At 44.0% G+C, this 46,708-nt stretch carries 48 protein-coding genes, 2 tRNA genes and 1 pseudogene; 13 read left to right on the top strand and 38 right to left on the bottom strand.

All coding sequences use genetic code 11. The annotated features are described in order from the left end of the window. Window positions 1-97 precede the first annotated feature (97 nt). The 5 genes from A3C46_08070 to A3C46_08050 form a co-directional block, all read right to left on the bottom strand. Window positions 98-316, bottom strand: a complete 219-nt coding sequence (locus tag A3C46_08070; GenBank protein ID OGQ22689.1) for an antitoxin — start codon at window positions 314-316, stop codon at window positions 98-100. 2 nt (window positions 317-318) lie between these two features. Further along, on the bottom strand, window positions 319-603 hold the full coding sequence (locus A3C46_08065; GenBank protein OGQ22688.1) for a hypothetical protein: 285 nt from the start codon (window positions 601-603) through the stop codon (window positions 319-321). Between the two features lie 99 nt (window positions 604-702). Beyond that, window positions 703-2,289: a hypothetical protein gene (locus A3C46_08060; GenBank protein OGQ22687.1), complete on the bottom strand. Its 1,587-nt coding sequence runs from the start codon at window positions 2,287-2,289 to the stop codon at window positions 703-705. A 182-nt stretch (window positions 2,290-2,471) separates the two neighbouring features. After that, window positions 2,472-3,932: a hypothetical protein gene (locus A3C46_08055; GenBank protein OGQ22686.1), complete on the bottom strand. Its 1,461-nt coding sequence runs from the start codon at window positions 3,930-3,932 to the stop codon at window positions 2,472-2,474. After that, window positions 3,929-4,591, bottom strand: coding sequence for a hypothetical protein (locus A3C46_08050; protein OGQ22685.1), 663 nt, complete (start codon window positions 4,589-4,591; stop codon window positions 3,929-3,931). The genes A3C46_08055 and A3C46_08050 overlap by 4 nt, the downstream gene beginning before the upstream one ends. Before the next feature lie 267 nt (window positions 4,592-4,858). Between A3C46_08050 and A3C46_08045 the strand changes: the two genes are divergently transcribed. Next, complete coding sequence (locus A3C46_08045; protein ID OGQ22684.1) at window positions 4,859-5,407, top strand: hypothetical protein; 549 nt, start codon at window positions 4,859-4,861, stop codon at window positions 5,405-5,407. Window positions 5,408-5,480: 73 nt separating this feature from the next. Here the strand turns inward: A3C46_08045 and A3C46_08040 are convergent, their stop codons facing one another. From A3C46_08040 to A3C46_08020, 5 genes are all read right to left on the bottom strand, one after another. After that, window positions 5,481-6,833, bottom strand: coding sequence for a hypothetical protein (locus tag A3C46_08040; protein OGQ22683.1), 1,353 nt, complete (start codon window positions 6,831-6,833; stop codon window positions 5,481-5,483). A gap of 23 nt (window positions 6,834-6,856) precedes the next feature. Beyond that, on the bottom strand, window positions 6,857-7,423 hold the full coding sequence (locus A3C46_08035) for a hypothetical protein (GenBank protein OGQ22682.1): 567 nt from the start codon (window positions 7,421-7,423) through the stop codon (window positions 6,857-6,859). A gap of 286 nt (window positions 7,424-7,709) precedes the next feature. After that, window positions 7,710-8,975 (bottom strand): hypothetical protein, encoded by a 1,266-nt coding sequence (locus A3C46_08030; GenBank protein ID OGQ22681.1) that lies wholly within the window; start codon window positions 8,973-8,975, stop codon window positions 7,710-7,712. Between the two features lie 71 nt (window positions 8,976-9,046). Further along, window positions 9,047-9,232, bottom strand: a complete 186-nt coding sequence (locus A3C46_08025) for a hypothetical protein (protein ID OGQ22680.1) — start codon at window positions 9,230-9,232, stop codon at window positions 9,047-9,049. Window positions 9,233-9,359: 127 nt separating this feature from the next. Then, window positions 9,360-10,142 carry a hypothetical protein gene (locus tag A3C46_08020; protein OGQ22679.1) on the bottom strand — a complete coding sequence of 261 codons (783 nt, stop codon included), beginning with the start codon at window positions 10,140-10,142 and terminating at the stop codon, window positions 9,360-9,362. 258 nt (window positions 10,143-10,400) lie between these two features. Between A3C46_08020 and A3C46_08015 the strand changes: the two genes are divergently transcribed. Further along, a complete protein-coding gene (locus A3C46_08015) occupies window positions 10,401-10,757 on the top strand; it encodes a hypothetical protein (GenBank protein ID OGQ22678.1) in 357 nt (118 codons plus the stop codon). Here the strand turns inward: A3C46_08015 and A3C46_08010 are convergent. The 8 genes from A3C46_08010 to A3C46_07975 form a co-directional block, all read right to left on the bottom strand. Continuing rightward, a complete protein-coding gene (locus tag A3C46_08010; protein ID OGQ22677.1) occupies window positions 10,743-11,141 on the bottom strand; it encodes a hypothetical protein in 399 nt (132 codons plus the stop codon). The two genes, A3C46_08015 and A3C46_08010, sit on opposite strands and share 15 nt — an antisense overlap. Before the next feature lie 51 nt (window positions 11,142-11,192). Continuing rightward, window positions 11,193-11,588, bottom strand: coding sequence for a hypothetical protein (locus tag A3C46_08005; protein OGQ22676.1), 396 nt, complete (start codon window positions 11,586-11,588; stop codon window positions 11,193-11,195). Window positions 11,589-11,714: 126 nt separating this feature from the next. Next, window positions 11,715-12,431, bottom strand: a complete 717-nt coding sequence (locus A3C46_08000) for a hypothetical protein (protein OGQ22675.1) — start codon at window positions 12,429-12,431, stop codon at window positions 11,715-11,717. Window positions 12,432-12,577: 146 nt separating this feature from the next. Then, window positions 12,578-12,913: a hypothetical protein gene (locus tag A3C46_07995; GenBank protein OGQ22674.1), complete on the bottom strand. Its 336-nt coding sequence runs from the start codon at window positions 12,911-12,913 to the stop codon at window positions 12,578-12,580. A gap of 192 nt (window positions 12,914-13,105) precedes the next feature. Beyond that, window positions 13,106-14,179, bottom strand: a complete 1,074-nt coding sequence (locus A3C46_07990) for a hypothetical protein (GenBank protein ID OGQ22673.1) — start codon at window positions 14,177-14,179, stop codon at window positions 13,106-13,108. 617 nt (window positions 14,180-14,796) lie between these two features. Next, window positions 14,797-15,693 carry a hypothetical protein gene (locus A3C46_07985; GenBank protein ID OGQ22672.1) on the bottom strand — a complete coding sequence of 299 codons (897 nt, stop codon included), beginning with the start codon at window positions 15,691-15,693 and terminating at the stop codon, window positions 14,797-14,799. 13 nt (window positions 15,694-15,706) lie between these two features. Next, window positions 15,707-15,784, bottom strand: a tRNA-Pro gene (locus A3C46_07980). A 98-nt stretch (window positions 15,785-15,882) separates the two neighbouring features. Next, window positions 15,883-16,476 (bottom strand): non-canonical purine NTP pyrophosphatase, RdgB/HAM1 family, encoded by a 594-nt coding sequence (locus A3C46_07975; GenBank protein ID OGQ22671.1) that lies wholly within the window; start codon window positions 16,474-16,476, stop codon window positions 15,883-15,885. A gap of 111 nt (window positions 16,477-16,587) precedes the next feature. Between A3C46_07975 and A3C46_07970 the strand changes: the two genes are divergently transcribed. The 3 genes from A3C46_07970 to A3C46_07960 all read left to right on the top strand — a co-directional run bounded on the left by A3C46_07970 (window position 16,588) and on the right by A3C46_07960 (window position 19,286). Next, on the top strand, window positions 16,588-17,238 hold the full coding sequence (locus tag A3C46_07970; GenBank protein ID OGQ22670.1) for a hypothetical protein: 651 nt from the start codon (window positions 16,588-16,590) through the stop codon (window positions 17,236-17,238). 86 nt (window positions 17,239-17,324) lie between these two features. Further along, the gene (locus A3C46_07965; GenBank protein ID OGQ22669.1) at window positions 17,325-18,125 is read left to right on the top strand and encodes a hypothetical protein; all 801 of its coding nucleotides are present in this window, start codon (window positions 17,325-17,327) and stop codon (window positions 18,123-18,125) included. Window positions 18,126-18,137: 12 nt separating this feature from the next. After that, window positions 18,138-19,286 carry a hypothetical protein gene (locus A3C46_07960; GenBank protein OGQ22668.1) on the top strand — a complete coding sequence of 383 codons (1,149 nt, stop codon included), beginning with the start codon at window positions 18,138-18,140 and terminating at the stop codon, window positions 19,284-19,286. A 1-nt stretch (window position 19,287) separates the two neighbouring features. Here the strand turns inward: A3C46_07960 and A3C46_07955 are convergent, their stop codons facing one another. The 12 genes from A3C46_07955 to A3C46_07900 all read right to left on the bottom strand — a co-directional run bounded on the left by A3C46_07955 (window position 19,288) and on the right by A3C46_07900 (window position 28,505). Beyond that, window positions 19,288-20,691, bottom strand: a complete 1,404-nt coding sequence (locus tag A3C46_07955) for a replicative DNA helicase (protein OGQ22667.1) — start codon at window positions 20,689-20,691, stop codon at window positions 19,288-19,290. A gap of 35 nt (window positions 20,692-20,726) precedes the next feature. Next, a complete protein-coding gene (locus A3C46_07950; protein OGQ22666.1) occupies window positions 20,727-21,170 on the bottom strand; it encodes a 50S ribosomal protein L9 in 444 nt (147 codons plus the stop codon). A gap of 14 nt (window positions 21,171-21,184) precedes the next feature. Next, the gene (locus A3C46_07945; protein OGQ22665.1) at window positions 21,185-22,156 is read right to left on the bottom strand and encodes a hypothetical protein; all 972 of its coding nucleotides are present in this window, start codon (window positions 22,154-22,156) and stop codon (window positions 21,185-21,187) included. 4 nt (window positions 22,157-22,160) lie between these two features. Beyond that, window positions 22,161-22,424 (bottom strand): 30S ribosomal protein S18, encoded by a 264-nt coding sequence (locus tag A3C46_07940; protein ID OGQ22664.1) that lies wholly within the window; start codon window positions 22,422-22,424, stop codon window positions 22,161-22,163. Then, on the bottom strand, window positions 22,421-22,828 hold the full coding sequence (locus A3C46_07935; GenBank protein OGQ22663.1) for a 30S ribosomal protein S6: 408 nt from the start codon (window positions 22,826-22,828) through the stop codon (window positions 22,421-22,423). Before A3C46_07935 ends, A3C46_07940 begins: the two co-directional genes overlap by 4 nt. Before the next feature lie 52 nt (window positions 22,829-22,880). Next, window positions 22,881-23,438, bottom strand: coding sequence for an aminoacyl-tRNA hydrolase (locus tag A3C46_07930; GenBank protein OGQ22662.1), 558 nt, complete (start codon window positions 23,436-23,438; stop codon window positions 22,881-22,883). Then, window positions 23,435-24,124, bottom strand: a complete 690-nt coding sequence (locus tag A3C46_07925) for a hypothetical protein (GenBank protein OGQ22661.1) — start codon at window positions 24,122-24,124, stop codon at window positions 23,435-23,437. The genes A3C46_07930 and A3C46_07925 overlap by 4 nt, the downstream gene beginning before the upstream one ends. Window positions 24,125-24,142: 18 nt before the next feature. Continuing rightward, window positions 24,143-25,099, bottom strand: coding sequence for a phosphoribosylpyrophosphate synthetase (locus A3C46_07920; protein OGQ22660.1), 957 nt, complete (start codon window positions 25,097-25,099; stop codon window positions 24,143-24,145). A 20-nt stretch (window positions 25,100-25,119) separates the two neighbouring features. Next, window positions 25,120-25,191 (bottom strand) — tRNA-Gln (locus A3C46_07915). A 138-nt stretch (window positions 25,192-25,329) separates the two neighbouring features. After that, complete coding sequence (locus A3C46_07910; protein OGQ22659.1) at window positions 25,330-25,587, bottom strand: septation protein SpoVG; 258 nt, start codon at window positions 25,585-25,587, stop codon at window positions 25,330-25,332. Further along, entirely contained in the window at window positions 25,584-26,459 is an 876-nt protein-coding gene (locus A3C46_07905) for a 4-(cytidine 5'-diphospho)-2-C-methyl-D-erythritol kinase (GenBank protein OGQ22658.1), read from the bottom strand. Before A3C46_07905 ends, A3C46_07910 begins: the two co-directional genes overlap by 4 nt. A gap of 42 nt (window positions 26,460-26,501) precedes the next feature. Further along, window positions 26,502-28,505, bottom strand: a complete 2,004-nt coding sequence (locus A3C46_07900) for a hypothetical protein (protein OGQ22657.1) — start codon at window positions 28,503-28,505, stop codon at window positions 26,502-26,504. Window positions 28,506-28,751: 246 nt separating this feature from the next. Between A3C46_07900 and A3C46_07895 the strand changes: the two genes are divergently transcribed. After that, window positions 28,752-30,095 (top strand): GTPase, encoded by a 1,344-nt coding sequence (locus A3C46_07895; protein ID OGQ22692.1) that lies wholly within the window; start codon window positions 28,752-28,754, stop codon window positions 30,093-30,095. Between the two features lie 15 nt (window positions 30,096-30,110). On the opposite strand, the gene A3C46_07890 is transcribed toward A3C46_07895, so the two are convergent. The 3 genes from A3C46_07890 to A3C46_07880 form a co-directional block, all read right to left on the bottom strand. Next, window positions 30,111-31,445 carry a ribulose 1,5-bisphosphate carboxylase gene (locus tag A3C46_07890; protein OGQ22656.1) on the bottom strand — a complete coding sequence of 445 codons (1,335 nt, stop codon included), beginning with the start codon at window positions 31,443-31,445 and terminating at the stop codon, window positions 30,111-30,113. Between the two features lie 174 nt (window positions 31,446-31,619). Then, on the bottom strand, window positions 31,620-32,501 hold the full coding sequence (locus tag A3C46_07885; protein OGQ22691.1) for a polyprenyl synthetase: 882 nt from the start codon (window positions 32,499-32,501) through the stop codon (window positions 31,620-31,622). 7 nt (window positions 32,502-32,508) lie between these two features. Beyond that, complete coding sequence (locus tag A3C46_07880; GenBank protein ID OGQ22655.1) at window positions 32,509-32,751, bottom strand: exodeoxyribonuclease VII small subunit; 243 nt, start codon at window positions 32,749-32,751, stop codon at window positions 32,509-32,511. Window positions 32,752-32,851: 100 nt separating this feature from the next. Between A3C46_07880 and A3C46_07875 the strand changes: the two genes are divergently transcribed. The 3 genes and pseudogenes from A3C46_07875 (at window position 32,852) to A3C46_07865 (ending at window position 33,951) form a co-directional block, all read left to right on the top strand. Further along, complete coding sequence (locus A3C46_07875) at window positions 32,852-33,235, top strand: hypothetical protein (GenBank protein ID OGQ22654.1); 384 nt, start codon at window positions 32,852-32,854, stop codon at window positions 33,233-33,235. Between the two features lie 68 nt (window positions 33,236-33,303). Further along, complete coding sequence (locus tag A3C46_07870) at window positions 33,304-33,534, top strand: hypothetical protein (protein OGQ22653.1); 231 nt, start codon at window positions 33,304-33,306, stop codon at window positions 33,532-33,534. 132 nt (window positions 33,535-33,666) lie between these two features. After that, a pseudogene (locus tag A3C46_07865) lies at window positions 33,667-33,951 on the top strand (hypothetical protein). A 12-nt stretch (window positions 33,952-33,963) separates the two neighbouring features. On the opposite strand, the gene A3C46_07860 reads toward A3C46_07865, so the two are convergent. From A3C46_07860 to A3C46_07840, 5 genes are all read right to left on the bottom strand, one after another. Beyond that, entirely contained in the window at window positions 33,964-35,187 is a 1,224-nt protein-coding gene (locus A3C46_07860) for a hypothetical protein (GenBank protein ID OGQ22690.1), read from the bottom strand. 68 nt (window positions 35,188-35,255) lie between these two features. Next, on the bottom strand, window positions 35,256-36,509 hold the full coding sequence (locus A3C46_07855) for a hypothetical protein (GenBank protein OGQ22652.1): 1,254 nt from the start codon (window positions 36,507-36,509) through the stop codon (window positions 35,256-35,258). Between the two features lie 102 nt (window positions 36,510-36,611). Continuing rightward, window positions 36,612-38,180, bottom strand: coding sequence for an apolipoprotein N-acyltransferase (locus A3C46_07850; GenBank protein OGQ22651.1), 1,569 nt, complete (start codon window positions 38,178-38,180; stop codon window positions 36,612-36,614). Then, a complete protein-coding gene (locus A3C46_07845; GenBank protein ID OGQ22650.1) occupies window positions 38,177-39,490 on the bottom strand; it encodes a hypothetical protein in 1,314 nt (437 codons plus the stop codon). The genes A3C46_07850 and A3C46_07845 overlap by 4 nt, the downstream gene beginning before the upstream one ends. Then, window positions 39,491-40,588 carry a hypothetical protein gene (locus tag A3C46_07840; GenBank protein ID OGQ22649.1) on the bottom strand — a complete coding sequence of 366 codons (1,098 nt, stop codon included), beginning with the start codon at window positions 40,586-40,588 and terminating at the stop codon, window positions 39,491-39,493. A 63-nt stretch (window positions 40,589-40,651) separates the two neighbouring features. On the opposite strand from A3C46_07840, the gene A3C46_07835 reads away from it, so the two are divergent. The 4 genes from A3C46_07835 to A3C46_07820 all read left to right on the top strand — a co-directional run bounded on the left by A3C46_07835 (window position 40,652) and on the right by A3C46_07820 (window position 46,663). Beyond that, window positions 40,652-42,178, top strand: coding sequence for a hypothetical protein (locus tag A3C46_07835; protein ID OGQ22648.1), 1,527 nt, complete (start codon window positions 40,652-40,654; stop codon window positions 42,176-42,178). Window positions 42,179-42,354: 176 nt separating this feature from the next. After that, window positions 42,355-44,850, top strand: a complete 2,496-nt coding sequence (locus tag A3C46_07830; GenBank protein ID OGQ22647.1) for a hypothetical protein — start codon at window positions 42,355-42,357, stop codon at window positions 44,848-44,850. A gap of 102 nt (window positions 44,851-44,952) precedes the next feature. Then, a complete protein-coding gene (locus tag A3C46_07825) occupies window positions 44,953-45,576 on the top strand; it encodes a hypothetical protein (protein OGQ22646.1) in 624 nt (207 codons plus the stop codon). Window positions 45,577-45,628: 52 nt separating this feature from the next. Then, window positions 45,629-46,663 (top strand): hypothetical protein, encoded by a 1,035-nt coding sequence (locus tag A3C46_07820; GenBank protein ID OGQ22645.1) that lies wholly within the window; start codon window positions 45,629-45,631, stop codon window positions 46,661-46,663. Window positions 46,664-46,708 lie beyond the last annotated feature (45 nt).

The raw sequence follows: 46,708 nt of genomic DNA, 5'->3' as shown, positions 1-46,708 counted from the left end.
GGATCTGAAACTCGACAGGCAAGGCTTGAAGGAGGCAGCATAGATGTCACCACGAACCGCTTTTCAAATTCCAACTAAGATTGGGATTGACCCATGATCATGACGCCCAACGCATTTGTAATTCCCTATGTTGTAGGGCACAGTCTCGCAAATAGAGATTGATGAGGTGTTGGTAAGGAAGTCCTGTTTTAGTCGCCATAGCCCTAAAATAGGCAACAGTCTCCTTATCTAACCGAATCGTCACAGGTTGTTTCAACATTTTGACATAGGGATTTTTTTTCCCCTTCATTTTGGAAAAATCATAGTGGCTTCTCATATTCACCTCCCATAATCTGTTTGTTCATGCTTATCTGCTTTTCTTGCCGAAATGATCCTAATCACATGCTTTTTATCACGATAGCAGTGGCAGACCACAAGCATCCGGAGCTTAAAGCTCATACCAAGCAAGATAAAGCGGTCTTCATCATCAGAATGATCCGGGTCAAAATAGACAATCGCGCTTTCATCTAGAAACACACTTTGCGCTTCTTCAAAAGAAATACCATGTTTTCGTTGATTCGCTTTGTTTTTCTTTTCATCCCAAACAAAACTGAGCTGATTCATACGTACATTGTACTTATGCAACAACAAAGGTCAAACATTTAATCCAGATTTCATGGGGTCAAGACTTGCCCCCATGACGCTGGTGGCTCAAATTAAAAATCACTGATTTGCAATCGCATAAGCTTGTTTATACGTTTGTAACAACCATTCCCTGTGGGAGGTCTTATCGTCAATCCAATAGTCTACAGGATCTGGCTTCATACTATAAACAGTTCCATTTTTGTCTGTTGTTAATGCGACTGAAACTTTCCAGTGGAAAAGTGATTGTCGTCCAGCTCGAATTTCAAACTTAGTAGGTAAAACGTGAATTCGATAACCTTCTGGACGTAATGGGTCTTGAAACACAACAATGTTCATTCTTTCATAAGTAGAATCCCCAGAATCCGGCTGACCAACTGTTATCAACCTCTCTTGATCATAACGGTGTAATGTCCAAAGAAATCCGCTGCAAGATGATATGCAGTTGCGGTCAACCATTGTCACAATCCGTCCTGAAAAAACATTCGGATGCGGATCATACAAAGCTGTAATTTCCCCACCAGAAACAGGAAATTGGGGTATCGGTGGATAAAAATCACCTTTCAAATTTTTATTTTTTGAGAGTGTCGCTACAAAAACATCAGCATTATAGAGTTGTTTGAAAAATAATGGGTCTTTAAATTCCGGGATGTTTTTAAATCTCACCCATTGGTCTTGAAAAGGTTGTGTGACCAATAATGCGGTTAACGGAACAGGCACATCTCCACCACCGTTACCTGTGATATCTAAAATAAGAGTTTTCCATTTTTTATAATTGTTTTTCCAAATAGCCAGAAATGGCTCAAGATCCTCTTGAAAAGAGACCTCCTTACCACCTTTGTTTTTCAGCGTTGCAAAACTACTTACCCGTAAAATACCAATATTTTGTCGAGCCTCGTATAAACAGAGTTCTGAACCCAAATACAAAGGTTTCGCGTTGGAGTACCGTTTGCTTTCCTCAAAGCAACTACTTTTTGTGCTTGTATAAAACATTTTCGTTTTTTCTTGCGAAACAATCGGAACAACCAAACTGTTTTGAACATTGTTTCGCTTTATGGTGATGTGAACAGTTTTTCTATCTTTGAGATTGATTCTCAAAAAACCAAAATGAAAGTTATTCCTAAGTTCTTGGGCACATTGATACGGCTGAGCATAATCGCAAAAGATTAGCGCATCATGGTAAAGATCCTGAAGAGAAATATTTTCTATTGCCAACAATTCATCGTCAGCTTTGAGCAAATCTTTTACGCCATCAAGAACTTGTCCAACAAAAAAGGTGATAGATAAATCATTTCTTTTGGGATAAAAAGTAAACGGTAATTGAAATTTTTGAAATAAACTCAATGATGGGTTTATATTTTGTGGAACTGAGATTTTCGTGTGCAAACCAGGATAGGTAGCATCCAACATTTGTAAAACCAGATAGGCATCTTCATCATTTTTGGCGTTGAGAAAGAGTTGTTTTAATCTCGTCGTAGTTTGCTTCCATGACTCTGGACGATTTCGGCGAATAGTAAGTATTTCGGCGTCGAGGCGTTCTACATACGCAATTAAATCATCAAAGAGTTTATTCTTATCAAGAGCGTCGAATAAAGCAGCTTTTGCATAAGCAGGGAAAGGTAACTGTAATGAAATTGTTAAAAAAATGGAAAAGAGAATTTTCTTCATTTTCTATTAGACTTCTTGCATAACCTCAACAGAATCCAGCCTATAAAGTTTTTGTTTTCAAAGAGATACACTTGGATGTCATCGCGAGCGAAGCGTGGCGATCTCCCGAGTAAACAGAGGAGATTGCCACGCCCTTCGGGCTCGCAATGACAACGAGTGTCACCCAGGGTTACGCAAGAGGTCTATTGTAATGCGAGTTCTCGACGAAACATCTCTCGATAGTGTCGATACCAGTCCGACTGAAAAACTTCATCAGGATCATATTTCTTTTTCATTTTCAAAAACTCGACAAACTGAGGATACGCTTTGAGCACCTGATCTTTTCTCGCCCAGCGATGATAGGTCAAAAAGTAACTCCCTCCATGTTTCAGCGCTCCATCAATAAGAAGTTGAAAATGTTTTTTTGCTTTCTCTATCCCTTCCGGAGTGTGATCGACATGAAAATTAAAAACAATGCACGCATAGTTCTGTTTTGCCCATGCAAGAAAACTTTCATCATCCTTCTCAATCAATCTGACTGTTCCATAGACCACATTCACATCATATTTTCTGAAATCCTTGCGCAATTGATCGAAAAGAAGAGTCAATTTTAATCGAGGAACATAAATCTCACTGATCATTTCTGAAGCTTTAGGATCAAATGTACGATGATAGTTATCGATGTAAACTCCCATTTGATGGGTGTCAGATCTATAAAATTGACCATTGGAAGAAAGATAAAATTTTGCGTACATATCAAACGCCTTGGATTTATGGGTATGCGCTAATTCCATCAGCATATTCCAATCCTCTTTTTTCAGTTCCTTCTGTTCATGACCTCCTTTCACGTGACCATGAACCGGTTTATAAAGAGAGTAAATACCGCGTTTCATGAATTCATTTGAGGTTGGGTCAATTGCAAACTGAAAGTCACCGTACAAGAAACCTTCTTTCACTCGCTCTCTCACGAGCGGAATAAAATCTTTGACATCAATGAGCTGAACGACTCGCTGAAGCGTCGTCACCGGAGCTAAGCGAAGTCTGACATTTCCAATCACCCCAAAAAGTCCATATCCTCCTATTGTCAGCCGAAATAAATTTGCATTTTCTGTTCGACTGCATACTTTCACCTCGCCATTGGCATCAATGATCGTGAATGATTCAACATCATCGATGACTGGTCGCATCCTTAATCCGCGGCCATGGATATTGGACGAGAGCGCTCCGCCAATACTGAGTCTATCAGCTCCAGTTTGTTTCTGACGAATGCCCCATATCTGCTTTTGTCCTTTTTGATTTTTTAAAAGCCAATCGATCAACGCTGGCCACTGAATTCCTGACTGCACTTCGACAATTCCCTTTTCTGCATTAAGATCTATGACCTTATCAAAAGAAGACATATTGATATGAATTGTTCCCGCGCCAAACTGTTGGCCACCCATGGAATGTTTCCCACCCGAAATGCTGATTGATTTCCCATTCTCTTTTGCTTTTCGGATAAGAGATTGAATTTCAGAAATTGTTTTTGGTGTGAAGACATGATCTACCTGCGTTGTATTCAGCTGAGAATGAATATCGTTCAATCGAACTTCAGCATTTGCAGGGAAAATACCAGCACAAAAAAGAAGAGAGCAGAGAATGATCTTTACGAGTTGGCGAATCATAAAGTCTCCTTCATTTGCGGTAGAGTGAACCATCGTACACACCATACATAAATGAGGAAGAAGGCAATCCCCTGAAGAAGATGATAAAAAGCATTATGATTAAAATAGAGCGGATGAAGAGAAATTTGTAATTGTTGAACAAAAGGAGCTACCAACAGGAAAATCAGTCCACTTAAACCAAACCACAGACGAGGTTCACGGGAACGGTGGTATAAAATCAATAATACGACAAACAAAAACACAACAGCAGGAAGATAGTTGATGATGGCAACAAAAAAGATTTGAGTGATAAAAAGAATCACAAAACTGTAGAGGGCAAAGCCAACTGTTGCGAGAAGCTTCATCGTTTGAAACATATGAGGAGGAAACAAAAGATAGAAACTCAGACACCACGAAGCCCAAGCAGCTGCACCAATACTGATCAAAGTGGATGGCCACAATATGCGATATCCGAAAGAGGATTCATCCAAGAAAAAACCGTGGACAGTCCCACCTGTTAACGAAGCAATACTGATTGATAAAAAGAAAGAGATTGCATATTTTCTGAAGAGAGAAATTTTTTCATTTTTAGGAGATGCTTTCCAAAGACAACAAGCAAAAAATATACACTCGAGAGTTAAAACATAATCAGTCAAAGTAACATCAGGTTCCGTCATCATAAACTCTTATCAAAAAGAAGGTTTAGTTATCAATCAACTCCGCAATACTAGGCTGCACAATGCAACCTCGGCAATTTCTCGATGTAAAACTCATCCGGCGTTTGTTGCTTTTTCTGCGCCAAATTTTTTTCGCCCCCGGCTGGACACTTTTCGAACTGCGTGTGCTGAGTTGGCTGTAGGCGCTAAGCTATCATGTCGCCACTGTGAGTCAAGAAACCATGCTTGATACTTTGACAGAAGGATGAACAGATGAGTATGATACGTAACATGATGAAGATGAATTGGTATGTATTGATTGCTATTGTAGCCACAGCGTTTCTTTCTCTGCATGCTGTGGCCAAGAATAAAATAAAATATATGGGAAAAAATATGGCGAAGAACAATATTGTAATATTCACGGCTCCTCATCATCCTTTTTCATTCCACTATGCGATTCCGAACACATGGGAGGTGACAAAGCAGGAATGTGATGATGTAAATTGTAAAATCTTTTTTCGTCAAAAAGACCGCCATCCGACGAGAAAGATATTTTTGAGTATCACGGTTGATCCTTTTTTGGGGCTTGCCTTGATAAAAAAAGATGGTCGCGTTGGTATTCCTACCCCAGGCCAAAAAAAGAATCCACATGGTGTCACTTACGATCTCTTTTCTTCTCCCCCCTCTCAGTATCCGTTTCTTCAGTTTTATATGAAAGATTTTGGCGTTCGAGTAACACATGTCTCTTTTCGGCAAAGCCCGATTTCAACGGAAGAGCTTTTTGGATCGATTGTTAAAACATTTCGGAAAGATTACCGTCGAACGAAACAGCGAATATAAATCTCGAATTGAGATCAAGTTATTTTCCCTATTTTCAACAACGCTTTTAGCCTTCAACAACCTCGTTCCCTCGTTATTCGAAAATCCAACGAATATAATATCCATACGCAGGACAATACTTAGAAGGCACATAGATAGGCACTCGAACTATCCTTCCATCATCAAGGTTGATAGCAAAGAATTTGTTCATACAAGAATTGCCAGTTATTTCTTCGACCAAAAACCATTTGCCATTGGGAGAAAAATCGTGACCGTGAAAAAAATTTCCGGGAAGTTCAAGAATCTTTGATTTGATGCCCGTACTCACTTCAATCCGCTCAACACTTCGTCCTCCTTCTAAAAGAATCAAGTGTTCTTCGCCCGGCGTCGGGAAACCTATATAATCTAAGGAGGCACCTTCTTTGCTCGGTATCCCTCGACGAAGAATCTGAACCGCATTGCCTCGGTCCTTTTTCCCTAGAATGATCTCAAAATCTTCGTCTCCGAGTATTTCCCACGCAAATAATGACTGATTCTTCGATATCGCAGGGCAGTCTCCTTCGCTCATCGATGGTCTTGGAAGCATTGTTGGAATTTTAATCTGTTCAGCTTGAACACCGTGAGATGAAGATTTCTCTGAGGGAATTTTAAGCCGAATCAGTTCTCCATCGCCCAAGTATCTGCTCCTGACGAAAACTAATTCGTCATTGGCAGTAAATTTTGGACAGCCAAATAAGATCCCTTCCTCCGAAAAACGGTACTCAGTAAGAACGTTCCCGGATGTGCCATCGATAATAATGACAGCGGCCGTATTATCATTATGTCGACCGATGATAGCGATCTTCTCTCCATTGGAATCAGCAGTAAATGAAGAGCTCCAAATATGTTTTTCGACGGCAAGAGGAATTGACTTCGAAAAATTACCCTGATGCCACTTTCTCAATTCAAAGTCGGCGGTACTCAGTGTGAGGAAGGACCATTTTCCCTCCCTTTCCTGGGCCGCAAGATCCGTTTTAAGGTAGTTCATCCGAGTGAACAAATAGGTTATTTTACGTCCAAAAGTCAGGGTAATGACGGGAAGTATCATAAGAAAAACAACCACAAGAATCTTCATAGGGGTTTTAAGCTTATTGGGTTGGGTCCAGAAAAGAAAAACCAGCGACAAAAGAGAGACGAGATAGGGGAATAAGAAGAATGTCCCGTCAAAAATCACTGATTTAAAATCAGGGAAGACCAACAACACATAGAGTGATGTCAAACCCCACCAAACAACATGAGCCCATAGAATGGGCCTTTGTAAGGTGGACGAAAAGAAACTGATGATGATGATCAGACTCGATACAAGGAGGGGTATACCGAAAACAAGCACATAGAGGCTACGCAAAAAAAGAAAATTTACGCCCAGATAAAAAGCCAAAAATAAAATATTAAACAGTCTGATGAGCATCCGGTTTCCAAACACCCCTATTCTCAATGGTACTCCCACCCCATTTCTGCCTTTTCTTTAAAGCGCTTCGTATACAAAACATAGCCGTCGTAATTGTACGCGTGCACTTGAAAAATCACTTCTGAAAATTCGTTGCTGTCGTAATCTCCTGTATCCACCAAGCTCATATCTCCCCTAAGGTGTTGAAAAGAATGCGCAGACTCCATATAAAACCATTGTCCATTTACAGAAGACTCTGGGTCGTCGTGCAGGACACAATCATGGGAACCAGTTTGAGCCTCAATAAAATATCGACCATCTGTCGATTGAAACGCTTCAGAGATTTGAATATTCGATTCTTTTATCTTCCAAGGGATCATAGAATTGCCATCAACGTCATGAACATAGCAGTCGACAGCTCCTTGAAATGTTTTGAGGAAAACGGTTTTGAAAGATTTCAAAAATGTAAATTGAGAAACTTTAATCCTTTTCCAACCTTCGGGATCCTTGAAGTGAGATGAAGATGCGGCTACAAGTGGTCGGCTGACAAAAAAACCTCTCCATGAAGAAAATTCCTTTTTTGGATTCTTGATGACAGGAATCTGTTCCAAGAGATCGATTGCCTTCAGAAGATTGAAATCATAAACCCCATCGATACGGGAGTAGGAACCAGCAGGAGTGGTATTTAATTGCCCTAATTCTTTCCCATTGAATCCAATAAACCATAGGGAGGGTTTGGTTACTAATGAAGCCGGCGCCCAAGCGCCACTTGTTTTTTCAAAAATTGGCCGTATATACTCGCGGCGAGATTCTACAGGTTTCGTATCAGCATCTGAAAAAACTGCATCGAGTCAATCCCATTTTCAGTTGAAATTGTTTGAACGGCTCTCATGTTGATCAGGCTGCCTTTCTTATTTTTTGTAATTCTTTTTCTGCCATTCTGTTTTTCAATATTTCTTTCAAACGGGGAAGATGTTTGTATCCCTTAATCTTCCGGAGTCTCGGTTCGATGTCGAGCAGTGCGGAAGCCACCCATCTCTGCTTCTGCTCCGAGTTTTTCCAGTAATCGACTTTGTCCGTTTTTTGCCCCAGTCCCGCATTGATCGATTCGATCAAGTTCGTGGTCTTGAGACTGGTTCCCAATTCTTTGAAGAGTCCCAAATGATGCAGCGTCAGCGTTTCCTCAAAACCCTCGTCCAGACTCTTGACCGCAGAAAGATTCATCATCTTTAATTCGGCCCGGATTTTCAGCAACGATCCCTTCGCAGATTCATACGTCGGTTGTTCATAAGCCGCTTGCAGTTTTCGGCGCATGGTCTCCTGCTCCTGCTTCGGGAGATACGCCACCACGTTTTCCCGCTTGTGCCATTGACAGCGCTGAATCACGGCGCTCTCGCCCATCACACTCTCGACCGATTTCCTGAGTCCCTTCGATCCATCGATGATCGCCAAAATCCCCTCGTCGTATCGGAGTCCTCGGCCAACAAGCTCCCTCAAAAAATCAGAACAGGCTTTTTCATTTTCAGTGGCCGTCTGCACAAATCCCAAAATCACTTTCTTTCCCTGTGCCGTGATCCCAACGCAAATCACCATCTCGTCTTCGGCAAATCGTTTCCCGTCCAGTACCAACGCCACAAAATCATAACCCTCCAGCCGCCGACTGAAAAACTCTTTCAGCCTTTTCGCAGAGGCTCGGATGTAGCGGCGCGATACGGTCGAAGAAGATAATCCAAAAGCCTGCGGAACCGCTTCCGCGCATTCCCGATAATCCCGACAAGACAATCCTTTTAAAACCTTGAGAAACAATCCCTCATCCATCGAGCGGGGAATCTGTAAATGCTCCAGGCTTTTGAGTGGAATCTCCTGATTGGCAACAAGGTCCCGGACTCTGGGCGCAATCACCGGAATTTTCTGATCGGCCAGATAAACCGAACTCCTCTGCCGTCCCCATCGAACAGCGCCGGGAAACAACCGATCTCTCTGATACCAATTCCCAGCCAACATCCGGACTTCCTGATGCAAGAGATCCTTCACCGCATCCATTCCGATCGGAATCAGCGCCTGAATCAACTCCACACGAACATCCATCTCTTCAGCCATTCTTAACGCCTCCTGAACTTCCTTCTTGCTTTTCCCCTTCATTGCAATTACTTTTCGCTTCATCGGCTCCTCCTTTTTTGTGGTTGGTTACCTTCTTGTAAATCGCAACCTATCACAGGGGAGCCGTTCTTTTTCTACCCAATTTCAACTGGATTTAGCACACTGCCAACTGCATCTTCAAGAATACCCAACCTTATTTTATTCGCTTTTCCCCATCCTGAACAGGAGCAGACAATATTGAAAACAAAAAAGAGAAAGAAGAGGAAAGGTGTTTTCAGATGATGTCCCGTTTTTAGTTGAAATTCTTTAACAGCTCTCATTATTTTTCTCCTCAAGCGGCCTGCCACTCCCCTCCAGAGACCTCTAAAAAGTCTCTACGCGGTTAGTACTCTAGCGATCAGCCCCTTCTTTCCGTTTTTAGGGCCAAGATTTGACCCTATCTGCTTTCTATTGGCATTGAGCTGTATTCGGACTGAACGGCTTACTCCACAATCCACCTTTCACGTCTTGATAGGTGTAACCCCTGAAAAAATTATCCTTCCGGGTCATGACTGTCAGCTTGTCACCGTCAGCAGAGATACTGTCTATTACCTCACCAGTAAATGGCAGCTTAATTTCTCTGATAGTCCATGTTTTCGAATCATAAGCAACTAATAAATAGGAACCATGGACAAACAACGTTTGCCCAATAACAGCACTACCTTCAGATGGACTACATCTTGACTCTGGAATGTTACGCCAGGCTTTGTCTTTCCCATTCCATCTATATAGCCCACAAACATCAGCGGTTCCATCTCGTGTTGCTACAACCACATCTTGAATCTTTGTTAAGCTTGAAATATCAAGAAGCTTCCCGGAAAACTTGTGTTTAGCCCAACCCTTTTCTTCATCAAATACATAAATTCCCATGCTGCTCCCTAACCATACTTCGTTGCCGACTATTAATAAATTGTTGAGCCTCACAGGCCAGCGAGGAGAATCCCTGTCAACTGTTTCGTCAAAGCTATGTTTCGTACACTTCGAAAACCTGCATGTTTCGATTTCATAGCGGTACCAATTATTACTGGTCGTCCTTCGTAGTACATTGAACCTGTAATCGCGCCAGGCGAGTCGATCCGTAACCTCACAGGCCCTCAGGACTTGTGAATCTGCATAAAGAAAGGTCGGTGCAAACAAAATACAGGAGAAAGTGAATATTCCAAAAGCAACCTTCCTTAAAAAATCATACATAATTATGCCCCTTTTATCTGACCAACCTTTCATTTTTATTAGCCTCTCTGTCTGAAGAACGAATGTCAAGGTTGCGCCCTGTCAAGTAAAAATTATGAGACAATTGAGACCAAGTTCATTATATTACGTCTCCTCTTGAAGAAAAAATTAACTCTTACAATTTTTGTCTTGTTGCTGAGCCATTTCGCCGCCGTCAGTGTTGTCCCGGACGTCCGGGACAAAACCTCGGCAAACAATCCCTCCTCCGAAAGAAAAGCTATGAGCCATCAAAAACACTCCCGACAAAACGCCTGTCGGAAAACTGGGAAAGAATCAGCAGTAAAAAAGTTGATTCTGGAACTGGACAAAATCAACCAAAAATCCTTCGACATGGCTTATTCGGTCGCCATGAAAGGTCAAAATCGTGCTCTGTTGATTCCAGAAGCGCAAGCTTTACTGGATCGCCTGAAGCTCATTGCAAAGGATCTGCGCACGCACATACCAGAGACCAAAGGCAATAGGTCGGAACAAATATCGGAAAGCCTTTTGGACTTAAAATACGTCCTCGGCATGGGAAAAGGAATGAGTTTGCGTTTACATCAGGCGTTGAAAGCGGAGAAACTATGGAACGAATGATGCTGGACCTCCACGTCCGACAATTATGAGATTATCAGGCCCGTTAAGTTGATAACATTCATAACCCGACGAAGAACAAATGATTTCTAGGCGGCCGTTTTCAAAAAAAAGAATCAAATCTCCGGTGTCGTTCTTTACTTCAATATTTATTATCTTCTTTTTATGAATCTGTTCTTTGATTGCTTGAGCCGCATTAAATGGCGCAGGCAGACCAAATTGATGGCCGTGATCACTTGATGATATGAACTTGCCATCATTGCTGATGAAGCGACACAAGGTCTCAATCGATATGGTATAGCCGTCTTCTAACGATAGGCTACAAAAACCATGTTCATGAATGGAAAAATCGTTTGCGAATTTATTTTTAAGAAGTGAATCAATCATGATTTCGAATTCATTCTGGCCCAGACTGGGAAATCTAAAACCAGGCTATATCTATTCAAAAACCTTCTCCATAAGCAATTTACCATTTTCATCGTATTGTCGATAAGTGCCGCGTACTTCGCCATTCATGTAAGGTATTTCTTTCATAAGGGTACCGTTTGTATGATAAATTTTTGTAACCTCATGCTCAACGCCCTCTTTCATTGATTTTTCAGCCCAAAGAATTCCACCATCATATATTTTCCATAACCCGTCCGGCTTACCATTTTTATATTGCCCTTCTTCGGCCACTCTTCCCGCTTCATCGTATGAAACATAAGGATCACTTGTTATAGGTTTTAATTCAGAATTTGATGCCGTTCCCTTACAAGAAAAAATATTAAAAATTAAAAAAACCGATAGCAACAAAAATAATCCCGAAAGGATAAACGATGATTTACTTTTCATTCCTTAAATCCTCCACCGACTTCACCAAATTCGTAAGCATTACGGTCGGCCATTTTTCTTTGCGCCCCCGGCTGGACGATTTTAGAACCGCGTGTATCGAAATGAAACATGCGGTGTATCAGTAAATCAAAGGAGAACCGCGGCTTCATCTAATCGTCGAAATCTATAGTCTTCTCGATATTCCGTAAACAGCTCATTTTTTGTTAAGTAGGGCGATCCCTTGCCACTATTCGGAAAACCGAACCCATTCTGCGCGGAGAAACAGGGTAAACATTTATCTTCAAAGAATAAGACAATCCCCGCATCCACATGGTTTGCATACTGCATATCGACCATATCCAGTTGGTTAGATATTGGATTGATAACACACTCTTCATGTCCACCGATTGTACCCGCAAGAATTTTCTCAAGCTTGAGATCTATTGAATCTGAAGAGAAACAAACCCAGTGAAATAGCTTTTTTAGAAAGTATTGTACGTGTCTAAAAATCTTGCCCGAGAGGCTAAATGTTTGATGATCTGTAAAATAAAGGACCGTTTCAGCAATCAAAATATCCGTGACGGTTGAACATGGTATTTGCAGCTGGTTTGAAATTGTCTCATTGTATTTCCCATCAATTTTTTGAACTTCAGTGTAGCAAATTTCATCTCTTGGATTTTGCGATAATGCTAAGTCGTCCGTATTGGTAAGTTTTATATAAAAATCCGGAAAAGAAAGTATTGCTTCTATAGCATTATAATGCAGTGCCTGAATCGGAATACCGAGCATTTCCTTGAAAATTTGAATCGCTGAATCATTGTAAAGTTTCTTTTTCATGCGCTTGGTGAGGAGGGCAAACCTCAATTTAGTTCTAACTCTTGTTGGCCTCTCCGGAAAAACTCACCCCCAATCTATCTCGAAACATTTCGCGCCTGGCTGAACGCTTTTAGAACTGCGTGCGCTGAAATGTAACTCTTGCTTGACTGTTTTCATCTCGATTTGCGGCAATTTCAAGAAATTTTTTCAAGTATCTCGCTTGCCCGATTTCGATCAAGCAAGCCATTTAAGGCGGCGTTGGCGAATTCAAAAATAAAATCTTTCAGCAGATCAATTTCAAAACCTATATCATCTCTTGCTTCAATAGCATCCGCCCATTCTTCCACATCTTCTGCTTTTAGGTTTCCATCCAGAAACCTTCGTAAGATTTGTCGCAAATGCGAGGCCCTCAAGACCACTAATTCTTTTTCAGAGTCCCAAGGAAATGCCAGCAAATCCTTGCGAATATCGGTAATTGGCTTTGTAAATCCTATTAGTCCTTCCAAAGCTTGCTCCCTGTTCATGACCATACTTTCCCCTTCCCAAAGAACATGAACCAATTTGGCGCATTCGAACCAACTTTAACTACTTAACTTCCGTAATTCGTTGACGTTCTTCGTTCGTCGTTTAAAAATTTGCTGCCGCAAATTTTTTTCGCCCCCGGCTGGACGTTTTTAGAACTGCGTGCAGCAAAGTTGGTATTCACTGATGAATCGCCTTTTCTATTTCTTTTTTAAACGCGATAAGCTCTCATAAACGTCTGTTATTTTTTTGTCCTTGGGTTCCAGTGTTTTTTTATAAATTTCAAGTGCCTGCTGATACAGTGATTCAGCTTTGGCACTATCCTCGTAAAACTCTCTTAGTTCCGCCATCCAATAAAGAAAAGTACCTATGTGCTCATGTGTAGGACCAAAGACTTTCTCATACTCTTTCATTCCCCACTGAAGACGTGAATATGCTTCATCAGGCTTTCCCGCCATCCAACCGTAATCGGACCATTTTCTTATAAGTCCCATTGTCCTGGGGTCGTCTAAGCCTCGCGCACTTTTCTGGATTTCAAAAGCTCGATTATAGAACGGATCGATCATATCAAACTTTCCTGCATCATAATAAAGTCCTGCGATTATCTGAAGAAGGGGGGCAATAATTGTAGCATTTTTTCCGTACATCTTTTCATCGAGCTCTATAATTTTCTTGTAATCGGATATCGCATCTAAATATTTTCCCTGACTTTCTTTTGCATTGGCTGACTTCTCCAATATTTCTAATTCATCTTCCAATTCTGAATGAAATCGCTCAGTTTCTGCAATAGAGGATTCCAGGTTACGAACCCACGATGTTGGGTCAAACATTTCTTGTTTTAACGGAGGGGAAAATTTATTTAGAATGTAAAAATTGATAAAACAAAAACTAATAATATACACGGCAAAATAAACGTACCACCTCTGATAGATCTTAAGAGCTATTTCCTGAATACGCCTTGCTTGTAAAAAGGCGTCGACCATTGAAGTAAGCGCCAGAGCGACATATACCAAAATAAAACGAAGGGCTCGATCAAAATCAATATCTATTGTGAAAACATTAACAACCCTCACAAAACTTATAAGTATGATTAGTTTTAATCCAAAGAAGATTAGGGCCTTATGCAACTGGCCGTTATAAAGTTGACCGAGGCCCGGAACAACTAGACATAGCAGGCTAGCAACTAATGGATTTCTTTTTTTGGATTTCTGCTGGTTCATTTTTATACTCCCAATAATATCCAGCTTTGTCTTTTGATTTGGTAAGGCGTTCAAATTGTATTGGCCTTTGATTTCTTTGGTAATTTTTTAAAAAAAAAGTCAAGATTTTCAAATGAAAATTTGTCTACGCCAAAATTTTTGCGCCCCCGGCAGATTTGGTTTCCGCCTCACGGCTCCACCACTTCCTCGGCGATCATCCTTCGACAAGCTCAGGATGACGCTCGCCTCGGTCGCGACCAGCCCCCCAATAATTCGTGGGGGCGGTTCTCATCCATGCAAAACATGCAAAGAAGAAGGATCGGTGAACCCGATCCTTCTTCTTTGCGCGCCCGGCAGGATTCGAACCTGCTACCCCAAGCTTAGCATCCCACACTTGGCTTTCCCAAGCACCGCTCTCTTACTTCGCGGTTTGTAGGCTGGACCATATCTTCGCCATTTCAGGCGTGGTGCGTATGGCCTCTGAGGTGTCCTCATTAAAACGAGGTTACCTGCGGATTACCCAATCCTTTGGATTGTTACCTTTCGGTACCAAAGGCTCTTAAGGGCGTCCCCGCATATAGCACCATCCACCTGATTGATTTTTTTCTCAGTCAGGGCTCCTATCTGAAGGCTTGTGCTCTATCCAAATGAGCTACGGGCGCAATATTGCTTTGTAAAAGATCAAAAGTCGTTCATGAAAACCATACTTTAAAACGATTGTAAAATTCATCTTTGGCGGGAATAGCCGCTGCTTCCTCGCAGATCGCTGCGGAAAAAATTGACGCTCGCTCTAAAATCATCTGCGACTCCCAATTCAAAACCATACCAGCGACAACGATTGCAGAATAGGCATCTCCCGCTCCGACCGTATTCACAACGTTCGCTTTTGCAGCATCGATTGCGATCTTTTTATTCCCCTCAAAAAGCAGACTCCCTTCCGAGCCTCTTGTGAGATACACGTGCTCAATATCGTACTTATCCATTAACATTCGCACCACGTCGTATGGGTTTTGAGGAAGATGAAAAAAAATTCGATACAGAAATGAAATATCCTCTTCACTGATTTTTAAAACATCGCAAAAACGAAGCGATTGTTCGACAATTTCTTTTGTAAAAAATGGTGGACGAATATTGAGATCGCAAAAGAGTTTCGTTCTTCCTTTCATTCGCGACAGCATTTGGTCATGAGCAGCTGCTGCCACTGAATGACGCTGGCCAAACGTTCCAAAAAAAAGCGCCTTCGGCGTTTGCTGTTCCGGAATCTCGGATGCCACAAGATAATCCTGCGCTGTATTCTCAGCCGCAGTAAACGAATGCGAGCCATCGTCACGAAAATGAACCGTGACCGATCCTGTGGGATGTTCGTCATCTTGCTGGATCCATGTCAGATCCATTTCAATTTTTTTGAGAAATTGAAGAATCTCATCAGCATCGTGATCGCGACCGATACGCGTCACGAACATCGTGGGGAAAGAGAGTCGCTGCATGTGCGTGATAAAGTTAAACGGCGCGCCACCGAGTCGCTTTCCGTCTGGGAAATAGTCTACCAGAATTTCGCCAAGCGCACAGATGGTCGGAAGAAGAGTCATGATGCTGAAAATTTGGTCGGGGTGACTGGACTTGAACCAGCGACTTCTGCGTCCCAAACGCAGCGCTCTAGCCATGCTGAGCTACACCCCGAAAATTTGGCGGCAGCCAAATTCCCGAAAAACGAAAAACGTGAACGAAGATGCCGCCAAATTTCGTTCTTCGTATATCGAATATCGGGAAAACCGTTCTTAATCGGTGGGCTTCAAAACCTCAACCAAAATCTCACGAATCTTCCGAATCGCCTCTCCCCGATGGCTCACCTCAAATTTCTCCTCTGGCGTCAATTCAGCCATGGTGCAATCTTTATCCGGAAGATAAAAAATCGGATCATAGCCAAAGCCGTGTTTCCCTTTCACCTCATGAGCAATTTCCCCCTCGCATTTCCCTTCAACTTCCCAAACTCTTCCATCTGGTGCCATGAGGACAAGAGCGCAGGTGAAGTGCGCTTTTCGATTTTGATGTTCACGAAGTTCTTGGAGAAGTTTTTGGTTATTCGCATCCTGATCACCATACGCATTTGCCCATCGTGCGGAATGGACCCCAGGCGCACCATCAAGTACATCGACACAAATGCCAGAGTCATCGGCCAAGACAAAACATTCTGTTGAAAGAAAATGTTCCGCTTTCTTGCGAGCATTCGCAAGAAAACTGACTTCTGTTTCATCGACATCAGGAAGATCTGGATATGTCTCGAGCGAAACAATTTCTATTTCAAGATCGCCAAATGCTTTCTGAAGTTCCCGAAGCTTTCCTGGATTTCGCGTTGCAATGAGAAGTTTCATGTGTTCAAAAACATCTTTTGAAAGCGGCCGCTGTGCAGACCATCATCAGCACGGACCAACTGGACCGCGCGCGTGATGGTCAAGCAGACAGGCCGCTTTTGAGATGACCTTATGAAAAAATTTCTTTTTCTTCTTTTCGTCACGTTCCTTTGTCATCCCTTCCTTGCCTTTGCAAGGCCTCTGAAAGGTTTTCACAAAGGACCTTATCTCGCTCTTGAAGCCGGTCTTTTACAGGCCAATAATGATCATGACGAACAAGCTGGAAATGATGTGGGACGTGATTTTGAGGGGGCATTCGGTTTTCTTTTTGGTTGGAACATCTCTGATCCATTCGCCATGGAACTCGGGGGCCTTTATTCCACCGATTTTAATGTCGGCAGAAGAGAGCATATTGTCCTGACCACGGTGAATGGACGGTACAGTTTTATCTTTGATGCCCTGGCTGATTTTAAGTATGTTCACATTTTGCCCCATCTCAAAGTCGGAGCTACAAATCGCATTCTTGTTCTTCCCGGAAATACGTTGTCTCAAGATCAGACCGTGAGCACGTTTGCCTTTGGTCCTTCTCTTACTGCTGGTGTTTCGTTTCTCTACCACAAATATCTCTCCTTTGGACTCGATCTGCGAGAAGATTTTCTCTTTGCAGAAAGTGCGCGACAAAACTTGGAGAATGCTTCTCCATCTCTGAGCAATCAGCTTATTTATGACGGAGGTTTTCAACCAAATTTTTCAGCCATGTTTTTTTTCGGCGTGCATTATTAAACAGAATTGAATTGACCTTCTCTCTTTTGAGGCATAAAAAAGAATCTATTCAAAATTAAATTGAGATTCTTAAAGAGGGGGATTTCATGAAACAATTTCTTTACATTGTTCTTTTTGCAACACTCATTTCATGCGCTGCTGGAACTGATGAACAACTTGAAGAGGCTCAATTTGCTTTGGATAAGGGTGACTGGGCAACGGCGATTACCAAATCCAATGATGCCTTGACTGCCGATGCAACCAATGTCGAAGCAGCTCTTCTTCTCTCTTCAGCCTATGCAGGGCGCGCAGGAGTCAATATCCTTGCCATTTCGGCCGATATCTCTGAATCTGGAAATACGGAAAGTATTTTTAACGTCGTTCACGATGCTCTTGCAAATACGATCACCTCTGGAACTGGCCTCACTGATGTGCGAAATGCTATCGTCGCTCTTGGCACCACGTTGACGCAACCAGCAACCACCCATGTTCTCTTTAAGGATCAGCAGTTTCAACTCGGCATTCTTGAGGCCATTGAATCTTTTGCGCTTTCTTCATTGACGGCTCAGCAAACGCTTGATGGAACGATTACCACCACAGATATTACAACCACGCATCGAGATGATACCCAAACAGATTTTATCAATGTGGACAATCACTTGATCAATGGCGGGATGGAATCAGGTGACGTGCTGGTCACCAATTTACGTAAAAACTATTGTGTCCTTCGAAATGTAACCGCAGCAGCTTCGGGTATTGATCTTACGGCGCTTCAGGATTTAAACCTCTGTCAGTTAAGCGCTTCGACAACGGGACTCACATTCCAATCAGGAACGGTTGCGTCTTGCGCAAGTTTCGATTTTTCATCTTGCAATAGTGCAACCGATACAACGCTTACATCCAACTAAGTGGGGGCATCTATGAAACCATCTTTGTTTCTGTTGCGATTCAGTTTATCTCTTTTTTTGATATCGCTGCTCGGAATATCGGAAACTGTGTTTGCTGAAGATACTGGCATCGGCACCGAATTTCCGACCGTCATGCGAGGAACTCGTCCTCTTGGTATGGGGAATGCCTTCCTCGCTATGCCAGGAACCGATTATAATGCTCAGTTTTATAATCCCGCAGCCATCAATGATTACGAAAAAAAACATCACATGCTTTTTGTAAATCCACAGGCTGAATTTAACACCGGTTTCTATAGCATGATCCAAGATATTTTTGATCTGAATAAGGATCTCAAAGATAAAACGGATTCTCAAAAAATTGATACCTTTGATGCGTTTACACAATCGCACGCAGGTCAATTTCATCATTTTGGCGTGGGACTTCCTCTCTTTCATATCCGGCATAAATATTATTCAGCAGGCTTGATTATGGACAGCCGCGGAAGCTTTTCACTCCGCAACCGAGCTTTCCCGAACTTCGAAACCCGAACAGATAATGTTGTCGGCATTGTTGGTGGAAGTGCCGCTTCTTTTTTCGATGACACATTGCAAGTGGGAGCAAACCTGAAAGTTCTCTACAAAGTCGGCATTGAAGAACAAATTACTCAAAGCGATATCTTAACGGAAAATTTAGGAACAACTTTTAAATATGCAAATTGGGAAAAAGGATTTGGTGTCGGTATTGATTTCGGTTCAAAATATGTTCTGCCGATCTGGCAGGAATCGCTTCGTCCAACGGTGGCAGTGACAATTCAGGATGTCGCGGATACTCGTTTCACGGGACGCGCGCCAAATTCTCCGATGTCAGTCTCTGCTGGCGCTGGAGTTTTTCCAAAAGTAGGAAAATTTGAATTTGCCGTTTTAGCAGATGTCCGTGAAACAAATCGAAAACAAACTTTTCTGAAAAAACTTCATGCTGGCACAGAAGTCAAGTTTCCAGAGTTTGCAAAAATTAAATCGTCTCTTCGACTTGGCACAAACCAAGGATACTTTGCGACAGGCGGTTCACTTGAGTTTCCGGTCGTCGCTCTTCATGTGGCTTTCTATGGCGAAGAACTGGGAGAAGTGACGCGCGCAAAAGGAAGTTATCGTCTTAACAGCCAACTCACTTTCGGCTTCTAACTTAAAACGGTGGTTGATCACTTTCTGCGGAAAGATCCTCTTTCTGATAATGAGCAGGAGATGAAGGAGCATCCACTCCTCGTTCAAAATTATCAAATCGAGTTAAGTGACTTCGGAATGCAAGCATGACACGACCAGTGGGGCCATTGCGTTGTTTGCCGATAATAATTTCTGCTTTCCCCGCATCGGGACTATCAGGATTATACATCTCGTCTCGATAGATAAAAGCAACGACATCAGCATCTTGCTCAATGGAACCGCTCTCCCGAAGATCAGAGAGCTGCGGCCGTTTATCTTGACGGGATTCAACACCACGATTGAGCTGTGAAAGCGCAATCACCGGAACATTGACCTCTTTTGCGAGCGCCTTCAAAGAACGACTAATTTCTGAAATTTCACGTTCACGACTTTCAACTCGTCCTACTCCTCGCATTAACTGCAAATAATCGACGATGATCATGTCGATGCCATGTTCGCGTTGGAGACGTCTTGCCTTTGCACGCACTTCGAGGACCGTGAGCGCCGGTGTATCATCAATAAAAATAGAAGCTTCTGAAAGAAGACCTGCAGCTCGCGTCAGTTTCGGCCAATCGCTTTCAGCCAGAAAACCACCTCGGAGCTTTGAAGCATCGACAAGAGCTCGCGAACAAAGCATGCGCTGAACCAGCTGTTCTTTTGACATTTCCAGAGAAAAAACAGCGCAGATTTTATGAGTATCAATGGCCGCAGACTCCACAATATTTAAAGCAAAAGCGGTCTTTCCCATCGAAGGACGACCAGCGATAATGATTAAATCCGATCGTTGAAAACCTGCTGTCAGACGATCGAGTTCTTTAAATCCCGTGGGCAATCCCGTAATCAGTTCTCTTTTTTCATACAGCTGCTCAATGGCTTTAAAACTATCTTTCACAATTTCTTTGACCGGGGAAAAGCCTTGTTTAGCACGACGTTCCGCAACATCAAAAATCATCTGCTCTGCACGATCTAAAAATTCGTCTGTATCTCCGTGATGATCATATCCCTGAGAAACAATTTTGGTTGCCCCTTCAATCAGGCGTCTGACAATCGCTTTTTCGTGAATAATACGACAATAGGGAACGATATTTGCTGCGGTCGGCACGGCATCGACAAGAGTTGCAATAAATGTTGCGCCCCCAATGCTTTCTAAAAGTTTTTTGTTTTTGAGTTCACTTGTAAGCGTCACCAGATCAGCGGGTTCATTTCTCTGATAGAGACTTAAAATAGCTTCATAGATATGACGATGAGTTTCGCGATAAAAGTCAAGTGGTTGAACAAGTTCAATCGCTCTGTGAATCGATTCATTGTCGAGAAGCATCGCCCCCAACACAGCCTGTTCCGCCTCAATATTCTGAGGCGGAATTTTGAATTTCTCGACATCTGACATGTTCGTACACCAAGAGCTGTCTTACAGTAGAATGTCTATTTTTTTAGAACAGACACTTTGACGATGGCAGTCACTTCTGTATGGATCTTCAAAGGAATTTCAAAATTTCCGAGCTGTCGAATCGGTTCATGAAGTTGAAGGTTTCTGCGATCGACCTCAACTCCCTTCGCGTTCAATGCCTCGGCAATATCTTTGACCGTGACGGAACCAAACATCTTTTCTTCTTCGCCTACTTCACGAGTTAACTGCACTGGGAGAGCTTCGATCTTTTTTGCAAGCCCAAGCGCAGCTTCCTTTTGTTTTTCTCGCTTGGCCAAAGCAATTCTTTTTTGATGCTCAAGTTCTTTCACATTCTCTGAATTCGCAAGTAATGCTTTTTTCTTCGGCAACAGAAAATTACGACCAAAGCCACTTCGGACCGTCACAATTTCCCCTGCTTTCCCTAAATCTGGAACATCTTCTTGTAAAATAACCTGCATTTTTTCCTCCTTCTTTAACTAGGACGTGTCAGACGCTTCTCTCGAAAATGTCCCCACACATCAGCAATTCCTAAACCTAGAAGAAGAAGCCCGAGTGTGTGAAGAAATAAAATGAAAACAACATAAAAAATCGTACGTAAAAACGGCAACCGAAAACCTTGCACAAAAAACACGGCAACTGAAAATCCTTGCAGAAAAAAAAGGAGGCACAAACATAAAAGCACATTCAGAGCAATCACTTGAAGCCACGTGGCGTGAACTATATAAGTGTCGAGAAAAAAAGCAACCCCACCAGCGATAATGCCCCAAATAGCGATATCTGGAAGGCGATAACGAGAAAAACCTCGTAAAATCACAATTTGCTGATGGCGTGAGGTCATAAAAGAGCGACCCAGTAATGCATTCATCACCGTCGTGAGCATCGAAATGACGAAAAGCAGAGCTGGAGCCATATAAAATACAAACTGCGCAATTTCTTCGCGTCGTTCCTCCAGATAACGAAGTTGGATTTCATTATTTCCTGACACTTTTCCGGCTGCAATAAGTTGATCAAGAACTTGAAACAGAACGCTTCGAAGCTCATCAACAAGAGAAACCATTCCTGAGAAATGCATGAGCGCTGCAAAAACAATCGCAACGATCATCGAAGAGAAACAGGCAGTTCCAATCCAACGACTCAGGGAATATTTCTGCTCAACTCCAAAGGCGAGAACAATTCCAATCGTGGCAAAAAAGATATAATGTCCGAGCGCAAAAAAAAGAGAAGAGAGAGGAGTGTCGTGATGTGAAAGCAAAGGAAAAACAAAGTTCGTAAGGGAAAAAAGGGAAAGAAGTGCGCTGAGAAGAACCGAAGTTGCTGCCCCCTTTCCCTTGGTGAGAGCAACATAAAAAAGAGGAAGCGGCGTAAGCAATGTCAAAAGACCGCTCACGTAAAAAAGGACCGACAGGAATCCCCAGATCGCGGCTGCTCGAAGCTTCACACTCATAGGATTAATTCGTCTCGATCTGTGTCGCAGAAAATGGAATAAGCGCTAAGATACGTGCTCGCTTCACCGCAAACGTCACTTCACGTTGGTGTTTCGCACAATTTCCTGAAATGCGACATGGAATGAGTCGTCCACGTTCCGTCATAAAAGAAGAAAGCGCTTTGGCATCTTTATAATCAATCGGTATTTTTCGATCGATGCAAAAACGACAGGGACGTTTCTTGGTGATGAGGCGAGTTTTTTTCTTTTTTCCTCGAAAACTATTCATTCATCCTCCTCAGGTATTGAAGATTCAGGTTCAAATTGAAAATCGGTCGAAGTTTGCGGTGCCGACTCCCCTTCTCCACGCGCAATGATTTCAGCAGCACGCGCTTCAACGTCAATCTCGTCTTGTTTCAAGACCGTTAAAAAACGTAAAATCGTTTCATCGAGTCGCAACACGCGTTCAATTTGGGACACCACATCTCCTTGAGCCGCATAATCGAGACATGTATAAATTCCCTTTTTTGACTTTTGAATCGGATAGGCGAGTGTTCGCATCCCCATATCTCGAGCATAAAAGAGACGGCCTCCCTGTTTTTCAATGATGTCGTGAATCCGTTGATTGAGTGCCGCGACTTGCGTCTGTGAAAGTTCTGGACTGGCAATATAAACTGTTTCGTACTCTCTCATACAATCTCCTTATGGGTATCAAGGCTTCGGCTTATCCGAAACCAAGGAGTAGTTAGTGGTACTCTTGTTGCACAAAACTTAAACCCTTTTCAAGAAACATTGCAAGGGCCTTACTCGCTTTTTTTACTCCTGCCTCAATTTCCGGCTGCTCCTCAGGTAAAAAGGGGCTCAGAACATAATCTGCTGGGTCCCACTCTTTCCCTGGTCGACCAATTCCGAATCGGAGTCTACAAAATTCTTTGGTCCCAAGAGTCTCGATAATAGAGGCAACACCGTTATTCCCCGCTGGTCCACGGTTCGTCGCAAATCGAATGACGCCTCGTTCAATATCTAAATCGTCATGCACAACAACAATATCCTGAAGTGCAACACGATAAAAAGAAGCCGCTTCCCGAACACTCGCTCCAGAAAGATTCATAAATGTTTCTGGTTTTAACAAAAGGACTTCGTCCTTTCCTATTTTCTCCTTTGCAACTCTTCCCTTAAAATCTTTTTTCTGAAACGTCATTCCATGATCAGCAGCAAATTGATCGAGAATCCAAAATCCAACATTGTGACGCTGCAATGCATACTTCTTTCCTGGATTTCCAAGGCCAACGAAGAGCTTCACCCTTTTTTCTCAGCCTTTTCACCGCCAGCCTTGGCACCCTTCTCAGCTTCAGCAGATGGAGCAGCGCCTTCAGCCGGAGTTGCAGCAGCGCCTTCAACAGCAGCGACTGGCGCTGCAGCCACTTCTTCTTTCTGAGGAGCAACCACCGCGGCAATGGTGTAATTAGTCACATGAGGGAACTCAACTCCCTCAGGAAGCTTCACTTCATCAGCATGAACACTCTGACCAATTTTCAAATTGCTCACATCAACTTCAATGTGTTTTGGAATATTCGTGGGCAATACTCGAATATGAATCTTACGTCGCAATTGTTCAAGCACACCACCTTCATCTTTGACTCCAATAGGCAAGCCAATCAGATGAACGGGAACTTCAAGATCAAGTTTCTCGGTGAGATCAATCGCTTGAAAATCGAGATGCGTAAAATGACGTCGAATCACATCTGCTTGATAATCACGAATCAGCGCGGAAAATTTCTCTTTTCCATCGATCGTCAGATCAATGATCGCCGTTAAATCTGGAGAAGCTTTAGTCACTTTTTCGAAAGCGCGACCATGAACCGACAAAGCAACCGGTTCATTCTTTCTTCCATAAAGAACAGCAGGAATATTGCCAGCCGCTCTGATTTTACGTGCCACTCCTTTTCCAACAGCACGCGTTGTTGCTTCAAGGACAAGACGTTCCATACAAACCTCCAAAAAAAATTAAACAAAAAGCGAAGAAACGGAATCAGCATTGTGAATCCGTCGAATCGCTTCGCCGAGTAATTCGGCAACTGATAACACCTGAATCTTTTCACAGTGACGCGCATCGTCGCGCAGTAAAATCGTATCGGTCACAACCATCGACTTGATCAGTGACTCTGTCAAACGAGGAATCGCTGGGCCAGAAAAAACCGGATGCACACAGCATGCATGAATTTCTGTCGCACCCTTCTGCAAAAGAGCCTCTGCAGCTTTAATCATGGTTCCGGCTGTATCGACAATATCATCGACGATCACCGCTTTCATCCCCTTCACCTCGCCAATAATATTCATCACTTCGTTTTCATTTGGGCGCACCCGACGTTTATCAATGAGCGCCATGGGAGAGTTGAGCATCTTTGCAAACGAACGCGCCCGCTCTGCACCACCAGCATCGGGTGCAATCACCACAAAGTTGTCTGGAAATTGTTTCTTTAAATAATCAATCAAAACTGGCTTTGCAAAAAGATGATCGACTGGAATATTAAAGAAACCTTGAATTTGCCCTGCATGAAGATCCATCGTCAACACACGATGAGCTCCGGCTGCTGTAATGAGATCCGCAACAAGTTTGGAACTAATCGGTGTCCGTGGACTTACTTTTCGGTCTTGGCGCGCATATCCATAATAAGGAATGACAGCAGTAATACGATCTGCAGAAGCTCGTCGAAGCGCATCGATAATAATGAGAAGCTCCATCAAATGTTCGTTGACCGGAGGAGACGTTGGCTGAATGACAAAAACGTCGGCACCGCGAACATTATCATCAATCTCCACCCACGTTTCGCCATCACTAAAATGCGAAACTTTTCCTTCCGACAAACGCATCTTCAAAAAACGGGCAATCGCCTCTGCAAGAGGTCGATTTGCGTTTCCTGAAAACAACTTCAACGATGTGTTACTTCCAAAAAGGGACATAATATTCCTTCTTCGTTATGCTGGGGCGGGAGGATTCGAACCTCCGAATGCCAGGTCCAAAGCCTGGAGACTTACCGCTTGTCGACGCCCCAATCTGTCGGCTGGCGATAAAGCGCTATCTCCTTCGTTGTCATCGTCGACACAACCTGCGACGTACTTCTCAGTACGTCTCGGTTGGTCTCCTCTGACTGCCTCGGATCTAGCACTTTCTCACCAGTCTTCCACAAGTTTTAAGTAACCACTGTTTGTTTATAAGCTGCCAAAATTTTTTCAGTTATCGCGTCGCGAATGCGATCATCAATCGGATGAACAATGTCGCGAAACGTGCCATCTTTGCGTTGTTTTGAGGGCATGGCAATAAATAATCCTTTATGCCCTTCAATGACTTTTACATCTCGAATCACAAACGATCCATCAATCGTAATCGTTGCAAATGCTTTCAATTTTCCTTCATTCACCGGAAAAATATGAACATCGGTAATGTTCATGAAACACTTTCCGTTGCAAAAACCTGCCAGCGATGTTCCTGCAAAGCCCTCTTTTCAACCTGATCGCGCTGTTTTCGATCAGAAAAAAGTCCAAAAACGGTCGGCCCACTTCCCGACATCAACACCCCTTCTGCTCCAGATGTGACGAGATACGATTTCATCGTTTCGATTTCGGGATGAGCCGTGAGGGTCACTTTCTCCAAATCGTTCTGAAGAAAGGCTGTAACCTCTTCAAATCCTTTAAAAAGCCGCCGGAACCTATCATTCGACCATTTTGGTGTCAATTGGAAATGCCCCGAAGCTACACCTTCATCAAAGACTTGAAACATACGGTGAGTTGAAACGGAAAAACCTGGATTTAAAAGTAAGAGAAAAAGTTTTGGAAAATTTTGAATGATGTCCACTTTCTCTCCAATTCCTTCCACAAAAGCTGCTCCTTCATAGCAAAAAAAAGGGACATCGGCGCCCAGTTTAACACCAATCCGCGCAAGCTCATCGGAAATCATTCCGACATTCCATAGTTGATTCAGAGCTCGGAGAATTGCTGCGGCATCACTCGAGCCTCCCGCTAAACCTGCACCGAGAGGAATATTTTTCTGAAGATGAATGCGAACACCTTGCTTCGTCCCTATCATTTCGCAAAATGCTTTGGCCGCACGAACGACGAGATTTTTGTCGCCCTTCATCCCTTCATCTTGAGATCCTTCAATTTCAAATTCAATGCCTTGAGAAATTGTGCTCACCGTAATGCGATCTGACAAGGAAAGTTTGACCATCACCATCTGCAAGAGATGGTAACCATCATCACGTTGTCCAACAATTCGAAGATGTGTATTTATTTTTGCAGGAGCAGAAAGTGTCAGCGATTGCATGCACACGAGCTAGCATGTGGCTCACGAATGTCAACGTTTGAACTAACGGCCCAGCGCATCTGCTGGATTGATGATCGTGACTCCTGGGATACCATCAGAAAGATCTCCATGCGGACGACCGATCAAATGTCCTGGAGTCGTTGAAGTTCGAATATCCAATGTTGAACCCATATGCGCCACTGCCATCATATCAGTTGCAGAATCCACTGCCAGACGATGAGGATCGATACCGACCTTCTCACGAAGCATTGCCGTCAACGTCGATAAATTCAGAGCAATGACATAACCAGGAACTTTCTGACCTTCTCCTTGGCTTTCAATTAAAAAATCATTTCCATATGACATTATATGATCCAGAATTTTTCCCTGAACCCGAAGCTCTTCGTCAAGCCCTGAACCAGCAAGATAGACTGGATTTACAGCATACGTCGTCGTTGTTCCGGTTCCCGAAAATTGAACCTGTGAAAGCGTTGGAACGCTGTTATTTGATTGCGCATCAAGTGGCACAAGCGCTACATCTCCGTCGGCATCCATCTGAAGAGCATTTGGAGTATCAATAGACGTCCCAAGCAATGAAATACGTTGTTCTACTCCTTGCCGCGGATCGACACGTAAAAGACTTGATCCTCCGGTTGGAACTGCTTTTTTGCTCATCAGAACATACATCTTTTGTTCCGTTGTTCCTGGAAGAGGCCGAACTTGAATACTGGACCCATCGCGCTCAAGATTTTGCGGTGAGCTAAGCGCTATTGGTCCAACTCCACGGGTAAATGGGGGAACGTCATACATGTCAATTCCTGATGGATTCCCTCGCGGTCCCGGCGTCAAAATCCCGAATGGAATCAAAACCGATCCCCGAAAAGCGCTCATTGAAAATCCACTTGCAAGAATCCATCCCGTTTGATCCCCAGGTTCACCAGAGAGAGCATAACCACCCCAAGCAGCTAAGTTTTGCTCAAGAGCTGGGCCACCTCCGGAAATATGCAATGTCACTTCTGATGGTAATGGTTCTCCAGCGCGCTGACCTTGAAGCATTGATCCATTTTGAATCGCATTTGCCTCATTGTCTGTGATAAAAATTCTTGCTGGACCGGTTCCATCGACATCATTTGGGTCAAAACAGGCTGGGACACGTTGACCAGGGTCACATCTGGTCGGTTCTGTAATAAATATATTATTCGTATCGAATGAAAACCCTGACTGAGGCCGTGCATGTGTTCCGTTTCGAATAGGATCGGGAGGGATACGTGCTCCTTGTGTGGAACACAATATTCCTCGTCCTCCCGTGGAGACACATTTTTGAACAGCGTTACTCGGATTATCACGAACCACGAGAAGAGCACCTTGCACAAAAAGCATGACGGCAACTCGACTTTTGTCATTGATATCCCCGACAATAAAAGCATCAACAATAATACCGGGAAGATTTGGCTGCGGATCGCAAGGATCTCCCAAACCATTTCCATTCGTATCAATCTGTCGCTCATTCCAGTTACGAGGACAATTGTCTTCTTGGTTGAGAATACCGTCGTGATCAAAATCACATTGTCGAGGAAGCATTCCCGCGTCTGTAAAATGACGAGGATCGCATTCGATGCCACCATCAACCGGAGCTGCATCCATACCGGGAGTAGCATCTGCGTTAACACCGCCATCGGGTTGACCAGCATCTGGTGGCGGTGGTGGCATTGCATCTGGAAACACTCCGCTATCGGGTGATTCTGGAGCTGGAGTAACGATTTCATCACCGCATGAACATCCTGTGCTTGCCGTTCCCGCACCTATTACTATTTTAAAAGGTGCAAGAAGTCCTTTGGCATATGCTCGTCGAAACTCAGGATTTTCAAATGCTTCTCCTTGAGCAACATGGGCATTTCCAATATTTGCAAATCCTTGTTTCAACAATGTTGCCGCTTTTTGAAAAAATCCTGGTTGCTCTTCCTCTAATGATGGAGTTCTTGAAACCGCATTGCTTTGAGATGGGAGAGGAATGAAAATTCTCACATGACTTACGGTCACTTTACCGGAATCACCGACTGCAAACATAAAACCTCCGAAAACTTGCCTAACATGGGGAAAAAACTTTGTATAGACCTGCTTTGAGTGATTTATCGAACTTTCCCTCAAAAGGTTGCGAGATATATTTCAGCTCTAACCTCTCAAAAGTTCGGCACTTTTTTAAATCCACACAACTTGATCTCTTGCGGCTGCCCTGATAGAGGAAGAAAACTTATGTCATTCCCGCGAAAGCGGGAATCCCATGAAATTCAAGAGATCCCCGCCTACGCGAGGATGACAAACAAAGGATTCTCTATGCAAGAGCGAAAACCGGTCATCATCATGGGCGCCGCAGGACGCGACTTTCACAATTTCAATACTTTTTTTCGAAACAGTGAAAAACACAATGTCGTTGCTTTTACCGCCACCCAAATTCCCAAAATTGCGGATCGAGTCTATCCCCCCTCGCTTGCAGGATCACTCTACCCAAAAGGGATTCCGATTTATCCAGAAAAAGATCTCTCACGTTTGATTCGAGAACACCGCGTTGCCCAAGTTTATTTTTCGTACAGTGATGTCTCTCATGAATATGTCATGCAAAAAGGCTCAGAGGTGCTCGCTGCAGGTGCAAGTTTTACGTTGATCGCTCCACAAAAAACGCAAGTAAAAGCTCATATTCCCGTCGTTTCTGTCTGTGCCGTTCGCACCGGATCTGGCAAAAGCCAAACATCGCGTAAAGTTCTCACCACTCTCAAAGAGATGGGGAAACGTGTCGTCGCGATTCGTCACCCCATGCCTTATGGCGATCTGGAAAAGCAGGCCATGCAACGATTTGCGCTCTACAGCGATCTCGATAAATACGATTGCACGATTGAAGAACGAGAAGAGTTTGAACCCTATATTGATCAAGGACTCGTGATTTATGCTGGCATCGATTACGAACGGATCACCCGTGAAGCAGAAAAAGAGGCTGATGTGCTGGTGTGGGATGGGGGGAATAACGACACGCCGTTTCTCAATTCAGATCTTGAAATTGTGGTCGTGGATCCACTTCGTGCTGGTCATGAGCGAACGTATCATCCAGGAGAAACAAATTTTCTGACGGCTGATGTCATTGTCATTAATAAATATCATGAAGCCAGTGTCGAACAACTTGATCTCGTCATGAACAATATCAAACAATTCAATGCAGACGCAAAGGTGATCAAAGGGGATTCCAAAATCGTAGTCGACGATCCCGAAGAAATTCGGGGCGCTCGTGTTCTCTGCATTGAAGATGGTCCAACCGTCACTCATGGCGGCATGGGCTTTGGCGCCGCGGTTGTTGCTGCTGGTCGCTACGGCGCTGCGGAAATCGTCGACCCACGAACCTATGCTGTTGGTTCTATTCGCGAGGCGTACATTAAATATCCAAACCTCGAAAAAGTAATTCCAGCGCTCGGGTACTACGAGAAACAACTTCGCGATCTTGAAACATCGATCAACAATACCCCTTGCGACATGGTGCTCAACGGAAGTCCGATCGATTTGCTGCGCGTGATCAAACTGAAAAAACCTTGTTTGCGGGTGCGATATGAAATCGAAGAAATCGGTGAGCCAACTCTGCGGTCTGTCATTGAGCCTGTTATTTCATCATAAACAATTGAGGATGTTCTAAATTTTTGAAATAAATGGCTTCAGGGGCTGCGCCCTTTCCTGACCAAAGGCAGCGATCGCTTCCTTGAGTTCGCGGTGATCCTCTGCATAGACTTCCAGTGGAATCTTTTCGACAATAGCGTCCCACGCTTGATGCAAACTTTGGGCTCCTGCTTCAGGTCCTGAAGGATGCGCGAAAACACCGCGACCACATCCAAACCCAAAATCGATATTGCGCATCTTTTCAGAGACAGATTGAAGCGTCCCCGCCCAATCACTTCCTGCCGGCATTGGAAGTGAACGTTTCACATGACCAAAGCTTTCAACACACGCATCAACATTATCTAAGACCTCTTCCTCTTCCGTAAACATGCGCGCACCAAAACCAGGCATGATAATGAGATCGCACCCGCAAAGCCTCTGAAGCTTTGTGATCACGACACTCGACACTCCAAAAAACGGGAGACGAGAGAAAGCAGCGGTAAAGACAAAGTGGCCAACGACAGGGACCGCCGCATGTCGAGCAAGCATGCGAACAGCTGAGAGTCCGATCGTCATGCAGTTCACCATGACAGCATTTGCTCCTTCTCGAACTGCGATATCGTGGAGCTTACAGAGACGATCAACTTCGTCTGTGATATTGGCAAGATACATCTTCGATGTTCCTGTTTTTTCCTCAGCTTCTTTCCGCTTTCTTCCCACAAGACGACAACGCGTCTCTAATGGAGACCACTCAGCATCGCCGAGCATTTCATCATCCTTGGCAATATCCAGACCGCCAAGCCACGACGAATAAGCGACCTCTGAAAATTCCTCGGGAGTAAGACCGATATTTGGTTTCACCACTCCCAAAAAAAGAGGACGGTGATAAATATTAAGGAAGCCCCGTAATCCATCAATCCCAAAACGGGGCCCAGAAAAATGTTGGAGATAACTTTCTGGAAATTCAATATCGAGAAGTTTCAAAGATGTAATTCCAGAACAAAAAAACGGCCCTTCCCCTGCAACTGCCGTCAAAAGATTTGGAAGTCCATCTTCAAAATTCAATCGAGGATAGGCAATGCGAACAAGGCATCGCGTAAAAGAATCTCCCTTTGAAAACGACGACCGAAACGACGGGCCTGCGGCCTTTTCTAGGATCTCTAAGTGCACCACTTTTGCAGCATGCTTTAATCGAAGATCGCGGTTTTGATTCTTCCATGTCCACTGCGCGGTCGACATCTCCGCACAGAGCGATGCTGCTTGTATTTGAGGATCTAGTTTTGTTTCAAACCAATAGGTGAGAAAAAAATAGTCTTCTTTGTGAAGATCATCTTCGTCGGCAAAAAAACTTTTGATATCGTCAGGTGTCATGTTTTTATTTCCGAACCAAACTGACTTCGCATTTTCTCTCGGGGTACAGACGCTGCGGTTCTGCTCCTCGCGTCTTCTGTTTCCGTCGGCGCGATCTTTTAGATTTGCATCGACGCGCCTCAGTCAAAGGCCCCCTGCGAGAAAATCCTTGTCAGTTTGGTCCACGGTCTCGATTCACTTACGCCTCTCAATAATATAATGTGCGAGAAGCCTGAGGGGTTCTGCACGCTCATCAAAAGTTTCAAGAGCACCGATTGCATCATCTACAAGTTTTTTTGCTTTTGCGCGTGCACCTTCAAGACCAAAAATAGAGGGATACGTCGCCTTTGCGTTACTCACATCACTTCTCACATCTTTTCCAATCTCTTCTTCAGTCCCTTCGAGATCGAGAATGTCATCCGCAATTTGAAAAGCGAGCCCAATGGCTTCGCCATATTTCTGAAGCGCATTGAGATGCAATGACGAAGCGCCAGAAAGTTTTGCGCCAACAACAACAGAAACCGTTAAAAGTTTTCCTGTTTTATGACGATGGATCGCTTCCACACTCTGTTCAGAAATCTCGTGACCTGTGGCTTCCATGTCGATCACTTGACCGCCGGTCATCCCACGCGCGCCTGATGCGATGGCGATATCGTGAATGACTTCCATAAAACGATCTGCAGGAATGGAATCTTTTCTCTTCGTCATCATCAAAAAAGCTTCCGCCAAAAGTGCATCGCCCGCTAAGATTGCAACCGCTTCACCAAAAACTTTGTGATTGGTCGGTTTCCCACGACGAAGATCATCGTCATCCATCGCCGGCAAATCATCATGAATAAGAGAAAAAGTATGAATCATCTCGAGAGCAACAGCGATCGGTAAAACATTTTCGAGACTCCCTCCCACCGCTTCAGCTCCCGCAAGCGTCAGAATCGGACGAAGACGCTTTCCGCCAGCTTCAAGGCTATAGGTCATAGCTTGACGAAGAGTTTTCGGGATTTCCGAATCTTTCAGGGAACGAGTAAGCTCAGCTTCAATCAATGATTTTCGTTCTTGAAGATAGGAGGTGAGATCCATGTTGCACTCAAACATTTTCAGATTCAAAAGGGAGCGTTTTTTCTCCACCTGACGCGGTGACGATCAATTTCTCAATGGTCCCTTTGGCTTCTTCGAGCTTGGTTTCGCATGCGCGAGCAAGAGAAATCCCTTTTTCAAAGTGAGCCAGCGAATCATCAAGAGTCAACTCTCCGCTCTCAAGTTTTCGTACAATGCCTTCAAGCTCTGTCAGTAAATGTTCAAAGGGAGTGTTTTCTTTTTTGGCGCTCATGCTCTCCCCCTACTATAGGGTCGTGAGGCCGTCAAAAGCATTTTCTTGATAAAACAAAGTGGGACACATATGTATGACACCCTCAACGAAAGGATCGGATATGACTACTGGAGCAGAACGACGAAAGTATGCGCGGCTCGACCTTGCTTTAGGCATCGGCTATCGCGTCATCGGCAAAGCCAGAGACACCAACGATGACGATCCCATTGCTGCCATGAGTAGTGACATCAGTTTAGGCGGACTGCGCCTTATGACTCCGGCTCCTCTCGATAACGGAACCATGCTTGAAATCGAAATTGAACTCAAAGAAGGCGAACCTCCGATTCGCGCTGAAGCAGAAGTGATGTGGCAGACAAAAATATCAAACATCAGTTACGAAACCGGAGTGATGATTAAAGAAATGCCCAACAGCGATAAAAGCAGATTCATGTCGTTCGTGTTTGATCAAATGGCAAAGATGGTGACCTCACCGATGAATGGTTAATCTTCATAAAATAGAATTTGCCTCAGTTATTGAGAACCGCTACTATAATGATGCAAATTGGAGGTACTATGCATCAAACCATCAAAGCTTTTATTCATCGTGAAAATGGACATTATATTGCTGAATGCCATGAAATTGCGGTGGTCACCCAAGGGAAAACTATCGATGAAGTGGTTTCAAATCTTCAAGAAGCGGTTGCTCTTCATTTGGAAGGTGAAAATCTGGCTGAATTTAATTTAGCGCCGCATCCAACTCTCCTCGTTACCATCGAACTGGAACCAATCCCACATGCCGCCTAAGTTGAAGCATGTCTCTACAAAAGAACTTATCACTATTTTTCAAAAATTTGATTTTGAAATCCATTAGACTTCTTGCATAACCTCAATAGAATCCAGCCTATAAAGTTTTTGTTTTCAAAGAGATACACTTGGATGTCATCGCGAGCGAAGCGTGGCGATCTCCCGAGTAAACAGAGGAGATTGCCACGCCCTTCGGGCTCGCAATGACAACGAGTGTCACCCAGGGTTACGCAAGAGGTCTATTCTCAAAAAGGAAGTCATATCAAGTTACGACGTGTTACTGCTCAGCAAGAGAAACAAACTTTAACAATTCCGAACCACAAAGAAATCGCATCAGGAACATTGCGAGCCATTTTTCGACAAGCATGTCGGTATATTTCTGAAGCAGAATTGCGATCGTATTTTTTTACAAAATAATTTTTTGTGGTTTTACTTCGTGCTCTTTACCACCGCAACAAGCTTTCCCTCATGCAGTAAAATATCGAGCTCTTCGTTGATCGTTACTTCTTGAGTCGATTTTACGGAAGCTTTGCTCCCTCTTTTCTGAACAACTGCATATCCTTTTGATAAGACGGCAAGTGGCGAGAGATGATTGAGGTTCGAGAGAAGTTTGAGAAAATGTTGACGACAGCGATCCATTTTATTTTCCATGGCATATGATGCTCGGCTACGAAAACCATCAATACGCAGAAGAAGATCGGGAAAGCGCTGAGACGGATCCTTGAGTCTTCGTTGCATTTCCTGCACAGACTTCAAACGACTCGTGAGTGTTTGTTGTAATGCCAGCATCAGTTGACGTTTCCGTTCGATGAGAAGTCCCTGTAACTCTGCTTTCACCGGAACAATCATCTCTGCTGCAGCGGATGGAGTTGCAGCTCGGACATCCGCCACAAAGTCCGCAATCGTAAAATCGATTTCGTGACCGACCGCGGAAATAATCGGAATGCGAGAAGCAAAAATCGCACGCGCTACTGGCTCTTCATTAAAGGCCCACAAGTCTTCAAGCGATCCACCACCGCGGCCGACGATAAGGACATCAAGATCATCACGCTGATTCATCCGATGAATTGCCTGCGCAATCTCTAACGCTGCACCCTCTCCTTGAACTTTGACAGGAGAGAGTAAAATACTGATACCTGGGAAGCGTCGTGTCATCACATGGATGATGTCGCGAATCGCAGCGCCGGTTGGTGAGGTGATCACCCCGACTTTTTTCGGAAGAAAAGGAATCGGTTTTTTACGCTCTTTGGCAAAGAGTCCTTCTTCGTGCAATTTTTTCTTCAGCTGCTCAAACGCAAGCTGAAGCGCACCAACTCCTTTAGGTTCAATCTGATCAATAATGATCGAATAACTTCCGCGCGGAGGATAGACATTGACTCGTCCATGACAAATCACTTCGAGTCCATCTTCGAGCTGAAACGTCAGTTTCAAACTGGAAGCGTTAAACATGATCGCATTGATTTGGCTTCCTTCATCTTTCAATCCAAAATACCAGTGACGACTCGTGCGATTATTGCGAAAGTTTGTCACTTCTCCAACAATCCAAATATCGGTAAATGTCCCTTCGAGAATTTCGCGAATGTTTGTGGTGAGTTCTGTAATGCTGAGAATTGGTGGCGACTGTTTTGTAGGGGCGCACGGCTGTGCGCCCAAGGGCGAACGCCGTTCGCCCCTACTTTCTTCAGATTGGATATCAAAATTGAACGTATTTTGTTCGGCAGTCACTGCGAAACCATTTCAGGTTTCGACTCTTGGGTCAAGGGACGACAGCGTGGAGTTCGCTGGCGATCAGCTTCAGATGCGCGGACCACAGCTCTCTCACGCGCATAGACATTTCTTCGTGCAGATTCTCCCCCGTGGACCATCTTACGACCAGTTGCATTATCAATCTTGCCATCAACGGAACCACCAAGTTGCGCTGCAATAGCGCCGATCACGATTGTCTGCGTCGCGCGAACGACACCTGCTTCGGATTGAATATCAACCGTGACATCCACCAAAGCACGAAAATCAGAGTTAAATTTATAATTTGCACTGTGATAAGTTGTAAATTTATGATCCTTTCCAAGGACGGTACATGTTCGCAGCATATAATTTGCAGAAACAATATTTTGAATCGAAGCATTGCAACTGACCGATTGCGGATCATAATTGAAGGCAACGTCCACTTCTTGATAGGCAGCGCGTCCAGAAGAACAAATATTCTGATCTACGACGCTACATGGAATAGATTCATCACCATCAAGATCAGTAAAACTCTCAATCAACTGTAAATTCTGAATCAGCGCATATGTCTCGGCCGCATGTGCATCAAGAGCAAATAAAAATGTGGCAGGGCTTCCTTTATCGGCGATATCATAGAACTCGGAACGATTGAGAATATAAAGATAGAATGGATTCTGTTCTATATTCTCAAACTGTTTTGGAAGCGGATGGGCCTTAATCCCTTCATTGATGGCGATCAAACCAAATTTTCTTGCCTGCGCTGCCGTCAACTCTTCACCTCGAGCTTCTTTACGAAGTGCTTCATGATCTGCACGTGCTCCTCCATATGTACTTCTCTCAGAACCTGACTTACATTGCAGATTTGGAATACTGATAGCAACCGCATGTTCAATGTTTTCAGATGTCAGAAGCAAGCGGACAAGATCATTGCGAAATTGTTCACTGCGAATAAACAGCATGAAAAAACTTCTCTCGACTCCCCATTGAATGGGATCAAATGCTTTTTCTTGAATACGTGCGAGCTGGTGATCGTCTACCGTGCAGCTATAGGTGTCTCCGTAAATAGAACAGTTCACATCTGGGGGAGGACGTGTGTTTTCTGGTGAAGTTGTTGGTCCAACATGCGCAAGAAGAACGTCCTCTGTTGTTGATGGAGTTTCGTTTAGCAGCACTGAAGCAAGAAATGTTGTGCAGTGTCCCAGTGTCATAATTGAGATATCATCCTGAACGAAGTGAAGGATCTCGTGCACGGGATCCTTCGTTACACTCAGGATGACATTTATGATATTTTCTAAAAAAGAGATCAGTCCAACACAAGCCGCAGTGCAGCATTACCAATAACTAACTGTCAGTTATTGGTAAGAACTGCGTTTACGTCGGATAAGAAAATAAACGAAGAGAGCAAGCGAGAGATAACCGATCCAATCTCCAAACATCATATAGAATGTCTTTCCTTTGAGAAGCGGAACGCGATGAATGAGCAATGCAGGCTGATACTGTTCTGTACGCGCAACGATTTTTCCGGTCGGATCGACAAACGCACTAATGCCCGTATTGGTCGATCGCACAAGCGCTCGCCGCTGTTCCACCGATCGAAAGGTCGCAAGCGCTAAATGAATCATCGGTTCGCGCGTATCTCCAAACCAACTGTCATTGGTGAGATTCACAAACAGATCTGGTGCATATTTCATTCCACGTCGAACGAGACGCGGAAGAATGTCTTCGTAACAAATACTCATTCCAAACGAAATGCCGTTCCAGACAATCGGCATATCAGAATCACCTGGTTCAAAGCGTCCTGTATTCGGAATCCACTCATAGAGAATCGGGAAACGAGTCCCCAATGGAATGTAATCCCCAAAGGCCAGCAATTTTTGTTTGCGATAGATACCTGCAATGGAACGATCAGCATTCATCAAAACCGCTGCATTATATTCATGATGCTTCACTTTTGTCTGGCGCTCCACGTGGGCGCCAAAAAGAAGCGGCGTCTGAATGCCTTCAAAAAGTCCTTCTGGAATTTTTTTCTCTTCTTCACGAAGTGAAGGATCGAGCAGTGCTGTCTCAGGCCAAACCATGAGGCTTACGCCTCTCTCCTGCAAATGATGCGACATCGACAGATAACGATGATACGCGCCTTGCGGATCATCGAACCGTTCTTTCATGCCGATGTTCGTTTGCGCCATCCCCACTGATAATGTTGGAGCTGCTGCAATCTCTTTCTGAATCATGGGAAGGCGAAAATAACCATAACCAAGAACAACGCTTACGATTCCAAACGCGATGACAAGAGGTTTCCACAGAAATTTTTTCGTACGAAAAAAATGTTGAAGAAAAAGAAAGATCGCTGCATTTACCAGCGCCAGAACCGCGGACAAACCGAGGATGCCGGTAATATCAGCAATCTGAATGAAAGGGATCCATTCAAACTGCGAGTTCCCAAAATATGAAGGGAAAAGTTGCGGCCACAAAAATTCTGAAGCAACCCATGCAACCGGTACTAAAAAAAGTAATGACTGTTGAGTCATTCCCGCGAAAGCGGGAATCTCATGAGATCCCTGCCTGCGCAGGGATGACATATCAGGCTTTGTAGAATGTCGTCTCATCCACGACAAGAAGAGGGCGAAAGCCCCGAATTGAAGAGATTGCTCAAGACAGAGAAGAAGATGCACAAAAGACGAGGCCGCGAGATTCAATTCGCCAAAAACGCGTAAGGTGTGGAGAATCCAGTAATACGCAATCATGTGCGCTGTGAGACCCGCAAGCCAACCCAGAAGAAGAGATGTTTTGGGAGTTTTCTTTTCGAGTGCAAAAAGCAGTGGAACCAGAGCAAACCATGAAAGAGCAGGATGAAGAAAACCGGCAAATCCGAGCCAGAACAGAATTCCGGAAGCAATGGCAAGCATGTATGACTTCATCATTTTCTTTCTTCTAATACTTTTCGCACTTTGTCATCGTCAGCTGATCTGCTTTTCAACAGATCATATTCTCGATTCACGCGCGCGCGGCTCATCTTAATGCCATACGACGCAAATATTTTTTTCACCTCTTCAAATTTTTCTTCGATCGAATTGCGAACTGAAGTAAATCCGAGCTGCGCGGCTTTGACAGAATGTCGTAACGAAAAAGGATTGAGCATAAAAAAATCGACGTCATCTGGTCGCGGTTCGATGAGAATGATATCTCCCTTAAAAGAGGGGTCGCGTTCAAACTGTTTCAACGCCATGCGAAGCCGCGCATGAAAAGCGGCGCGAAAGATTTGATTGAGCACACCGAAAATTCCCCCTGCAGCGAGATCTCCTTTGTAAGTTCGTCGCTTATGCGCATCGACAAATTGCTCGCGTTCATAAGGTCGAAACGGATTGTAACAAACGAGAAGCTGCGCTCCTTTTCTGATCGCAATGTCGATATCTGCTGTCTCTTGAACTCCGCCGTCAACATAATCTATCCCACGAATCGAGGCAGGACGATAAAATCCCGGCATAGCAGTTGACGCCATCACCGCTTCAGAAATCGTGGCAGAGGTATTTTCACCAGGACCAAAAATGACGCGCTTCGCTCCATCGAGCGTCATGGCACAAATATAGAGACGCTTCCCTGTCATCTGAGCGGCAACATTAAAATCATTGGTCAGACCATTTCGTTCGATGTTCGTGCGTATGTAGTGTTCAATGGGACGATTATCAAAAAGTCCCGAAGGCAAAAGATCGACAAATGACGTCAGACTCAAGGGACCGAGCACGTCCGATAAAGGACTGAGCATATCATCGTACCTTTGAAGGGAAGGAGCTTGAAGAAACAGCAGCAAATTTTTTGGGAAGGCTGTCACAAGAGAAGGATGTTGCAGGACCCGCAACATTCGTGTCGGAATCCAACTCGCTGCTTTGAGAAAAAAGCGAATGGGACGACCGATAAATTCATCTATATTCGGACGATAATAGTGCCATCCTCTCAACTGCGTGAAATGTTTTGACGTCCCATCGAGACTTCGCAGAATCGAATGCGGCGGGATCCCGCCCATCAGCGGCGCTGCTAAAAGACTTCCGGAACTGATGCCGACATACAGATCGAAATCGGTCACTTGAAATCCAACCAGATAATCATTCAATGCTTTAAGCCCACCCGCTTTAAACGAGCCACCCGTAACAGCTCCACCAGCAAGAATAAGCGCCTTGGTTGCTTTCGGTTTCTTTTTTTGCAGATCACTTTTTTGGACAATCGTAATTCCCACTTACAATCCTCCTCCTAAACCTCTGATCCGAAAGGTTGCCTGTTTCAATTTTGGATTCAGGGCTAACGCCCTTTCATATTCATCTTTTGCTTTTCCCATGTCCCCTCTTTTTTCTTCAATGACTCCGAGCCAATAATGCGCAAAAGATTTCCATTCATCGGTCGCTCTCAATTCTAAAAAATGACGAAGATGCTGTTCAGCTTCAGAAAGAAGCGCCGGCTTCTCCTGAAAGAGAAGACTGATCGCCACAAAATAGATCCCTTTTGCATACGAAGCATCGACGACAAGTGTTTTACGAAATTCCTCTTCAGCTTTTTTATACTGTTGCATCGCCAAAGAGGTTCTCCCCAAAAAAGAACGAAGGAGAAGATTGTGAGGATATTGTGTGAGAAAGTCTGAAAAAATTTTCACCGCTTCTGGATATCGTTTCTCTTCAAGAGCAATCGTTCCAAGATTAATGCCCGCAAGCTCTCTCGTCATCCATCCCTTGTTCTGCGCATTCTGGACAAGCGCTTCTCCTTCCTTCCGTCGATCTGAAATAAATGGGATGAACGGAAGACGATCCGCAAAAACACTTTTCCAATAGAGGTACATTCCGATTCCAAAATCAGCATCGTGAAAATTTGGATACTCACGTTTCAAGCGACGAAAAATTTGTTGGGATTTTGTTCCGAGAAAGTAAGCAGAGATCCATCGTTCATGTCGCGCCTGCGCAAATCCAAGAAGTCCATAAAAAGATGCTGCAAGCATAAGCTCCTGAGCAGAAGGTTGATAACGTTGCATGACAAACGCGACTGCTTTCTCCCCCTGCTTAGATACAACTTTAAAAGCTTCTTCAAGTTCAAAACTTTCTGTTTCCAACATTTTGATTTGAAAAGAAGCCATTTCTCCAAAATATCCTGCAGGAGAATTTGGGAATTCTTTTTTGAGGGATGCAAAAATGCGGAGAGCATCATCATAGTGTCGTCGCAAAAGATATTCTTGCCCTTTGAGAAGTTGGTCCACAATGACCTTATCCCTCTTATCGGAAATGGACTGAACTGGTCGGGGGAGAGCAACGAACAAAAGGAGAGGGATAAACTTAAAGAAAGATCTCATTATTTTATTCTTTCTCATTGCAATTGAAGGGATTTTTCTTTATAAACATATTTAAGAAACCCCATGACATTTCAAAAAAATCCCGATCTTTGCTTTTACACCCAACGTCCTGAACTCGCTGAAGGAATACGAAAAACACTCCAGCACATGTACCCCCAAAGTTCTCTCAAAGTCATGGGAAAAGCGGAAGAATTTCAAGTGGAAAAAAGTGATGTCTATCTGATCGACACGCTCGCATCTCCCAACGGACACTTGGAACATCTTTTGGATCTTCTTGCAGAAATGCCGGTGCTTCTCATTGTCCCTTCCCTTGCGGCAAGTCATCCCTATCGCGAGTTCATCACGGGCAGGCGAGAAATGATCACGGTCGAGGACCTCGGTTCTATGGCCATGATGAATGCCATCCACCATCTCGTCGAACGTCAACAACTTCATGAGCAACTCATCAAAACAGCGCATCGGATGAAAGAAATGTCGATTCGAGATGAACTGACGCATCTTCTCAATCATCGTCATTTTCATGATATCTTGCAGCAAGAAGTTAAAAAAGCGAATCGATATCGTCGTCCCCTTTCAATAGCAATGATTGAACTCAAACACTTTGAAGAAGTGAAAAAGAAACTGGGGCATCACCAAAGTGAAGAACTTCTGAGGAAAGGAGCGCAGCTCCTTGAAAAAACGGTGCGAGATGTCGACACTCTCTCTCGTTATAGCGATCATCTCTTTGCCGTTATTTTCCCTGAATCCGATGAAGAGGCCGCTGTTCGCGCATCGAAACGAATTATCGCTGCATTTTCGGGCGAAGCGCATCTCGTGATCAGCATTGGTGTTGCCGAACTCGGACAAAAAGAGACGATTGAAGAACTGATTGCGAAATCCACAGAGGCTTTAAAAATTGCCCGACGCGATCAAACTCATTCATTGTGCACCCTCAGCGATCTTCTTCAGTGTCAAAAAACGCTCTCCGAAAACCGTCAACTCCTCTCTTCGCTCAAAGAGGAGGCTCAAAAAATAAGCCAAGAAGCCATGCAAAAATATTTTCATGCGCTGATCACGGCTTTAAGCGAAATTCCTCTTCAGCGCCAACTTCTCGTGGCACATGCAGAACGTGTCTCTTTCTTTGCAGAACGTCTTGCCGCAAAAATTGGGGTCTCTCCTCAAGAGCTTGGAGTGATTCATCGCGCTGGTCTCTTGCATGATATCGGCAAACTTCTTTTAAGTTCAGACCTCATTGCAAAAAAAGATCCGATTAGTTCTGCAGAACGACAGCTTCTTCATCAGCACCCACTCTTTGCAGCAGAAATTCTTCAAGATATTCCCTTTTTGGAAAAAGAACGGGAAGCGATTAAACATCATCATGAACGATTTGATGGAAATGGCTATCCAGATTCTCTCCATGGAGATGAAATTCCGAAAAGTGCACGCATTCTTGCCATTGCCGAAAGCTGGGATGCCATGACCTCTCCTCAACCTTACCGCGAAACACCTCTAAGTCTGGATAAAGCGCTTGAAGAGCTCTCTCAGGGAAGTGGAACACAATTTGATCCTGAACTCGCGGGAGTCTTTCAAACGCTCATCACAGGAGAGTAATAGAGCCGTTTAACTTTCAACGAGGATATTGTCATCCCCGCGCAGGCGGGGATCCAGAAAGGCTAAATATCTGGATTCCTGCTTTCGCAGGAATGACATCGTACTTATTAAAAGTTAATTTACTATAGATGCATTTGATTGACACTTACGGTGAAACTAACGTACTTTTTTATTCTATGGCCCGAAATGATCGCAATGGATTTGATTTTGCTCGTGAGATCTGGGGCATTTTGTTTCTTGCTCTCGGTCTTTTTTTTACCCTGAGCCTTGCTTCGTATAGTCCGACCGATCCCGCACTCAACTCTGCAACAAATGTAGAACAGATTGGGAACCTCTGTGGCATTATCGGAGCGTATGTTGCCGATATTCTCCTGACACTTATCGGCGTCAGTAGTTACATCACCGCAGCTCTTTTCTTTCTCCTTTCCTTTCTTCAATTTTTTGGAAAGACGATCTCTTTTCGGCTGCGCGATATTCTTTTTGCTTCGCTGCTGATCGCTTTTGTCAGCACGTTTTTCCATTTGCGATTTGAAACCATCAATATGGGGAGGTATGCCATTGCCGGCGGAGGCATTGTTGGCGGGCTTCTGGGGCAAACTCTCATTTCGTATGTAAATCGCCCAGGCGCGTATATTGTTTCCAGCGCTCTTATTCTTCTCTTTTTTCTTCTCACCACTCAACTCACGATCAGCGCCTTATTTCTCAATCTTCATCGAGCGCTTCTCTGGTGCACCGTTGGTCTTTGGCATGGACTCGTCACTCTTGGCGATCATCTTCCAGACATAGGAAGAATCGCCGTTCAAGGTCTTCGCCGAACCGGAACGCTTGCCATGATTCCCTTTCAAGGCTTGATCGATCTCATTGGCCGTCATGCGCCGATGGATGAAGACGAAGAAGATGGAGCTCACACGCCGGTGCGCATTGAGCGACCGACACATCATGGGCTGGAAGAGGATGAAGAACCAGATGATGACGAAGAGGATGAAGATCTCGATGAAGATGACGACGAGGAAGAGGACAATGAAGAAGAGGATGAAGATCTCGATGAAGAGGAAGATGATGAAACCGAAGGGAATGGGAAAGATCATAACGATGAACATCAAGCAGGCGGTCCAAAAATTTCAAAGCGCCCTGACCTGAAAAAGAAAATTATTTCTGATAGCCAACTTAAATTTTTGCAGATGAACATGGAGGGATATGATCCTCCACCTCTGTCGCTGCTCGACACCAAAGAGGGACCCAAAGCGGAAATCGATGAGACATCGCTTAAAAAAAATTCTCTTCTTTTAGAAAAAAAATTAACCGACTTTGAAGTCCGCGGTCGGGTGACGGCCATTCATCCAGGCCCTGTGATTACGATGTATGAATTTGAACCGGCTCCGGGCATGAAAGTAAATAAAGTGGTCAATCTCGAAGATGATCTTTCGCTCGCTCTTGGTGGGCGAAGTGTTCGTATTATTCCTCATCTTCCGGGAAAAGCTGCTGTCGGCATCGAAGTTCCCAACCACGAACGTGAAATTGTCTGGCTCAAAAATATTATTGCCTCAACCTTTTTTCAACGATCCTCTAACAAAATTCCTTTGGCGCTTGGAACCAACACCGAAGGAAAACCGGTAGTGTTGGATCTCACTCGCATGCCCCATATTCTTATCGCTGGCGCTACGGGGGCTGGGAAAAGTGTTGCCATCAACACGATGATCATGAGTCTTCTCTATAAAATGAGTCCTGAAGATTGCCGTCTTTTGCTGATTGATCCGAAAATGTTAGAGCTTTCAGTCTACGAAGGAATTCCACATCTCCTCCTTCCTGTCGTGACCAAACCAAAACAAGCGATCTCTGCCATGCGTTGGGCTACGAAAGAGATGGAGCGTCGTTATCGCTTGATGGCTGACTCTGGCACACGCAACATCGCCGGTTATAATGAAAAGATGAAAAAGAAACAGATCAAGATCGTCTCTCTTGAAAAAGCTGAAGAACTGACAAGCATTGATCCTGAAGCCATTGCTCACACCGGCGTCATTCCTTATATTGTGATTATTATTGATGAGCTTGCAGATCTTATGATGACTTCATCGCAAGAGATGGAAGAGACCATCACTCGCCTTGCACAGATGGCGCGCGCTGCCGGTATTCATTTAATTTTGGCAACACAGCGCCCTTCGGTGGATGTGGTCACGGGTCTTATCAAAGCAAACTTTCCTGCGCGCATGGCGTTTAAAGTGACGGCTCGCCACGACTCGCGCACGATTCTCGACTCCATGGGAGCAGAGCAGTTACTTGGCGCTGGCGACATGCTTTTTATGTCCCCGACGGGAGGAACCATTACGCGCCATCATGGTTGTTTGGTTACCGAGAGTGAAATCGCGCGTGTAGTGACGCATCTGAAGCAGCAAGGAAAACCGATATATGACGAATCGATTCTCACCTACGCTGATCGTCAAAAGGAAATCGAAGACGAAGAATTCACCGAAGAAGATGACGAACTCTATGATCGCGCCGTACAAATCGTCACTGACACGCGTCAGGCTTCGATTTCCATGATCCAACGGCGAATGCGCATTGGATATAATCGAGCTGCGCGCATGATCGAGCGGATGCAATCAGAAGGAATCGTCGGCCCGCCCGATGGCAGTAAGCCTCGCGAAGTCATTGGTCAAAGAATGGAAAAGTAATGGCAGCAGACGTTGACGAGAATGTCATTCCTGCGAAAGCAGGAATCCAGCTTTTTATGAGCTTTTCTGGATTCCCGCCTTCGCGGGAATGACAAAAAGCATATGCAAAATATTCTAAAAAATTTTCTCTTTTTCTTTCTTCTTGTTTCTTCCGCATCTGCCAATACACTCAAAGAAAAGATTCAAACGGTTGAACAACGCTATCAAAGTATTACTTCGCTCTCTGCTCATTTCACGCAACAAACTTATGTTGAGCTTTTGGAAAAAACAATCGAACGCAAAGGAAAACTCGACTACAAGAAAGATGGCAAAATCCGCATCGAATATTTTTCTCCTTCTCCCAAAATCTATATTACGTCCGGTAATATGCTTTGGGTCTATGTTCCAGGAGAACCTGAGAGCCTCATGGAGCAAGAACTCTCTGATGACATCGTTCCCAAAGAGGCACTTTCATTCCTTGGGGGTTTTGGAAAACTGACCAAAGAATTTCGGGCTGCGCTCTCTTCTGAGTTCAAGAATCAACTGAAAGAACCAGGAAGATTTGCTCTGCATTTGACGCCACACTCAAAGAAAAGTCCTTATCATTCGCTTGATGCTCTTTTCACGGATGAAGGTCTGATGAAACAGCTTATCTTGAACAATAAATCAGGAAATAAAACTGTTTATTTTTTTTCAAATATCGTGACGAATAAAAAGTTGGATGAAACATTCTTTTCACGTCCGTAGAGCCTGTTCACGTCGCACAACTTCTTTCCCATTGTGCCGATAATAAAAACATATGACACACGGGTTTCAAAAAAGAGCACTCTCTGCGATTGGCCTCGATGGCAAAATCATCAAGAATGATGAGTTCTTACGAAATACTGGCATCGAAGTTCTGGATACAGAAGCGGGCGCGTTTGATGTTCCTGATAATACCGATATTTATTATGATCATCGCACTGCAATGCGCCTCTCTTTTGAAGACGCTCTCCGAACATTTTCAGAACGAACAAACCTCGAGGCACAGTATCTGATCAATTATCCGAATGCTTCTTCGCGGATTCATCGCCGTTTTCATGACATCCGAAAAAGTGTTGTCGAACAGTCGCAGGACGCCATTGATCTTGCGATTTTTAAAACACTGAAAGACATAGACACTCATGCCGATGGTTGGTTTATTATCGAACAACTGGGAAGTGATGGACAAGCAACATATGTCCATTTGATCACAACGGCTGCTGAACATCTCTCCGCTGCAATTCGAAAATCAGCAGGTCGACCATTCCGATCGGAACATCAATTTGTAAAAATCACCGCTGATATTAATATTGATAACTTCGTTCTTGAGGAGCCGAAAAAAGCACAGTTCAAAGCTGATCTTGAAAAATATCTTACAGAAAATCTAGCCGCGCTTTTACGCTTGCGATTTCAAAACCTTGTTGCGATCGGTTTTGTGACGTTTATCACCCAAGATCCAATACCACCCCGACCGGTAACCACGATGACGATTACAAATACAGCCCGGCTTCGGATATCGAACTCTCTCGATGCACATCTCGCTCAAAAATATGGCCATTGGGTGTTACTCCACAGTGAAAAAGGAGAACCATTTCACAAGATTCGCAAAGAACTCGGGGACAAAGCTCTCTTAGGTACAAAAAATGCGAAACAATTTCATACAAAAATGCAACACGCCATTAACTTCCTTGAAAGGGTACTCGCTGCAAAAGCAAATCGAAATAGTGATGCAGAGAAACTGGAACAAGACTTTTTTGATACTTACGGAGGAGGAATACAAGAAGGAATATGGGAATGTGCCAAAGCTAGTTGAAATTGGATAAAGAAAAGCGGTTCCGAACCTGGTAGAGGTGAGTTT

The organism is Deltaproteobacteria bacterium RIFCSPHIGHO2_02_FULL_44_16 (assembly GCA_001798185.1).
In the GTDB taxonomy this organism is placed as follows: Bacteria; UBA10199; UBA10199; order 2-02-FULL-44-16; family 2-02-FULL-44-16; genus 2-02-FULL-44-16.
The sequence above is the reverse complement of the archived record's forward strand: the minus strand, read 5'-3'. Positions and strand labels throughout refer to the sequence as shown.

Excerpts from the sequence above, each read along its gene's own strand:
- A3C46_07850 (OGQ22651.1), bottom strand. The coding sequence starts at position 38,180 with ATGATGAAGTCATACATGCTTGCCATTGCTTCCGGAATTCTGTTCTGG.
- A3C46_07840 (OGQ22649.1), bottom strand. The coding sequence starts at position 40,588 with ATGAGATCTTTCTTTAAGTTTATCCCTCTCCTTTTGTTCGTTGCTCTC.
- A3C46_08045 (OGQ22684.1), top strand. The coding sequence starts at position 4,859 with ATGATGAAGATGAATTGGTATGTATTGATTGCTATTGTAGCCACAGCG.
- A3C46_07825 (OGQ22646.1), top strand. The coding sequence starts at position 44,953 with ATGCAAAATATTCTAAAAAATTTTCTCTTTTTCTTTCTTCTTGTTTCT.
- A3C46_07905 (OGQ22658.1), bottom strand. The coding sequence starts at position 26,459 with ATGCAATCGCTGACACTTTCTGCTCCTGCAAAAATAAATACACATCTT.
- A3C46_08030 (OGQ22681.1), bottom strand. The coding sequence starts at position 8,975 with ATGAAGCGAAAAGTAATTGCAATGAAGGGGAAAAGCAAGAAGGAAGTT.
- A3C46_07885 (OGQ22691.1), bottom strand. The coding sequence starts at position 32,501 with ATGGATCTCACCTCCTATCTTCAAGAACGAAAATCATTGATTGAAGCT.
- A3C46_08055 (OGQ22686.1), bottom strand. The coding sequence starts at position 3,932 with ATGATTCGCCAACTCGTAAAGATCATTCTCTGCTCTCTTCTTTTTTGT.
- A3C46_07925 (OGQ22661.1), bottom strand. The coding sequence starts at position 24,124 with ATGGAACGTCTTGTCCTTGAAGCAACAACGCGTGCTGTTGGAAAAGGA.
- A3C46_07970 (OGQ22670.1), top strand. The coding sequence starts at position 16,588 with ATGAAAAAATTTCTTTTTCTTCTTTTCGTCACGTTCCTTTGTCATCCC.
- A3C46_07830 (OGQ22647.1), top strand. The coding sequence starts at position 42,355 with ATGGCCCGAAATGATCGCAATGGATTTGATTTTGCTCGTGAGATCTGG.
- A3C46_08065 (OGQ22688.1), bottom strand. The coding sequence starts at position 603 with ATGAATCAGCTCAGTTTTGTTTGGGATGAAAAGAAAAACAAAGCGAAT.
- A3C46_07955 (OGQ22667.1), bottom strand. The coding sequence starts at position 20,691 with ATGTCAGATGTCGAGAAATTCAAAATTCCGCCTCAGAATATTGAGGCG.
- A3C46_07880 (OGQ22655.1), bottom strand. The coding sequence starts at position 32,751 with ATGAGCGCCAAAAAAGAAAACACTCCCTTTGAACATTTACTGACAGAG.
- A3C46_07920 (OGQ22660.1), bottom strand. The coding sequence starts at position 25,099 with ATGTCCCTTTTTGGAAGTAACACATCGTTGAAGTTGTTTTCAGGAAAC.
- A3C46_08005 (OGQ22676.1), bottom strand. The coding sequence starts at position 11,588 with ATGAAAAGTAAATCATCGTTTATCCTTTCGGGATTATTTTTGTTGCTA.
- A3C46_07910 (OGQ22659.1), bottom strand. The coding sequence starts at position 25,587 with ATGAACATTACCGATGTTCATATTTTTCCGGTGAATGAAGGAAAATTG.
- A3C46_08015 (OGQ22678.1), top strand. The coding sequence starts at position 10,401 with ATGAGCCATCAAAAACACTCCCGACAAAACGCCTGTCGGAAAACTGGG.
- A3C46_07935 (OGQ22663.1), bottom strand. The coding sequence starts at position 22,828 with ATGAGAGAGTACGAAACAGTTTATATTGCCAGTCCAGAACTTTCACAG.
- A3C46_07995 (OGQ22674.1), bottom strand. The coding sequence starts at position 12,913 with ATGGTCATGAACAGGGAGCAAGCTTTGGAAGGACTAATAGGATTTACA.
- A3C46_07820 (OGQ22645.1), top strand. The coding sequence starts at position 45,629 with ATGACACACGGGTTTCAAAAAAGAGCACTCTCTGCGATTGGCCTCGAT.
- A3C46_07890 (OGQ22656.1), bottom strand. The coding sequence starts at position 31,445 with ATGACACCTGACGATATCAAAAGTTTTTTTGCCGACGAAGATGATCTT.
- A3C46_08060 (OGQ22687.1), bottom strand. The coding sequence starts at position 2,289 with ATGAAGAAAATTCTCTTTTCCATTTTTTTAACAATTTCATTACAGTTA.
- A3C46_07975 (OGQ22671.1), bottom strand. The coding sequence starts at position 16,476 with ATGAAACTTCTCATTGCAACGCGAAATCCAGGAAAGCTTCGGGAACTT.
- A3C46_07960 (OGQ22668.1), top strand. The coding sequence starts at position 18,138 with ATGAAACCATCTTTGTTTCTGTTGCGATTCAGTTTATCTCTTTTTTTG.
- A3C46_08025 (OGQ22680.1), bottom strand. The coding sequence starts at position 9,232 with ATGAGAGCTGTTAAAGAATTTCAACTAAAAACGGGACATCATCTGAAA.
- A3C46_07895 (OGQ22692.1), top strand. The coding sequence starts at position 28,752 with ATGACAAACAAAGGATTCTCTATGCAAGAGCGAAAACCGGTCATCATC.
- A3C46_07985 (OGQ22672.1), bottom strand. The coding sequence starts at position 15,693 with ATGACTCTTCTTCCGACCATCTGTGCGCTTGGCGAAATTCTGGTAGAC.
- A3C46_08050 (OGQ22685.1), bottom strand. The coding sequence starts at position 4,591 with ATGATGACGGAACCTGATGTTACTTTGACTGATTATGTTTTAACTCTC.
- A3C46_07945 (OGQ22665.1), bottom strand. The coding sequence starts at position 22,156 with ATGAGTGTGAAGCTTCGAGCAGCCGCGATCTGGGGATTCCTGTCGGTC.
- A3C46_07875 (OGQ22654.1), top strand. The coding sequence starts at position 32,852 with ATGACTACTGGAGCAGAACGACGAAAGTATGCGCGGCTCGACCTTGCT.
- A3C46_07965 (OGQ22669.1), top strand. The coding sequence starts at position 17,325 with ATGAAACAATTTCTTTACATTGTTCTTTTTGCAACACTCATTTCATGC.
- A3C46_08020 (OGQ22679.1), bottom strand. The coding sequence starts at position 10,142 with ATGTATGATTTTTTAAGGAAGGTTGCTTTTGGAATATTCACTTTCTCC.
- A3C46_08070 (OGQ22689.1), bottom strand. The coding sequence starts at position 316 with ATGAGAAGCCACTATGATTTTTCCAAAATGAAGGGGAAAAAAAATCCC.
- A3C46_07950 (OGQ22666.1), bottom strand. The coding sequence starts at position 21,170 with ATGCAGGTTATTTTACAAGAAGATGTTCCAGATTTAGGGAAAGCAGGG.
- A3C46_07835 (OGQ22648.1), top strand. The coding sequence starts at position 40,652 with ATGACATTTCAAAAAAATCCCGATCTTTGCTTTTACACCCAACGTCCT.
- A3C46_08010 (OGQ22677.1), bottom strand. The coding sequence starts at position 11,141 with ATGATTGATTCACTTCTTAAAAATAAATTCGCAAACGATTTTTCCATT.
- A3C46_07940 (OGQ22664.1), bottom strand. The coding sequence starts at position 22,424 with ATGAATAGTTTTCGAGGAAAAAAGAAAAAAACTCGCCTCATCACCAAG.
- A3C46_08040 (OGQ22683.1), bottom strand. The coding sequence starts at position 6,833 with ATGCTCATCAGACTGTTTAATATTTTATTTTTGGCTTTTTATCTGGGC.
- A3C46_07900 (OGQ22657.1), bottom strand. The coding sequence starts at position 28,505 with ATGTTTGCAGTCGGTGATTCCGGTAAAGTGACCGTAAGTCATGTGAGA.
- A3C46_07870 (OGQ22653.1), top strand. The coding sequence starts at position 33,304 with ATGCATCAAACCATCAAAGCTTTTATTCATCGTGAAAATGGACATTAT.